41 protein-coding genes and 2 rRNA genes (1 of these 43 only partly in view) are annotated in these 48,044 nt (G+C 50.0%); 12 read left to right on the forward strand and 31 right to left on the reverse strand.

The window, feature by feature from the left end:
* From Q320_RS18380 to Q320_RS0104005, 3 genes are all read right to left on the reverse strand, one after another.
* Nucleotides 1–415, reverse strand: partial view of an efflux RND transporter permease subunit gene (locus Q320_RS18380; protein ID WP_035852104.1) — the start only. The gene continues 2,645 nt to the left of window position 1, outside the view; the window shows 415 of its 3,060 coding nt (coding positions 1–415); the start codon lies at nt 413–415; the stop codon falls past the left edge of the window.
* 168 nt (nt 416–583) lie between these two features.
* A complete protein-coding gene (locus Q320_RS0104000) occupies nt 584–1,711 on the reverse strand; it encodes an efflux RND transporter periplasmic adaptor subunit (protein WP_051534444.1) in 1,128 nt (375 codons plus the stop codon).
* A 288-nt stretch (nt 1,712–1,999) separates the two neighbouring features.
* Nucleotides 2,000–3,409, reverse strand: a complete 1,410-nt coding sequence (locus Q320_RS0104005) for an efflux transporter outer membrane subunit (RefSeq protein WP_027467939.1) — start codon at nt 3,407–3,409, stop codon at nt 2,000–2,002.
* A gap of 262 nt (nt 3,410–3,671) precedes the next feature.
* Here Q320_RS0104005 and Q320_RS18385 point away from each other — a divergent pair, with 262 nt between their 5' ends.
* Nucleotides 3,672–4,286, forward strand: coding sequence for a TetR/AcrR family transcriptional regulator (locus Q320_RS18385; protein WP_035852107.1), 615 nt, complete (start codon nt 3,672–3,674; stop codon nt 4,284–4,286).
* Nucleotides 4,287–4,353: 67 nt separating this feature from the next.
* Here the strand turns inward: Q320_RS18385 and Q320_RS0104015 are convergent, their stop codons facing one another.
* On the reverse strand, nt 4,354–4,638 hold the full coding sequence (locus Q320_RS0104015) for a hypothetical protein (RefSeq protein ID WP_027467940.1): 285 nt from the start codon (nt 4,636–4,638) through the stop codon (nt 4,354–4,356).
* Nucleotides 4,639–4,905: 267 nt separating this feature from the next.
* Here Q320_RS0104015 and Q320_RS0104020 point away from each other — a divergent pair, with 267 nt between their 5' ends.
* Together Q320_RS0104020 and Q320_RS18390 are read left to right on the forward strand one after the other, a co-directional pair.
* Entirely contained in the window at nt 4,906–6,504 is a 1,599-nt protein-coding gene (locus tag Q320_RS0104020; protein WP_027467941.1) for an NAD+ synthase, read from the forward strand.
* Nucleotides 6,505–6,784: 280 nt separating this feature from the next.
* Complete coding sequence (locus Q320_RS18390) at nt 6,785–8,590, forward strand: phosphodiesterase (RefSeq protein WP_051534445.1); 1,806 nt, start codon at nt 6,785–6,787, stop codon at nt 8,588–8,590.
* 53 nt (nt 8,591–8,643) lie between these two features.
* Here the strand turns inward: Q320_RS18390 and Q320_RS18395 are convergent, their stop codons facing one another.
* Nucleotides 8,644–9,756 (reverse strand): GGDEF domain-containing response regulator, encoded by a 1,113-nt coding sequence (locus tag Q320_RS18395; protein ID WP_051534446.1) that lies wholly within the window; start codon nt 9,754–9,756, stop codon nt 8,644–8,646.
* Nucleotides 9,757–9,894: 138 nt separating this feature from the next.
* Here Q320_RS18395 and Q320_RS0104035 point away from each other — a divergent pair, with 138 nt between their 5' ends.
* Entirely contained in the window at nt 9,895–10,254 is a 360-nt protein-coding gene (locus tag Q320_RS0104035; protein WP_156938972.1) for a hypothetical protein, read from the forward strand.
* A gap of 100 nt (nt 10,255–10,354) precedes the next feature.
* On the opposite strand, the gene rpsT is transcribed toward Q320_RS0104035, so the two are convergent.
* Complete coding sequence (gene rpsT / locus Q320_RS0104040; protein WP_027467943.1) at nt 10,355–10,624, reverse strand: 30S ribosomal protein S20; 270 nt, start codon at nt 10,622–10,624, stop codon at nt 10,355–10,357.
* 157 nt (nt 10,625–10,781) lie between these two features.
* On the opposite strand from rpsT, the gene murJ reads away from it, so the two are divergent.
* The 3 genes from murJ to Q320_RS0104060 all read left to right on the forward strand — a co-directional run bounded on the left by murJ (nt 10,782) and on the right by Q320_RS0104060 (nt 16,801).
* Nucleotides 10,782–12,317, forward strand: coding sequence for a murein biosynthesis integral membrane protein MurJ (gene murJ / locus Q320_RS0104045; RefSeq protein WP_027467944.1), 1,536 nt, complete (start codon nt 10,782–10,784; stop codon nt 12,315–12,317).
* 166 nt (nt 12,318–12,483) lie between these two features.
* The gene (locus Q320_RS0104050) at nt 12,484–15,399 is read left to right on the forward strand and encodes an HD domain-containing phosphohydrolase (RefSeq protein ID WP_027467945.1); all 2,916 of its coding nucleotides are present in this window, start codon (nt 12,484–12,486) and stop codon (nt 15,397–15,399) included.
* A gap of 199 nt (nt 15,400–15,598) precedes the next feature.
* Nucleotides 15,599–16,801, forward strand: a complete 1,203-nt coding sequence (locus tag Q320_RS0104060) for an amino acid aminotransferase (protein ID WP_027467947.1) — start codon at nt 15,599–15,601, stop codon at nt 16,799–16,801.
* Between the two features lie 205 nt (nt 16,802–17,006).
* Here the strand turns inward: Q320_RS0104060 and dnaJ are convergent, their stop codons facing one another.
* The 3 genes from dnaJ to grpE form a co-directional block, all read right to left on the reverse strand.
* Complete coding sequence (gene dnaJ / locus Q320_RS0104065; protein WP_027467948.1) at nt 17,007–18,131, reverse strand: molecular chaperone DnaJ; 1,125 nt, start codon at nt 18,129–18,131, stop codon at nt 17,007–17,009.
* Nucleotides 18,132–18,203: 72 nt separating this feature from the next.
* Nucleotides 18,204–20,150, reverse strand: coding sequence for a molecular chaperone DnaK (dnaK, locus tag Q320_RS0104070; protein WP_281174223.1), 1,947 nt, complete (start codon nt 20,148–20,150; stop codon nt 18,204–18,206).
* 196 nt (nt 20,151–20,346) lie between these two features.
* Nucleotides 20,347–20,880, reverse strand: a complete 534-nt coding sequence (grpE, locus tag Q320_RS0104075) for a nucleotide exchange factor GrpE (protein ID WP_027467950.1) — start codon at nt 20,878–20,880, stop codon at nt 20,347–20,349.
* A 341-nt stretch (nt 20,881–21,221) separates the two neighbouring features.
* On the opposite strand from grpE, the gene aceA reads away from it, so the two are divergent.
* The 3 genes from aceA (at nt 21,222) to Q320_RS0104090 (ending at nt 24,941) form a co-directional block, all read left to right on the forward strand.
* Nucleotides 21,222–22,502 (forward strand): isocitrate lyase, encoded by a 1,281-nt coding sequence (gene aceA / locus Q320_RS0104080; RefSeq protein WP_027467951.1) that lies wholly within the window; start codon nt 21,222–21,224, stop codon nt 22,500–22,502.
* 123 nt (nt 22,503–22,625) lie between these two features.
* Nucleotides 22,626–24,197 carry a malate synthase A gene (aceB, locus tag Q320_RS0104085; RefSeq protein WP_051534448.1) on the forward strand — a complete coding sequence of 524 codons (1,572 nt, stop codon included), beginning with the start codon at nt 22,626–22,628 and terminating at the stop codon, nt 24,195–24,197.
* Nucleotides 24,198–24,335: 138 nt separating this feature from the next.
* Nucleotides 24,336–24,941 (forward strand): glutathione S-transferase, encoded by a 606-nt coding sequence (locus tag Q320_RS0104090; RefSeq protein ID WP_027467953.1) that lies wholly within the window; start codon nt 24,336–24,338, stop codon nt 24,939–24,941.
* 47 nt (nt 24,942–24,988) lie between these two features.
* On the opposite strand, the gene Q320_RS0104095 is transcribed toward Q320_RS0104090, so the two are convergent.
* The 8 genes from Q320_RS0104095 to Q320_RS0104130 form a co-directional block, all read right to left on the reverse strand.
* On the reverse strand, nt 24,989–26,077 hold the full coding sequence (locus tag Q320_RS0104095; protein ID WP_027467954.1) for an ABC transporter ATP-binding protein: 1,089 nt from the start codon (nt 26,075–26,077) through the stop codon (nt 24,989–24,991).
* 191 nt (nt 26,078–26,268) lie between these two features.
* Entirely contained in the window at nt 26,269–27,123 is an 855-nt protein-coding gene (locus tag Q320_RS0104100; protein ID WP_027467955.1) for a carbohydrate ABC transporter permease, read from the reverse strand.
* Nucleotides 27,124–27,213: 90 nt separating this feature from the next.
* Complete coding sequence (locus tag Q320_RS0104105; protein WP_051534449.1) at nt 27,214–28,116, reverse strand: carbohydrate ABC transporter permease; 903 nt, start codon at nt 28,114–28,116, stop codon at nt 27,214–27,216.
* Between the two features lie 150 nt (nt 28,117–28,266).
* Nucleotides 28,267–29,511, reverse strand: a complete 1,245-nt coding sequence (locus Q320_RS0104110; RefSeq protein ID WP_027467957.1) for an ABC transporter substrate-binding protein — start codon at nt 29,509–29,511, stop codon at nt 28,267–28,269.
* Between the two features lie 242 nt (nt 29,512–29,753).
* Nucleotides 29,754–30,509, reverse strand: coding sequence for a M48 family metallopeptidase (locus tag Q320_RS0104115; protein ID WP_027467958.1), 756 nt, complete (start codon nt 30,507–30,509; stop codon nt 29,754–29,756).
* Nucleotides 30,510–30,825: 316 nt separating this feature from the next.
* On the reverse strand, nt 30,826–31,467 hold the full coding sequence (locus Q320_RS0104120; protein ID WP_035852114.1) for a response regulator transcription factor: 642 nt from the start codon (nt 31,465–31,467) through the stop codon (nt 30,826–30,828).
* The gene (locus tag Q320_RS0104125; RefSeq protein WP_169734429.1) at nt 31,464–33,848 is read right to left on the reverse strand and encodes a PAS domain-containing sensor histidine kinase; all 2,385 of its coding nucleotides are present in this window, start codon (nt 33,846–33,848) and stop codon (nt 31,464–31,466) included. Before Q320_RS0104125 ends, Q320_RS0104120 begins: the two co-directional genes overlap by 4 nt.
* Before the next feature lie 155 nt (nt 33,849–34,003).
* Nucleotides 34,004–35,467: an aminoacyl-histidine dipeptidase gene (locus Q320_RS0104130; RefSeq protein WP_027467961.1), complete on the reverse strand. Its 1,464-nt coding sequence runs from the start codon at nt 35,465–35,467 to the stop codon at nt 34,004–34,006.
* A gap of 377 nt (nt 35,468–35,844) precedes the next feature.
* Between Q320_RS0104130 and rquA the strand changes: the two genes are divergently transcribed.
* Nucleotides 35,845–36,552 (forward strand): rhodoquinone biosynthesis methyltransferase RquA, encoded by a 708-nt coding sequence (rquA, locus tag Q320_RS0104135; RefSeq protein ID WP_035852118.1) that lies wholly within the window; start codon nt 35,845–35,847, stop codon nt 36,550–36,552.
* 692 nt (nt 36,553–37,244) lie between these two features.
* Here rquA and Q320_RS0104145 read toward each other — a convergent pair.
* Both Q320_RS0104145 and Q320_RS0104155 read right to left on the reverse strand, forming a co-directional pair.
* Nucleotides 37,245–38,018, reverse strand: a complete 774-nt coding sequence (locus tag Q320_RS0104145; protein WP_027467963.1) for an SDR family NAD(P)-dependent oxidoreductase — start codon at nt 38,016–38,018, stop codon at nt 37,245–37,247.
* A 694-nt stretch (nt 38,019–38,712) separates the two neighbouring features.
* Complete coding sequence (locus Q320_RS0104155) at nt 38,713–40,035, reverse strand: hemolysin family protein (RefSeq protein ID WP_027467965.1); 1,323 nt, start codon at nt 40,033–40,035, stop codon at nt 38,713–38,715.
* 232 nt (nt 40,036–40,267) lie between these two features.
* Here Q320_RS0104155 and Q320_RS0104160 point away from each other — a divergent pair, with 232 nt between their 5' ends.
* Nucleotides 40,268–41,053 carry a pseudouridine synthase gene (locus tag Q320_RS0104160; RefSeq protein WP_027467966.1) on the forward strand — a complete coding sequence of 262 codons (786 nt, stop codon included), beginning with the start codon at nt 40,268–40,270 and terminating at the stop codon, nt 41,051–41,053.
* A 70-nt stretch (nt 41,054–41,123) separates the two neighbouring features.
* Here the strand turns inward: Q320_RS0104160 and Q320_RS0104165 are convergent, their stop codons facing one another.
* The 12 genes from Q320_RS0104165 to Q320_RS0104220 all read right to left on the reverse strand — a co-directional run.
* The gene (locus tag Q320_RS0104165; RefSeq protein ID WP_051534455.1) at nt 41,124–41,603 is read right to left on the reverse strand and encodes a GNAT family N-acetyltransferase; all 480 of its coding nucleotides are present in this window, start codon (nt 41,601–41,603) and stop codon (nt 41,124–41,126) included.
* 128 nt (nt 41,604–41,731) lie between these two features.
* Complete coding sequence (locus Q320_RS0104170; RefSeq protein ID WP_027467968.1) at nt 41,732–42,133, reverse strand: GFA family protein; 402 nt, start codon at nt 42,131–42,133, stop codon at nt 41,732–41,734.
* Between the two features lie 39 nt (nt 42,134–42,172).
* The gene (locus tag Q320_RS0104175; protein ID WP_035852120.1) at nt 42,173–42,406 is read right to left on the reverse strand and encodes a TIGR02450 family Trp-rich protein; all 234 of its coding nucleotides are present in this window, start codon (nt 42,404–42,406) and stop codon (nt 42,173–42,175) included.
* Between the two features lie 59 nt (nt 42,407–42,465).
* Nucleotides 42,466–42,720: a TIGR03643 family protein gene (locus Q320_RS0104180; RefSeq protein ID WP_027467970.1), complete on the reverse strand. Its 255-nt coding sequence runs from the start codon at nt 42,718–42,720 to the stop codon at nt 42,466–42,468.
* Nucleotides 42,721–42,998: 278 nt separating this feature from the next.
* Nucleotides 42,999–43,376, reverse strand: coding sequence for a DUF2237 family protein (locus tag Q320_RS0104185; RefSeq protein ID WP_027467971.1), 378 nt, complete (start codon nt 43,374–43,376; stop codon nt 42,999–43,001).
* A 16-nt stretch (nt 43,377–43,392) separates the two neighbouring features.
* Nucleotides 43,393–44,214, reverse strand: coding sequence for an MBL fold metallo-hydrolase (locus tag Q320_RS0104190; protein WP_051534450.1), 822 nt, complete (start codon nt 44,212–44,214; stop codon nt 43,393–43,395).
* The gene (locus Q320_RS0104195; RefSeq protein ID WP_027467973.1) at nt 44,214–44,990 is read right to left on the reverse strand and encodes a TatD family hydrolase; all 777 of its coding nucleotides are present in this window, start codon (nt 44,988–44,990) and stop codon (nt 44,214–44,216) included. The genes Q320_RS0104190 and Q320_RS0104195 overlap by 1 nt, the downstream gene beginning before the upstream one ends.
* 133 nt (nt 44,991–45,123) lie before the next feature.
* Complete coding sequence (locus Q320_RS0104200; RefSeq protein ID WP_027467974.1) at nt 45,124–45,492, reverse strand: PilZ domain-containing protein; 369 nt, start codon at nt 45,490–45,492, stop codon at nt 45,124–45,126.
* Complete coding sequence (gene holB / locus Q320_RS0104205) at nt 45,489–46,526, reverse strand: DNA polymerase III subunit delta' (RefSeq protein WP_035852121.1); 1,038 nt, start codon at nt 46,524–46,526, stop codon at nt 45,489–45,491. The genes Q320_RS0104200 and holB overlap by 4 nt, the downstream gene beginning before the upstream one ends.
* A complete protein-coding gene (tmk, locus tag Q320_RS0104210) occupies nt 46,519–47,151 on the reverse strand; it encodes a dTMP kinase (RefSeq protein ID WP_027467976.1) in 633 nt (210 codons plus the stop codon). The genes holB and tmk overlap by 8 nt, the downstream gene beginning before the upstream one ends.
* A 205-nt stretch (nt 47,152–47,356) precedes the next feature.
* Nucleotides 47,357–47,470: ribosomal RNA gene (rrf, locus tag Q320_RS0104215) — 5S ribosomal RNA — on the reverse strand.
* A gap of 249 nt (nt 47,471–47,719) precedes the next feature.
* Nucleotides 47,720–48,044 (reverse strand): 23S ribosomal RNA (locus Q320_RS0104220); the annotation flags it as partial.

A 48,044-nucleotide genomic window follows, 5' to 3' on the forward strand; every position in this document is an offset into this window, starting at 1 on the left:
AAAACGGCACGCCAGAAAACTCAACTTTACCGACAACTGGATCTTTTAAATCGGCCGGCAATTCGCTGCGCACATTCGACACCGCATTACGCACATCATCGACCGCTTCATTGATGGGTTTTTCTAGCTCGAACTCCACCGTCATGCCCACAACACCATCGCTGATATTGCTGTAGACGTGCTTAACGCCTTGCAGCGCCGAGACCGAATTTTCTAGTTTGCGTGCCACTTCGGTTTCTAATTGCGCTGGCGCTGCGCCCTCCAGAATGGCAGTCACCGTGACCATAGGCAATTCAACATCGGGGAAATCTTGCACTTTCATCTTGCTAAACGACATCAAGCCGCCCAGAGACAAAAGCACAAACAGCATAATGGCCGGAATCGGATTCTTAATCGACCAAGCAGAAACGTTCATTTTTAGTCCTTCACAACACATCAACAAGGTATATTGATGCATACCTTTAATTGAAAGAGCTACGTAGATATACCCGTAGTAAACTACACCATTCACACTCGTGACATGGTGGGTTACGGCCGCTTGAAGATTGGCCACACCCAAGCAGATGTGGCAGCCTAACCCACCCTACTTGACGACTACGCGCACCACATCACCATCGGCCAAGAATCCAGCGCCGCTGGCAACGACTTGCGCATCGGCGGCGACTCCTTCCACTTCCATCAAGCCATCGGCTTGACGACCCAATTTCACGCGGACTTGTTTCACTTTATTTCCCGCTTGCAGCACAAACACATTGGCAAAACCATCGCGCAGCAAGACGGCACTGCCCGGCAGCGCCAACGCTTTGCCTTGCCCGACCGAAATATTGCCTTTGGCAAACATGCCCGGTTTGGCTTCGCCTAACATTGAATCGTCTTTTTTGATGTCGACATACACCAGCACATTGCGGGTTTTCACATCCACCGTCGGCGCGACTTTGCGCACAGTGCCTTGCAGCACTTTGCCGGTTGGCACAGCCAGCGATACCGCTTGGCCGACTTTAATCCGCGCACTTTCAGCTGCAGTCACTTCGGCCTGCCATTCCAAACGCCCTTGGCGCACCAAGCGGAATAACTCCTGCCCCGGCTGGCTGACTGCGCCCAGTGTTGCATCACGCTTGGAAATCACACCGTCATCCGGTGCAACGATTTTGGTTTGCCCCAAACGCACTTGCGCGCTGCTCAATTGCGCTTTGGCCGATTGCACGCGCGCTTTGGCGGTGATTTCTTTGGTATAAGCTTCGGTCATTTGCTGCTCAGACATCGCACCTGTGTTACCCAGCTGGCGTACGCGATCGGCATTTTGCTTGGCTTCCGCCAGAGCAGCTTCGGTCTCGGCGACCGATGCTTTGGCTTGTGCGACTTCGGCTTGTACCGTTTCATCGTTATAACGCGCTAAAACTTGGCCTTTTTTAACCCAATCGCCCACTTGCGCGTTTAACTCAATCAAACGCAAGCCACCGATTTCGGTGCCGATCAAAGATTCTTGCCACGCCACCACATTGCCATTGGCTGCGACGGTTTGTGCCCACTCAATCGCCTTGGGTTTCACCAAACTCACCGTCAATACAGGTTTGGCGGCTTCAACTTTTTTATCTTTACTCTCGGCCTGCACCACCGCCGCAGTTGCTGCCAAACTGGCGACAAAAGCGATCAATAACGCTTTCACTAGCGTACTGCGTTGAAATGGGAGTTTATCCAGAAAACGATTCATTACCCTGCTCCAGTATGTGTTCATATCCATTATTTATTAAAGTCTAGCTAGGTATACCTAAGAAATAATTGCAAATTCAGATTGCGTATCAATCAAGTTGTATCTCTACATTCCCTCCCCCTTGACGGGGGAGGGTTAGGGTGGGGGTGATACTACGGAGTGCGTCTTAGACTCAACACCCCCATCCCAGCCTTCCCCCGTCAAGGGGGAAGGAGCTATTGCTGCGATAATTCAAGCAGCCCACTTTTAATTACGACCAACACATAATCCAAACAAACCCAAAATTTTCTATTTTTGTTCGCTCGCCGCTTGCGGCCATTCACCACCAACCGCTTTATAAAGCGAAATCCACAACGCCAATTGTTCGCGCTGCAAAGAAATTTGCTTGGTTTGCGCGGAGAGTAAAAAGCGTCGTGAGATTTCTAAATCAAACAGGCTGGCGCTACCCGCTTTCCACATCGCATTCGATGCATCTTGCTGCTTTTGATAGCCCGCGACCGAGCGCAAGGTTGCAGCAACGCGCTGATTGCTGCTATCGAGCTGAACCATGTTTTGCTCGACTTCACGCACAGCAAAGCGCACTTTTTGCTGATACATTGCCAGCGCTTGTTCATAGCGCGCTTGCGCGGCTTCTTGTTCCGATTGCAAACGTCCTGCATTAAAAATCGGCAATTTCAGCGTCGGGCCAAACGACCACGATGTACCGTTCAATTCCAAACTGCCCGTTTCCTGACGACCAATACTGATCGCGCCAAATAAGCTGAGCGATGGCAATTTCGCCACTTTGGCAATGCCGACATCGGCGGCGGCGATTTTGACTTTCTCGGCTTCAATCCGAACATCATGCCGCTGCGTAATCACGTCGGCTGGCAAAGCGGTGATCGCAAAACCCAAAGGCTGCGGCAATTGGCGCTCGCCTTGATTAATTTGTGCACGAACCTCAAGCTCGCTTAAGCCGGTTAAGGCCACCAGCGCCTTGATCGACATCGCAATGCCTTCATTCATCTCGATTAATTGCGCGGTAGCATCGGCGCTACTGGCATCCGACAGCGCCACATCCACTGGACTGGCCAAACCAACGCGCTCTTTATCGATGGTCAGTTGCAAGCTGCGATTGCGCGATTCCAAATCGGCAGCAACAATATCGGCCATCGCTTGATACGCGCGCAGCGCCACATAGGCATTGGCGGTTTCGGCGGCAATGCTCACTTGCGCATCATGCCACTCCACTTCCCGTGCGGCCATATCGGCCAAAATACTTTGCGTCGCAATACGAATGCCGCCCCATAAATCGATTTCCCAATTGGCATCCAGACCCACCGAACCGTCATTGCTCATCTTTCCCGATTCAAGCAAGCCGTTTTTACTGCGCGTACCCGCTGCCGTTGCGCCCACCGTCGGCCATAAATAAGATTTGGCCGAATAGGCTTTCGCACGCGCTTCACGAATCCGCGCTTGTGCGAACTCTAAAGTAGGATTGGCTTGCTGCGCGGCATTCAGCAGCGTGTCGAGTACGGGGTCATTCCATGATTGCCACCACTCTTTTTGCTCGGCCAAGCGTGCTGCACTAGGGCTAGACGCTTGCCAGTTTTTTTCTTGTGGCGCGAGTTGTGCTGGCTCTGGCTGCGGCAAGTTCACAGCACACGCACTGAGCGCAGCGGATACCGCAATCAGCATCAAATTTAAACGGTGGCGCATACGGATGCGTTTCCCTTGGTAAGATCAAATGGAAGGTGCGCGCCGCTTGGCGCGGCAGACTCAGAATACCGAGTATTTGTTTCAAGTCTTTAGCTACAAAAGCCTTATGAGCAGATACATCGAGTACCACACGGCAACGATGCAATAAAACGCCCACCAGAATATTTGTGTGAGTTTGAAATTGGATTATCGTCATTGATGATGCTAAACTGACCGAACGGTTCGGTCAATACACGTTTGAATATTTATTTTGGGTATCACGATGCATACAGCTAATAGCAAACTCAGCGAAGCAAAACGCGCACAAATCCTCAGCGGCGCACGCCTGATGTTTATGGAGCACGGTTTTGCCAGCACCAGCGTTGAAAAAATTGCCAAAGCCGCCGGCGTATCCAAGGGCACGATTTACAATTATTTCGACAGCAAGGAAATTTTGTTTGTCGCGCTAATCACTGGTGAATGTGGCGGCGAAGCCTGTTTGCCACAGGCAGAAGACTTGCTTGAAATGCCAATTAGCGAGGTTTTAACGCAATTTGGCAGCCAATGGCTATTGGGCTTATTAAAAGAAGATCAGCTACAGCTGTTTCGCATTGTTTTGGCCGAAGTCATGCAATTTCCGCAATTGGGACAAATGATCGAATCCACCGGTCCCGCCCCCATGATGACGGTGCTAGCAGATTACTTGGCACGACTGAATCAAACAGGGAAATTAAAAATTGCTCAGCCACAGCTGGCTGCTGAGCAATTTACGGCGCTATGCGATGCGGGAATTATGCGCCAAATGCAGCTCTCGGTGAAAAACCCCAGCCAAGCGCAAATTGAAACGCAGGTCGCCAGCGCGGTGCAGTTATTTTTGCGTGGCTACGCTGCAGAGTGAAGTAATACGCGAACAATGGATAAGGCGAATCAAATGGGGCTGTGGTTTTAGCACTACGCCGCCCGTTTCATTTGGCGGCAGTAAGGCGCGCAATTAATTCCGTTGGATCTTGATTCACAACCAAAACAGCGCGAACTTTATTAAACGCCGCCGCAGCTTCATCGGGATATTTCCCATACGACACCACGCTCGCATGCCGCCAACCCGCCGCAGTCAACACTTGCTTGGCAAATTTACTCCCATCCACACCGCCACCGCCCAACTGCAATAAAGCCTGCTCGACTAAGACATGCGGAAAAGGATTGCGAGATAGCGTATTGAAATGCGCTGGCATAACTTCATCAAATTGCATGATTTGGCTCACTCAAATGAATTAAGAATGCAACGCTCAATGCACCCTCTGCATCAGCCCATTTCACTCTCTTCTGTCCTTGGTTTAGCCCCCCACCCTGCAAATAGCAAGCCATGCCACAGAAAGCGTCCGGCGGGCTGTATAGGATATATACGCCTGTGGCAACGTCTATTCAGCATCACAAAACGCAGCACTATGATTTTACCGACATGCGCGCGCGCAAATCGCTAAAATAGCGGTTTTATAATTGCTTGAGTTCGCCCGCCCATGAAAATCGCCCTTGCTCAGATCAATCCGATTGTTGGTGACCTCGATGGCAACACCGAGCTTATTTTTGCTGCGGCGCGTGAAGCACAAGCAGCGGGCGCGGATATTATCCTGACCCCCGAACTCGCGCTCACCGGCTACCCACCGGAAGACTTGCTGCTGCGCCCCGCTTTCTTGCAGCAATGTCGCGAAAAAATTGGCCGTTTTATCGACGAGCTGGATGGCATTACCTTGGTGCTGGGTTATCCCTCAAACAGTGGCGATGAGATTTTCAATTCGGCCTGCGTGATCCGCGATGGCAATTTCTTGGGCCGTTACGACAAGCTATTGCTGCCGAACAACGCAGTTTTCGACGAAGTTCGCTACTTTACGCCTGGCATCGTGCCGCTGGTGTTCGAGCAAAATGGCGTGAATGTTGGCATCGCGATTTGTGAAGATTTATGGGATACCGAGCCTGCCGCTGCGGCACGCGATGAAGGCGCGGATATTTTATTAGTACTCAACGCCTCGCCGTATCACCAAGCCAAGCAAAGCACGCGCCGCGAAGTTGCGCGCCAGCGCGGTGAAGAAAATGGCATGCCGATTGTGTATTGCAATTTGATCGGCGGCCAAGATGAATTGATTTTCGATGGGCATTCGTTTGCGATCAACAAAGCAGGCGAATTGGCGCTGCAACTGCCAGCGTATCAATCGCTGATTGGCTACGTCGACTACATCGATGGCGACTTGCAAACTGGCAGCATCGCGGCAGACGAATCGATTGAAGCCAGCGTGTACGGCGCTTTGGTGCAAGGAGTAAAAGACTATATCGGCAAAAACCGTTTCCCTGGCGTGCTGCTTGGCCTTTCTGGCGGCATTGATTCGGCGCTGACGTTGGCGATTGCTGTGGATGCGCTCGGCGCAGAAAACGTCCACGCGGTGATGATGCCGTCGCGTTATACCGCCGATATTTCGGTGAATGATTCGCGTGAGATGATTGAAATTTTGGGCTGCCAATATTCTGAAATTGAAATCTGGCCGATGTACGAAGCGATGATGGCGGGCTTAGAAGGAGAATTCGCTGGCCGCGAAATGGATGCGACCGAAGAAAATCTGCAAAGCCGCATACGGGGTATGCTCTTGATGGCCTTATCCAATAAGGGCGGCAAGCTGGTACTCACTACGGGTAATAAATCAGAAATGACTACCGGCTATGCGACGCTGTATGGCGATATGGCAGGCGGCTTTGCTGTGCTGAAAGACATCGCCAAAACGCTGGTGTATCGCCTAAGCAATTGGCGAAATGAACAAGGCGTCGTCATTCCAGAGCGCATCATCACGCGCCCACCGTCAGCTGAATTACGCCCTGATCAAAAAGACCAAGACAGCCTGCCTGAGTATGAAGTGCTGGATGCGATTTTGGCCGCCTACGTGGAAGACAATCTGAGCATCGCCGACATCATCAAGCTCGGCTACCCCGAAGCGGATGTGAATAAAGTGGTGCGCTTACTGAAAATCAACGAATACAAACGCCGCCAAGCGCCGGTTGGGCCACGAATTACACAACGTTCCTTCGGCAAAGACTGGCGCATGCCGATTACGCAGCGCTTTACACGCTAGATGTGTGGTATGAAATAGTATATTGATGCAGCCTTTATCTATAAAAGGCTACAAGGTAATACCTTAAAAATACTGTCACCGCATGACCTGCTTAGAACAACACAAAAGCCCAAGCTCAGCGCTTGGGCTTTTTGCATCTGCACACGATGAATTCAAAGCAACTTCACTCACAATCCTGCTTCAAAAATTTGTAATATTTCTGCCTCAAAACTACCTGTGTAACAAAACATTCATCTTTCACTGTTACCTTACAAGCCCACGCCAGCCCTTCTGAGTTTGTATGAATTCCCTCTGCACGACCGATCCTTATTGCGCCGAACTCGGGCAGATTATTCAGCAACAACAACTCAGCGCGCTGTTTCAGCCGATTGCGGCGCTCAATCATGAGCAGGCTTATGGTTTTGAAGGCCTGATTCGTGGGCCTTCGGCGCATTTTTTGCATTCGCCGATTAATTTATTTCAAACCGCCGAGCGCTGTAATCAGTTGGTCGAACTCGATATTGCTTGCCGCAAAGTGATTATCAAAGCCTTTGTTGCGCTAAATTTACCGGGCAAATTGTTTCTGAATATTTGCCCCACCAGCTTGATGCAGCCCTCGTTTCGCCCCGGCGCAACGCTGGCATTTTTAAAAGAAGTGGGCTTAGATCCCCATCGCGTGGTCATTGAACTCACTGAAACGCAGGCTACGACCGATTACACGCTGCTGGCCGAAGCGCTGAAACATTATCGTGAAATGGGCTTTAAAATTGCGCTGGATGATTTGGGTGAGGGATTTTCTAGCTTGCGGCTGTGGTCGGAGCTGAAACCTGATTTTGTTAAAATCGATAAATATTTTATCCAAGGCATAGGTTCAGATCCGCAAAAGCGCCAATTCGTGCGCTCGATTCAGCATATCGCGCTGAACACTGGCACTTGCGTGATTGCCGAAGGCATTGAATCCAGTGCCGAGCTGGAAGTGATTCAGCGCATCGGCATCAATTTGGCGCAAGGCTATTTAATTGGCCGCCCGCAAACTCAGCCGACCGCACAGCTGAATTTACCCGCGCTAAAAACTGAAAAACCACTCACCATCGGCAAGCTCAGCAAGCACGCAGGCGCACTCTTGCAAATCATTCCTTGCGCCAGCACGCAAGAAAGCAATGAGCAGATTTGGCGGCGTTTATCGGCGCAAACCGATTTGGCGGCGATTCCTGTCGTTGAAAACGATAAGCCAATTGGCCTGATTAAACGCAGTGATTTGCTGGAGCTGTTTTCGCGCCCGTTTAGCCGCGAGCTATTTGGCGCGCGCAGCTGCGCGACGCAAATGGACCGCAAACCTTTGATTGTCGAGCAAGCAACTAGCCTAACCGAATTGGCGCGGCTGATGACGTCCAGCGAGCGCGGTGATTTGAATGATGGTTTTATTTTGACCGAGCAAGGTCGCTATCTGGGCATGGGCACTGGGCGGGATTTGATTCGGGCGATGACCGAGCTACAAATCAGCGCTGCGCGCCATGCCAATCCGCTCACCGGCCTGCCCGGCAATGCGCCAATTCAAGAAACGATCAGCCAGTTTTTAAACGATCAGCTTAATTTCACCATCGTCTACGTCGATCTCGATCATTTCAAGCCGTACAACGATGTCTACGGCTATGCGCGTGGTGATGAGCTGCTGCAATTATGCGGGCAATTATTGCAACACAACGTCGATCCACAACTGGATTTTGTCGGCCATGTGGGCGGAGATGATTTTATTTTGTTGTTGCGATCACCCGATTGGCAAAGCCGCTGCGAAAAAATGCTCAGTGATTTTGAGCTGCATTTATCAGACTTTTTTAATCCCGAACATATAGCGGCGCAAGGCTACCAAGCGCAAAATCGCCAAGGCGATTTGCAACATCATCCGCTGGTGTCGCTGTCGCTCGGCGCGGCACAGATTGTCACGGAGTGGTACAGCAATCATCACGAAGTGGCTAATGTGGCCTGCGCGGCGAAACACATGGCCAAGCGCCAGCATGGTAATTCGCTATTTATCGAACAGCGCATGCCACAGAATGCGGCCAGCAGCCAGATTAGCAATCGGTATATCGATCAAGCGCTTGCTTAATAAGCATTGCAAGGCAATACCCAAGTACTATTTAGCATAAGGATTTGCAGGGTTTACTCCGGATCAAGCTCCGATAAATCCCAGCCTAATGCCAAATCTTGATTGGCCAAAGCCAGCAAGGGCTGCAAATTGCGCAACAAAGCCATTAAGTGCGGACGCAGTTCTTCGTCCATGCCTTTATGCAGCATCACCAAAGCTTCGGCGATCAATGGCGTTGGTGAAATAGCCGCGTTCACCTCAGGCATAAAGACCTGATTTTCCATAGGCGCGGCATACAGGCGATCTTGCGCGATCATCATCATGCGTTCAGTCGACTGCGCATCGTCATGCCAAGAATTCGCGACGGCAATACTGGCGGTCACGCGCAATTGCTGGCCACGGAAATTAATTCGCGCATTAGCGACGCTATTGCGTAAACGCTCGGCAACGATGCGCGCCTCGGTGAGCGGCGTGGACGGCGAAACAATCGCAAACATTGGCCCAGCCAAATGCGCGAGTGTGTCTTCTTTGCGCAATTTGCCTTCAAGCAATTTGGCGAGCAGGCCGAGCATTTGCCCGTACATTTTTTCGCCTAATTTATCGCTCAAAACTTGGAAATGATTCACCTCCAATAGCATCAAGCTCACTTCGCTATTGTGGCGTAGCGCAAACGCCAGCGCTTGATCGAGCTGTAAATCCAATAAATACGAGCTACCCACGCCGGTGAGTTCATCAGTCGTCGTTTGTGCTTGCACCGCGCGCGATTGCGCCAATTCGCGCCGCGTCGTGGCGAGTTCTAAATTTGCTTTAACGCGCGCTAGCATTTCAGTGCGATCGGTCGACTTGGTAATAAAATCATTCGCACCGCATTCAACGCAGCGTAGTTTCGTCGCTTCGTCTTCTTCGCCAGAAATAATAATAATCGGCAGATGATGTAGCCGTTCATCGCCCGAGCTACGTATGCGCGCCAACAAGCCCAAACCATCCAGCTCGGGCATGGTCAGATCTGAAATCATTAAATTGATCGTCGGATCAGCCAATAGGCGTTTCCAGCCCGCTTCACCATCGGCTTCTTCGAGAATGTCGAAATGCTCGGATAAATGTTTTTTCACCGTCGCGCGGACAATCCGCGAATCATCGACAACTAATAATTTAGGGCGGGTGCTTAATTCGCTACTCTCGTTCATAATGAATTCCACGACTTTCAGGCAGATTATTAGCCTAGCATACGAACACAGCGACGGGAGAGAGAAATCCTGCTCGCACTTGATCGAAGTCTAGTCCGGTGAATACTTTATACCCGACTGGTACGACTTTAGGATGACATGATGTCCACGACCTATCGTTTGCAACTCGGCGTTTCGCCGATTTCCCCGACTGAGGCCGAGCGAGCGCTACTCGCAATCAAACGCGCATGGTGCATGCCGTCATGGGTGCGCAAGCAAACACTCGGCGATCAAGTCTTGCTGCTCGAAGTGCGTCACGAAGCTGAACTCAAAGTAGGCGAAAGTGCCGATTGGTTTGTCGAGCGAATCGGCGCGGCGATTTGGCAGGAAACCGGCCGCTTTGTACGTATCTCCGTCGACATCGCACCACACGAAGCGCCGGATGGGCGAATTTACATTCTGGACGAGCCAGCCTACTGGCGCATTATGCAAAGCTTCCGACTTTCTTCACCACGCTAAAAACCTAATCACAGCAATCTTCACCTTGTTTAGAACGAGCAGATACAAAAAAACCCGCAGATGCGGGTTATTTTGCTTTAGAACCTGTTACTTACAAAGCTTAGGCAGCAGCCATTGCTTTGATCGCAGCAGACAAACGGCTCTTATGACGAGCTGCTTTGTTCTTGTGGTAGATCTTTTTGTCAGCCAAGCTGTCGATCGTACTAACCGAAGTTTGGTAAACAGCTGCAGCAGCCGCTTTGTCGCCAGCCGCGATCGCTTTCAATACTTTTTTAACAGCAGTACGGAATTCTGAACGTTGCGCGCCATTGTGTAGACGTGCAGCTTCAGCTTGACGAGCGCGTTTGCGTGCTTGTGCGGTATTTGCCATGGTAATTCTCCTAAAGGTATAAACGGGTCTACTGCTTCGCCGGAGACACGGACTTTCGGCAGCACACACACCCTAGAAAGTCGGCAATTTTATGCCTTCTTCACGCCAAGTGCAAGTAGGCGTTATGATGCGTCCCATCAGGGATGGGAAATTGACAATGAATTTATTAAGATCGCTGGCTGCAGTAAGCTCAATGACGATGGTTTCGCGGGTGCTCGGCTATGCGCGCGATGCAATTATGGCCAATGTTTTTGGCGCTGGCGCAGCAATGGATGCTTGGGTTGTCGCCTTTCGCTTACCTAATTTATTGCGACGTATCTTTGCAGAGGGTGCATTCTCTCAAGCCTTCGTGCCTATACTGGCAGATAATAAAAACAATAAAGGCGATGATGCCGCACGGGAGTTTCTCGCCTACGTTGCCGGTTTACTGACGCTGATTTTAGCTGCGCTCACGTTGATCGGAATGTTGACCGCACCGTGGATTATTTCTGTCGCCGCCAGTGGTTTTAATAAAGATCAAGGCCAAATGGCCTTAACCACCGATCTATTACGCATCACTTTTCCTTATATATTGCTCATTTCCCTGTCTTCATTAGCAGGCGCAGTGCTCAATACTTGGAATAAATATTCAGTTCCAGCCTTCACGCCCACGCTCCTCAATATTTCATTTATCGTCTTTTCGCTATTTCTAACGCCCTATTTTGATCCGCCGATTATGGCGATGGCTTGGGCGCTACTCGTTGGTGGCGTGGCGCAGCTCGCTTACCAACTGCCTCACTTAAAGAAAATCGGCATGCTGGTGCGGCCTAAAATCAATCTAAAAGACCCCGAAGTATGGCGCGTACTTACCTTGATGGGGCCCGCCATTCTGGGCGTCTCTGTGAGCCAAATTTCACAACTGCTCAATCAGAACTGGGCATCGGTTTTATCTGCCGGCTCAATGTCGTGGATTTATTACGCCGATAGATTGATGGAGCTGCCTACCGGATTATTGGGCGTTGCCTTAGGGACGATTTTATTGCCGTCGCTATCGAAAACACTAGCCAATAACGATCAAGAAGAATACTCACGCTTACTCGATTGGGGCTTAAGACTGGCGCTCATTTTGGCGCTACCTTCTGCTGTAGCACTCGCCGTGATTGCCGAGCCTTTGACTTTCACATTATTTCAAAGTGGTAAATTCTCTATTCACTCAGCAGAAATGACGCAGTTAGCATTGGTGGCTTATGCGGTCGGTATTCCTGGGCTTATTTTGATCAAGCCGCTCGCGCCTGCGTTTTATGCGCGGCAAAACATCAAAACGCCAGTCAAAATCGCTATTTTTTCACTACTGGTTACGCAAGGCTTGAATTTGGTTTTCGTTCCTCACCTCAAGCATGTTGGCTTGCCCTTATCAATCAGCATTGCCGCCCTCGCCAATGCATTTTTACTTTACTACCAACTGCGCAAACAAAATCTATTTTCACCACAAACTGGCTGGCTTACTTTTATCTGGAAATTAGTTCTCGCAGTTAGCATTATGGCTGTGGCGCTACTTAGCATGATGCAAGTGATGCCTGCTTGGGCGCAGATGAATAAACTCTGGCAAACATTCAATCTCAGTATTTTGGTCGCTGGCGGCGTGTTCGCTTACTTTGCCGCATTAGGTGTACTTGGATTTAGAATCAAGCAATTCTCGCGGCGTAGCGTGTAGCACATCATTCAGCTGAGACTGCTGTGCTGAAAGTCACAATCTAAAAAGTGAAATACGAATGAGCAAAACTTATAATTTTTGAACGACAAGAGCGTCTTACATTTAAACCGCCTAAACATTTCAGTCGGCTATACTTTATCCGACAACAAATCCAAGGCGAGAAGAAGTGCACGATTCTGCTCAGCATAAAGTTCCGTTCTACATTCATATCGCCTATCTATTTATCGCGCTACTCATCGGCTTTGCGCTAATTAGTGGCTGGAATCAGTATCAAGCCACCAGCGTTATCCTCAAGCAATCCGCTGATCGGCAATTTCGCCTCACCGCCAAGTCGGCACTAGAAGAAGTCGAAGCTATTTATCAAAGTGGGGCACGAAATACTGAACTTATGGCGCAGCAGCGCTTAATGAATGCCAAAACGCTGGATGAGCGACTAGATAGCCTAGGATTTCTAACCGCCTCTTTAAAACACAGCCCGGCAGTCGTTGCCCAATACATCGGCTATGAAACGGGCGATTTTTTTATGGTACGCATCCATCGCGGCCAAGCCATCATTCAAAAACGTTTTAACCCCCCCGCTGACACACTCTGGATCGTGCAAAGTGTCACCCGTGCCAACGGTCAGCCACGTGGTGAGTATCTGTTTTATAACGCTCAGCTCAAGCTACTAGAGCGGCGGCTTGACCCCGCTTACCAATTTGATCCGCGAACGCGAGATTGGTATCAAGCCAAAGCCATGCCAGGGCAGTTACTAGTCAGCCAGCCTTATTTTTTTGCATCCAGCGGCGTAGCTGGGATTACTTTTGCGAAACAAACCAGTAATCAGCTCGGTGTAGTGGGTAGCGACATCCAATTAGAACGCATCAATGAGTTTTTACTGCGACATAAAATCACGCCAGATACACGCCTCGCTTTACTTGACCAAGATGAGCGAGTCATCGCCAGCCATAACGGCACGCCGAATCTCGTTACTGAAGCCGATGGCAAGCCTTATCTACCCAAATTATCTTCATATGATGCATCGGTCCTGAAAGTTTTTCTGGGGATGCAACAAGGTAAAGCAGAAAATGCCAGCACCTTTGCTGCCGAACGTGGCGAAGAATGGGAAGGCTTGGCTAGGCGAATAGAGCTGCCCGAGATGGGCTCAATGCAACTGGTGATGGCAGTACCGCACAGAGAACTACTGGCCGCCGCCATCGCCGAACGCAATCGCAGTCTATTCGTTTCGGCCTTACTGATTGCGCTCGGCATCCTCGTCGCAATCTGGCTGGCATATAAAGCGTCCAAACCGATCAATGCATTAACTAAAGAAATCCAAAAAATTGAGCAATTTCAATTTGGAGATCCCGTTCACGTTAAGACCAATATTTCGGAAATTGCGCGCCTCGCCAGCAGCTTGGGCGGCATGAAAACGACGATTCACCGCTTTATGGAACTCTCGCAAGCGCTGGCCGCCGAATCCAATTTTGGCCGCTTAGTGGCGCGAATTTTGGATGAGTTAGGCAGCGTGAGCCTTGCTGAAGGTGGTGTTATTTACATTACCCACGCCGATGGGCGTCACTTAGAATCGGCGCAATATTTTTGGCAAAGCAAAGCACTCCCTGCAGCAAGCAATATCACAGTCGATTTAGACAGTGAACACATTGTTGCCCAAGCGCTACGCAGCAATACCGTCCTGCGCACGATCTCACCTGAAGCGCTCCACCAATCCTTCCCTTTGCTGCCAGCCACAGAGAAAAACTTTACTCAACTCACGTTGCCGCTACGTAACCGCGACGGCACGCTGGTTGGCGCTTTAGCGCTGGTCATTGATGAATCATGTAAGCCCAGCGCAGATTTGCTCGCCTTTGTACAAACGATTGCCGCCACAGCAGCGGTCGCTCTTGATACGCAGCGCCTAGTCAATGAGCAAAAAGTACTGCTTGAGGCGTTTATCCAATTACTGGCTGGCGCAATTGACGCCAAAAGCCCTTATACCGGTGGCCATTGCCAGCGAGTTCCTGAACTCACCAAAATGCTAGCTCACGCAGCGCAAGCGCAAACGACAGGGCCATTTGCCGATTTCAATCTGAATGAAGCGCAATGGGAAGAATTGCACATCGCCGCGTGGTTGCACGATTGCGGCAAGGTCACAACGCCAGAGTATGTAGTCGATAAAGCCACTAAACTCGAAACGCTGTACGACCGCATCCATGAAGTACGCATGCGCTTTGAAGTGTTAAAACGCGATGCTGAAATTAGCTGCTGGCAAGCGATTGCTCAAGGTGGCGATCATGCAGCATGCCAAGCGCAACTGGCGCAGGAACTGGCAACGCTAGATGAGGAGTACGCTTTTATTGCTACTTGCAATGAAGGTGGTGAATTTATGGCTCCCGAAAAAATCGACCGCCTCAAGCAAATCGCCGGCCGCACTTGGCTGCGTACGCTATCGGACCGAATCGGTATTGCGCATGAAGAAAAAGAGCGCAAAGCGCGCGAACCTGAAACGCCACTACCCGTTGTTGAAGCCTTATTGGCCGATAAGGCTGAGCATATTTTGATTCGTAGCGAGCGCGATAAACTTGCGGAAGACAATCCATGGGGATTTAAGGTTAAAGTCCCCGAGTGTATGTATAACCGTGGAGAGCTTTATAACCTTGGCGTAGCGAAAGGTACCCTATCGACAGAAGAACGTTACAAGATTAACGAGCATATTATCCAGACCATTATCATGCTGGAAAAACTCCCCCTCCCACGCCACTTACGCCGCGTACCGGAAATTGCCGGTGGCCATCATGAAAAAATGGATGGCAGCGGTTATCCAAAACGCCTCAAACGCGATGAAATGAGCTGGCCAGCGCGCATGATGGCGATTGCCGATATTTTCGAAGCGCTCACCGCCGTTGATAGACCCTACAAAAAAGGTAAAACGCTCTCAGAATCGATCAAAATCATGGGGTTTATGGTGAACGATCAGCATATTGACCCCGAAATATTCTCGCTCTTTTTAAGCGAGGGGTTGTATCTGCAATATGCGCAGCGCCATATGAAACCCGAGCAAATCGACGAAGTTGACATTTCGCCTTATGTAAAAACGCTATAAATCCTCAAGCCAGCACCAGCTGGCTTTTTTTATCTTCGACCAATAAAAACCAATCTAGGCCAGCAAGATCAGTCCACAAATCCCCCTCAACGGCGCGTATGCGTGCAGCGTTGCGTTCAATAATCGTGCTAAAATCACGGCAAATTGATAGCAATTTAAGGCAAAAAGGCCTTTTTTCTTTATCTAAATGGAGCACTGCATGTCGTCTTCGATTTTTGCCGCCGTAGAAATGGCCCCCCGCGACCCAATCTTGGGTCTGAACGAATCTTTCAACGCCGATACCCGTGACTTTAAAGTCAACCTAGGGGTCGGCGTTTATTTTAATGACGAAGGCAAAATTCCTTTATTGGCGGCAGTGAAATCGGCAGAGCAAGTACGCTTGGCCGCACAGCCTCCGCGCGGCTACCAAGCCATCGAAGGCAACCCAGCTTACAACGCGGGCGTGCAAAATCTATTGTTCGGTACTGAAAGCGAATTGACTGCGGCTGGCCGCGTTGTGACCGCACAAGCATTGGGCGGCACTGGCGCGCTGCGTATTGGTGGTGATTTCTTGTACCGCTTGAATCCAAACGCAACCGTTTACATCAGCAATCCAAGCTGGGAAAACCACCGCGCTATTTTTGAAGCCGCCGGCTTTACCGTGGCGGATTATGCCTACTACGATGCAGCAACACGCGGCGTTGATTTCGCAGCAATGAAAACGAACTTGCTCAGCCTTCAACCTGGCTCGGTCATCATCTTGCACGCTTGCTGCCATAACCCAACGGGCGCTGATTTGTCGGATGCACAATGGGGCGAAGTGGTTGAAGTTTGCCGCGAACGCGGTTTGGTTCCGTTCCTCGACATGGCTTACCAAGGTTTTGCTGAAGGCATCGATGCAGACTCAGTAGCTGTCAAAGCATTTGCAGCTTCTGGCTTGCAATTCTTGATCTCTAGCTCGTTCTCAAAAAGCTTCTCTTTGTATGGCGAACGCGTTGGCGCATTGTCGATCATCACTTCGAGCAAAGAAGAGTCTGGCCGTGTATTAAGCCAACTGAAACGCGTAATCCGTACCAATTACTCTAACCCACCAATCCACGGTGGCGCAGTCGTTGCTGCTGTATTGGCGAGTCCAGAATTGCGTGCAATGTGGGAAGAAGAACTCGGCGTGATGCGTGTTCGTATCCGCGCAATGCGTTCAGGCTTGGTTGAAAAGCTCGCTGCACGCGGCGTGGCGCAAGACTTCAGCTTTGTGACTCAGCAACGCGGTATGTTTTCGTACACGGGTTTGACTGCGGCGCAAGTTGAAAAACTACAAACTGAATACGGCATCTACGCCGTTTCAACAGGCCGCATCTGCTTGGCCGCACTGAACAACAAAAACATCGACTATGTAGCCGATGCGATTGCTAAAGTGCTTTAAGCAATAAAGTATCTACATCAACTCGTCATTCCGGCGTAGGCCGGAATCCAGCTGCAATGGTTATTTTACCGTCGCGCTAGATACCGGCCTACGCCGGTATGACGAAGCTGTGAGGCATTTCAAACTGATGTAGATGCTCATGATAGATAAATACAAAAAAGCCACGAGATCACTCGTGGCTTTTTATTTTCAATCATCAATCAAATCACGTCGCGAAAAAATCTTTCACTTTATCCATAAACGATTTGGCACGTGGATTGTGTTTATCCGAATCGCCTTGGCTGATTTCTTCAAACTCTTTGAGCAACTCTTTCTGCCGTGACGTCAGCTTCACAGGTGTTTCAACCACGACATGGCACATCAAGTCGCCGGTAATCGCGCTGCGTACGCCTTTGATACCTTTGCTGCGCAAGCGGAACACTTGGCCAGTTTGCGTTTCAGGTGGAATCGTAATCCGCGCCTTGCCCGACAGCGTTGGGATTTCAATCTCACCACCCAATGCCGCGCAACTAAAGCTGATCGGCATTTCGCAATGCAAATCGTTGCCTTCGCGATTAAACACTGCGTGCTCTTTCACGTGAATCACAACATACAAATCACCCGGAGGGCCGCCGTTCACGCCAGACTCACCTTCACCGCTTAAGCGGATACGGTCGCCTTCATCAACGCCAACAGGGATCTTAACTGCCAAGGTTTTATGCGTTGCAACGCGTCCTGTACCTTTACACGGACGGCATGGGTCAGGAATGTATTTACCCGAACCATGGCACGTTGGGCAGGTTTGCTGCACGCTGAAAAAGCCTTGCGACACGCGAACTTGACCGTGGCCGCCACAAGTGTGGCAAGTTTTCGCTTCAGTACCTGGTTTCGCGCCAGAGCCGTGGCAAACATCGCACTCATCATGCGATGGAATCTTGATTTGCTTTTCAACGCCGCGAGCGGCTTCTTCTAGCGAGATTTCCATGTTGTAACGCAAATCTGCGCCACGATAGACATTGCTACGTCCACCGCCGCCACGACCCGCGCCACCACCGAAAATATCACCAAAAATATCAGCGAAATCGCCGAAACCACCACCGCCGCCACCGCCCATACCCGCTTGCTGATCCACGCCAGCATGGCCGTATTGATCGTAGGCTGCGCGTTTTTGTGCGTCAGATAAAATCTCGTAGGCTTCTTTGCCTTCTTTAAATTTATCTTCTGCTTCTTTGCTATCCGGATTGCGGTCCGGATGGTATTTCATCGCCAGTTTGCGATACGCTTTTTTAATTTCTTCATCTGAAGCATCACGATTGATGCCTAAAATGTCGTAAAAATCTTTTTTCGCCATGGTACTTTTCCTCGATACAAAAAGGCACAGCCGCCTGCAATGCAAGCGCTGTGCCTATCTGCTTATGCCAAATTACTTGCCGTCTTTTACTTCGGTAAATTCAGCATCTACCACGTTGCCGTCGTCTTTTGCATCACTAGCAGGTGCATCAGTTTCTGGTGCGGCTTGCTCAGCGTACATTTTCTCAGCAACTTTGTGGCTCGCTTGCATCAGCGCTTCGGTTTTGGCTTCGATCACTTCTTTGTCGTCGCCTTTCACCACTTCTTCCAGCTCTTTCACCGCAGCTTCGATGGCTGTTTTTTCATCCGCAGTCACTTTGTCGCCAGCATCGGCCAACATTTTAGTCACTTGATGAATCATGCCTTCGCCTGCGTTGCGCGCTTGGACTAATTCAAGCAATTTCTTGTCTTCTTCAGCATTCAACTCAGCGTCTTTGACCATCGCTTCGATTTCTGCTTCTGACAAACCTGAAGAAGCTTGAATCGTGATTTTGGCTTCTTTGCCCGAAGCTTTATCTTTCGCGCCAACGTGCAAGATACCGTTTGCATCGATGTCAAAAGTCACTTCAATTTGTGGCACACCGCGTGCTGCTGGTGGAATATCACCCAAATTGAACTGACCCAACGATTTATTCGCCGACGCTTTTTCACGTTCACCTTGCAACACGTGAATCGTTACTGCGTTTTGGTTGTCTTCCGCTGTCGAGAAGGTTTGCGATGCCTTAGTTGGAATCGTCGTGTTCTTTTTGATCAGCTTCGTCAACACGCCGCCCAAGGTTTCGATACCGAGTGACAATGGCGTAACGTCAAGCAACAAGATGTCCTTGCGATCGCCACCCAATACCGCGCCTTGCAATGCAGCACCAACGGCAACGGCTTCGTCTGGATTCACGTCACGACGTGGCTCTTTGCCGAAGAACTCTTTTACCGCTTCCATTACTTTTGGCATACGCGTTTGACCGCCGACCAAAATCACATCATCGATATCCGATGCTTTCAAACCAGCGTCTTTCAACGCGATCTTGCATGGCTCAATCGAGCGAGCGATCAAATCATCAACGAGCGATTCAAATTTCGCACGAGTGATTTTCAATACCAAATGCTTAGGACCCGTTGCATCCATTGTCACGTATGGCAAGTTAATTTCAGTTTGCGCGCCGCTCGACAATTCGATTTTGGCTTTTTCTGCCGCTTCTTTCAGGCGTTGCAATGCCATTACGTCTTGTTTCAGGTCAATGCCTTGTTCTTTCTTGAACTCAGCAATGATGTAATCCATCAGACGTTGGTCAAAGTCTTCACCGCCCAAGAACGTATCGCCATTGGTCGCCAATACTTCAAATGCCGTTGAACCATCCACATCAGCGATGTCGATAATCGAAATATCAAACGTACCGCCCCCCAAGTCGTAAACCGCAACTTTGCGATCGCCTTGGCCCACTTTATCCATACCAAACGCCATTGCCGCAGCAGTTGGCTCATTGATAATGCGTTTTACATCCAGACCAGCGATACGGCCTGCGTCTTTAGTGGCTTGACGTTGGCTATCGTTAAAGTAAGCAGGAACCGTAATCACGGCTTCAGTTACTTCTTCACCGAGGTAGTCTTCGGCGGTTTTTTTCATTTTGCGCAAAATTTCAGCAGAAATTTGCGGTGGTGCCATTTTTTTGTCGCGAACTGAAACCCAAGCATCGCCATTATCTGCAGCAACAATCGTGAATGGCATTGAATCGATATCTTTTTTCACTTCTTTATCGACAAACTTGCGGCCGATCAAACGCTTTACCGCGTACAAAGTATTTTTTGGATTCGTTACTGCTTGGCGTTTAGCAGGAGCACCTACCAAAATTTCGCCGTCTTCTTGATACGCAATGATCGATGGCGTAGTACGTGCGCCTTCGGCGTTTTCAATCACTTTTGGTTGACCGTTTTCGATCACTGCAACACATGAGTTAGTTGTACCTAAGTCGATACCAATAATTTTAGCCATTTTTCTCTTCCTTCTTTTAACGTTGCTGCTCACGCTAAGCGGAGCACTTTGATTAAATAACCTTAATAATCAAGTGGGGATTGCCCGTAACATTTCAAGCCCACATCCCCACTTATGCGATGTAATTATTTGTGCAAAAATTTTATGGCAAGGCGTCGAAGTCGTAGACAGTACATTCAGTACGGCAAGACGAGACAACGATGCCAGAAAACTTTTGCTTAAAACTAAATTATTTCGCAGCGGCCACAATCACCATCGCAGGGCGAATCACCCGACCTGATAACTCATAACCTTTTTGCATCACTTGGATGACGGTATTCGGCTCTTCGTCAGATGGCGCCATTGAGATCGCTTGGTGCTTATTTGGATCTAATTTTTCGCCGATTGGATTAATTTCCAATAAATCGAACTTCTCAAATGCCGTCGTCAAGCTTTTTGCAGTCAAATCAACACCAGTTTTCAGACCTTCAAAATTACCCGATTGATCCAGCAAAGCCATATCAATCGCATCTTTAACTGCAATAATTTCACGAGCAAACTTCTCAACAGCAAATTTGCGGGTTCTTTCGTTTTCTTCAAGTGCTCGGCGACGTGCATTTTCAGCTTCAGCGCGGATATATAAGATATCTTGGCGCGCCTTATCCAAATCGGCCAAAGCGGCGGCCAATTGTGTATCCAGCGCATTTGCTGCGTCTGCATCAGTGTTTACTTCAGTTTGTGGCTCAAGGGCCACTTCTTGCTCTTGCGTATTATCTTGGCTCATTTTTTGTCACTCCATATATTGCGTTCCCGTATGAAATGGGGATAGCCACACTCATTTCAAGGGCAAAACCATGCCAATGACGAATCAAAGCGATTCATACGGAAATTGAAAACCCAATAAAAGCATGTAGTCAGGATGGTTTTGGTAAAACTAAATACACCTACGCCAAATGCCCACCACCACTCCATCTGCTCTCCATTTCCAGTACAGACAAGCCCCAATATGTAGTATAAAAATTTCGACTACACTATGCTGCATCGCAATATATTTATTGCGATGCAAAAAATACCTGCTTCAATGAAAACGATCAGGGTCGCACCCTTACCAACACGGAGATCAGTATGAGCACGCAAGCACAACGCATCGCAGCAATCGAAACCGACTGGCAGACTAACCCGCGTTGGCAAGGCGTGACCCGCCCCTACACCGCAGCCGATGTCGACCGACTACGTGGCACTTTGCTGCAGGAATACACGCTCGCCACACACGGCGCAAAAAAACTCTGGAAGCTAATGCACGAAACCCCATACGTGCATGCATTGGGCGCGCTGACCGGCAATCAAGCGATGCAACAAGTTAAGGCAGGCTTAAAAGCGATTTATTTATCAGGCTGGCAAGTTGCGGCCGATGCCAATCAGGCCGGTGAAATGTACCCCGACCAATCTTTATATCCAGCCAATTCAGTACCGCAAGTGGTGCGTCGCATCAATAATACGCTAGCGCGCGCCGACCAAATTAATCATTCTGAGGGTGACGACAGCATCGATTTTTACGCCCCGATTGTGGCCGATGCTGAAGCGGGTTTTGGCGGTGTACTGAACGCATTTGAACTAATGAAAGCAATGATAGAAGCCGGCGCTGCTGGCGTGCATTTTGAAGACCAGCTCGCCTCAGTGAAAAAATGCGGCCATATGGGCGGCAAAGTGCTGGTGCCAACGCGCGAAGCGATTGAAAAACTCGTTGCCGCACGTTTAGCGGCCGACGTCATGGGCGTACCAACGATTATCGTGGCACGTACCGATGCCGAAGCGGCTGACTTACTGACCAGCGATGTAGACGACAACGACAAACCTTTCTGCACGGGCGAGCGCACGATGGAAGGCTTTTATAAAACGTATCCGGGGCTCGATCAAGCCATCTCTCGTGGCCTGGCCTATGCCCCTTATGCCGACCTAGTTTGGTGCGAAACCGGCAAACCGGACTTGGAATACGCACGCAAATTTGCCGAGGCGATTCATGCCAAATTCCCGGGCAAAATGCTGGCGTATAACTGCTCGCCGTCATTTAACTGGAAGAAAAATTTGGATGACGCAACGATTGCCAAGTTCCAAAAAGAACTCGGTGCGATGGGTTATAAATTCCAATTTATTACGCTCGCGGGTTTTCATGCGCTCAATTACGGCATGTTCAACCTTGCGCACGGTTACGCTCGCAATGGCATGAGCGCGTTTGTTGAATTGCAAGAAGCCGAATTTGCCGCCGCAGATCGCGGGTTTACCGCAGTGAAACATCAGCGCGAAGTGGGCACGGGTTATTTTGACCAAGTGACGCAAGTGATCCAGCAAGGCAAATCCTCAACAACTGCGCTGACAGGCTCAACTGAAGCTGAGCAGTTTCATTAAGGTATAAGGCTGTAGCCATTAATAAATAATGGCTACAGCCTTATACATATGAGCCAGGATTAGAGAAATGATTAAGGCGCAAGCGATATGCTGCGCCCTCATTGTCTCAAAGGGAGAAACACCATGAATATGCGAATCAAAGGTCAAAGCAGCGCAGCAGTGAGCAGCATACTCACGCCGGCTGCGCTCGATTTTTTGGTGAAGCTGCATCGCCAATTTGAACCGCGCCGCCGCGAACTGATCGCAGCGCGCACGGAGCGCCAAGCGCAACTCGATGCGGGCGTAAAACCTGATTTCCTGCTTGAGACTGCACATATCCGTGCTGGCGACTGGCAAATCAGCCGGCTCCCCGCCGATTTGCTCGACCGCCGTGTTGAAATTACCGGCCCAGTAGAGAGAAAAATGATGATTAATGCGCTCAATTCGGGCGCGAAATCGTTTATGGCCGATTTCGAGGATTCCAATACCCCCACTTGGGATAATCAAATTGAAGGCCAAATCAACGTTCGCGATGCATATCGACGCGAAATTGGCTTCACCAGCCCTGAAGGCAAGGTTTATGCGCTCAATGTACAGACTGCGACGCTACTCACTCGCCCGCGCGGCTGGCATTTGCTAGAAAAACATCTGGAAGTCGACGGTGATGTCATGTCAGGCTCGCTCTTCGATTTTGGTTTGGTGGTGTTTCACAATCTGCAATATCAACTGAGCCAAGGCAGCGCTTGTTATTTTTATCTGCCAAAAATGGAATCGCATTTAGAAGCTCGGCTTTGGAATGACGTTTTCACATGGGCCGAACAAGAGCTCCAAGCGCCGCATGGCTGCATCAAAAGCACGGTGCTGATTGAAACCATTCTCGCTGCGTTTGAAATGGACGAAATTCTGTACGAATTGCGCGAGCATTCAGCAGGACTGAACGCAGGGCGTTGGGATTACATTTTTAGCTGTATCAAAAAATTTCGCATGGATAAGGATTTTTGCTTGGCCGATCGTAGCCAAATCACCATGGCCGTGCCTTTTATGCGCGCCTACTCTTTACTGCTACTCAAAACCTGCCACCAGCGCGGCGCGCCTGCGATGGGTGGTATGTCGGCGTATATACCGGTGAAATCTGACCCTGTCGCCAATGAACGTGCGATGACGCAAGTGCGTGCTGATAAAGAACGCGATGCGGGCGATGGTTATGATGGCGGTTGGGTGGCGCATCCAGGCCTAGTGCCTGTCGCACAAGCAGCGTGGGATGCGGTGCTGGGCGATACACCGAATCAAATTGGCAAGCAGCGCCCCGATGTAATGAGCGCGGCGAGTGATTTGCTCAACTTCCAGCCCGAAAGCCCGATTACCGAAGCCGGTTTGCGCGGCAATATTTCAGTCGGCGTGCAATATTTAGCTTCATGGTTAGCCGGAATGGGCTGCGTGCCAATCCATAATTTGATGGAAGATGCGGCGACAGCTGAAATTAGCCGCTCACAAATCTGGCAATGGCTGAGATCAAGCAAAGGCGTTTTGATCGACGGGCGAAAAGTAACGCCCGAGCTATTTCATCAATGGCTACCCGAAGAAGTCGCCAAGATTGAGGCGCAAGGTCGTTACAGCGCGACGCTCACTGAAGCTGCCAAATTGTTCGATCAAATCACCACGGCAGACGAGTTCGTCGAATTTTTAACGCTACCGGGCTATGCACGAATTGCCTGAATGAAATCCGCTCGCTGTAACATTCAAAGCAATGCCTCGGGAAACCGAGGCATTTTTGTTGTATTCACATTGATTCACTAGCCTATCTTACCCTTGCCCCATAAAATCTTACTTCGGTCTCAAGAGAATCCAATCCAGATGAAGCTCATAACCTCCCTGCTCAGCCCTTTTGGTCGCAAAGTTCGCGTTGTTTTAGCGGAAAAGAAAATCGACTTTGAATTGATCGAAGCCAAGCCGGGTGAAAACGACGACTTGATTCAAACCTATAATCCGCTGGGTAAAGTACCCGTGCTGGTTTTGGATGATGGCCGCGTGATTTATGACTCTAGCGTCATTGCCGAGCATTTGGATTATCTATCTCCCGTTTGCAAGCTCTTTCCTAGCGATCAACGCCCGATGATTAGCGCCAAGCGCACCGAAGCGCTCGCGGATGGGATTTGTGATGCGGCAGTTGCTATCGTCATGGAAAAGCGCCGCCCTGCTAAACAACAAAGCAGCGAAGCCATTGCGCGCCAGCAAGGCAAAATTAATCGTGGCTTGGCCGCGTTAGAAACTCAGCTCGAAGAAAAACGCTGGTTTGCTGGCGATGCGTATAGCATTGCCGATGTGAGCGTGATTTGTATGCTCGATTACCTTGATTTACGTCAGCCCGAAACCCAATGGGCGCAGCATTTTCCGGTGCTACAGCAATATCATCAACGCGTTTCCGAGCGCCCCGCCATTCACGAAACCCGACCACAATAAAAAAAGCCCCGAATTCAAAATCGGGGCTTTTTTGTCACAATCAGATGTTAAATCCGCATTTCTGTCACTGGATCAAACAGCACCACTTTTTTGGTATCCAGCACCAGCTTGATGCTCTGTCCTGTTGGTGGCACAACGCGCGGATGCACGCGGGCGATGACTTCAACGCCGTTAATTTCGGTGTACACCATCGTATCTGGCCCCGTTGGCTCGGTGATTTTCACTTTGCATTCCAGCGCAGTCGATGCCGCTTCTGCGACATCCAATTGCTCAGGGCGAATACCCAAAGTAATTTTATCGCCCAAGCGTTGTTTTAATTCGGGTCTCGGCGTGAGCGCGACGAAATAAGGATTGCCCATGCCTTGCAAAGACACGCCAATCTCGCCATCGTGCTCGATTAAATGGCAGGGAATAAAATTCATCGATGGCGAGCCAATAAAACTCGCGACAAATAAATTGGCTGGGTTTTCGTAAATGTCTTGTGGACGGCCAAATTGCTGAATCACGCCATCTTTCATCACCGCAATTTTGTCACCGAGCGTCATCGCTTCGATTTGATCGTGCGTCACGTACACAATCGTTGTTTTTAGCCGTTGATGCAGTTGCTTGATTTCCACGCGCATTTCAACGCGTAATTTCGCATCCAAATTCGACAGCGGCTCGTCAAACAAAAATAGCTTTGGATTCCGCGCCAATGCGCGCCCCATCGCCACGCGTTGGCGCTGGCCACCCGAAAGCGCCGCTGGTTTACGATCTAGCAAATGATCCATTTGCAGCATCTTGGCGACACGAGCGATGATTTCGTTTTGCTCCACTTTGGGCACGCCACGCGTTTCCAAGCCAAACGCGATGTTTTGCCGCACCGTCATCGTTGGGTATAGCGCATAGCTTTGAAACACCATCGCGATGTCTCTATCTTTAGGCGCTACGCCATTCACGACGCGATCAGCGATGCACACATCGCCCGTAGTTGGGCTTTCTAGCCCCGCGATAATATTCATCAAGGTCGATTTGCCGCAGCCCGAAGGCCCCACCAAAATCAGGAATTCGCCTGATTCAATTTCAATATTGATGCCTTTCAAAATCTGCGTATCACCGAAAGTCTTCGTGACATTTTTAATGGCCAAAGCGCCCATTTTGCTCTCCAATATTTAACTATTTTTCTACTGACGTTGGATATGATTCAGCCAGATTTGATAGAACATTTTAAAAGTAGCGAGCACCTGTCAAAGCGGGATGCTCGGAGCAGAAACCGAAACGTACTTAAGTACATGAGGATTTCGAGCACCGTACAGCCCGCTATCACAAGATGCGCAGCACTTTTAAATTAGCCTTTGACGGCACCTGCCGCTAAACCACGTACGAAATACTTCCCGCAGAACACATACACAATAATCGTTGGCAAGGCGGCGATCAGCGCGGCGGCCATATCGACGTTGTATTCTTTTACCGTCGTCGATGTGTTGGCCATATTGTTCAGCCCCACCGTAATCGGCTGGCTATCACCAGCGGAGAACACCACGCCGAACAAGAAATCATTCCAAATATTGGTAAATTGCCAAATCAAAGTCACCATAATGATCGGTGTGCTCATCGGAAGAATAATTCGCCAGAAAATCCGCCAAAACCCAGCCCCATCAAGGCGTGCCGCTTTAATCAGCTCATCAGGAATACCGACGTAGTAATTGCGGAAAAACAGCGTCGTTGATGCCAAACCGCACACCACATGCACGAACACTAAACCTGTCGTCGTATTAGCGATGCCGAGCCAGCCCAAGGTTTGTGCCATCGGTAGCAGCAACACTTGGAAAGGCATAAACACGCCAAACAAAATCATCGCAAACACGACGTTCGAGCCAGGGAAGCGCCATTTGGACAAGATATAGCCATTAATTGAGCCCAGCACGGTTGAGATCAGCACAGCTGGAATCACCATCTTCACCGAGTTCATAAAATAGCCCGACAAGCCATTGCACGACACGCCAGTGCACGCACTACTCCACGCCTTATCCCATGCTGAAAAACCAATGCTTTGCGGCAAAGAGAGTAAATTACCGGCACGAATTTCCTCCATGTCTTTGACAGAGGTCGTGAGCATCACGTACAGCGGAATCAAGTAATACAGCGCCGCAAACACCAGCGCCGCATAAATCATCGCGCGCCAAAAACGATCTTGGGTCATGCCAATCTCCCACTACAATTTTTGAAAGCTCGCATTAACAGTGGCGAGCGCCCGTAAATACGGGACGGCTGCAAGACAACACTTTTAAAGTTAACCATTGTTGCCATCTTTCCTTAGCTCGGAGTACAAATACGGCACCACAACAGCAGCCACGGCCATCAGCATCATCATTGCGCTTGCTGCGCCAACGCCCATTTGTCCGCGTGTAAACGCCATCGAATACATAAACGTCGCAGGTACGTCGGATGAGTAACCCGGGCCACCGCCAGTCAAAGCCATAATCAAATCGAAACTCTTAATCGCGATGTGCGACAGCACCATCAGGGTAGAAAACACCACCGGGCGCAGTGCCGGTAAAATAATTTTCCAATAAATCCGTGGCAAAGTAGCGCCATCAATTTGCGCTGCTTTAATAATTGAATCATCCACACCGCGCAGCCCAGCTAAAAACAGCGCCATGACAAAACCCGAGGATTGCCATAATCCGGCCAGCACGACGGTGTAAATCGACATATCCGAATTCACCAGCCAATCAAACGTAAAATTGGTAAATCCCCAATCGTGCATCAGCTTTTCAATGCCCAAACCCGGATTCAAAATCCACTTCCACGCGGTGCCCGTTACGATAAAAGACAGTGCCATCGGGTACAGATAAATCGTGCGGATTGCGCCTTCTAAGCGGATCTTTTGATCCAGCAATACCGCCAACACCACACCAATCCCCATTGCGCCACCAATAAACAGCACAGCAAAGACCACTAAATTTCGTACTGCAACCCACCAGCGCTCATTTTCAAACAGCGTGGCGTACTGAGCTAAACCCGCCCATTCCGTATTCGGCAACATCCGTGACGTGGTAAATGACAAATAGCCATTCCACGCAATAAATCCATACAAGAAAACCAAGGTCAGCAAAAACGACGGGGCTAAAACGAGGCGCGGCAGCCAGCGCTCCGCAAACCCATACTGGGCTGCACGGACAGGCGTAGTCATAATTATTCTCCGCTACAAACAAATATTAGATGCAGGTATATGGCTGTAGAACTTAATCATTAAAAGCGACAGCCATATACCCACAGGGGATTTACATCATTTGATACCAACTTTTCTAGCCTAGAAAAGACGCTCCAGCAGGCTAGTCAGTCACATCGTTTTCGCAGCTTTGGCTAATTTAGCTGCGGCGTCTTTCGCGCTCATTTTGTCGTCATTCCAGAACTGCGTAACCACATCGTAGAACGCGCCTTGCGTTGCCGATTTCATCGCCATACCGTGCGACCACGATGGGAGCAAAGTGCCTTTGGCCGATGCCGCTTTAAAATCAGTCGCTGATTTCTTGCCGCACTCGTCAAATTTCGCCATATCCACGCCCAAACGCGCTGGGATTGAGCCTTTGTTCAAGTTAAACAACTCTTGGAATTCTGGACTCATCAAGGTTGCAGCCAAGGCTTGCTGACCTTTTTCAACGTCTTTGTTTTTCAGCTTAAACATCGCAAAGCTATCGATATTGAAGGTGTAAGCGTTTTCAGTGCCTGGCGCAGCCACACAAAGGAAGTCTTTACCCGGTACTTTGCCAGCGGCCATAAATTCGCCTTTGGCCCAATCACCCATAAATTGCATACCGGCTTTGCCATTAATCACCATGCTGGTCGCCAAATTCCATTCACGGCCAGCGCTGTTTTTATCAGTAAAGGGTTTGATTTTTTTGTAGGTTTCCAAGGCTTTAATCATCGTTGGGCCGCTTAAAGTACCTGGATCAAGCTGCACAAACGCTTTCTTGTAAAAGTCAGCGCCACCGACACCCAGCGCAACGGACTCAAACACCGTGCCGTCTTGCCAAGGTTGACCACCGTAGGCCACGGCTTGAATACCGGCTTTTTGCAGCGCAGTCGCCGTCACAAAGAACTCATCCCACGTCGTTGGCACTTTGGTATTGGCTTTTTTGAGTAGCTCAGGATTGACCCACATCCAGTTCACGCGGTGCACATTTACTGGTGCAGCGACGTATTGGCCTTTGTATTTCATCACGTTCGAAACGACAGGCGGCAGCAATTTATCCCAGCCGCCTTTTTTGGCGACTTCATCAATCGATGCCAATACGCCTTCACTGCCCCATTCTTGAATTGATGGGCCTTTGATTTGAGCTGCTGCTGGCGGATTACCCGACACGACGCGAGTTTTCAGCGCAGTCATTGCATTTTCACCGCCGCCACCGGCCACGGCAAAGTCTTTCCACGTAAAGCCTTGGGCTTCCATTTTTCTTTTCAATTCAGCAACGGATTTAGCTTCTCCGCCCGAAGTCCAAAAATGCAAAACTTCCACTTCCGTAGCTTGAGCTGCCAACGCTAAACCCATACCAGCCACCAACAGACCCAATTTTGTAAGGCGCATTATCGTGTTCTCCAGATTTTATGATTTTACCGAGAGCAGCCTTGCCTTCGGTTGTAGTCAGAATACGCAGACTACACGATGAGGAAAATCAGGTAATCACCGAACAGGTATTTAACCTAGGGTAAATACCTTACGTAATCGCCGGGCAATGAAAAGGGTATCTGCCGCAAAAGACGATTAAATCGAACTTTGCGACAGATACCCTTTGCTATTTTTTTGCTAGCAATACAGCCAGCAGCAGTTTATTTGCCATTGGCAATCCGCGTTTGGATGTTTTTCGCGCGGTCTTCCGATGCCGGATGCGAGCTGGTCATACTATGTTCACCGCCGCCCAAAGCCGCCAGTTTTTGGAATGCCGTAATCAAGCCTTCGCGTTTGAGTTTTTTCTGCGTTAGCAAATCAAACGAGAAATTATCCGCATCCAATTCCTGCGATTGTGAAAATTGCGCATTAATCAGCGTTTCAGTAAATCCGCCCAATTCAGAGTCGGTCAAACTAGCAACGGTTTTGTTCCCATAGCTGCTCGCGGCATTTTTTGCAGCCGCAACCGCATACGCGGTTTGCATGCCTTTTTTGCTATGACCCAAAGCCACGTGCCCCATTTCATGTCCAAGCACGCCAATGACTTCATCATCGGTCATCAAATCCATCAGGCCGGCATACACTCGCACGCAGCCATTGGCCATCGCCCATGCGTTCACGTCTTTGGTTAAATACACTTTGTAATTCACTGGCTGGCCGTTGATTTCATTGCCGAGCTTTTTAGAAATCACGTCCAAGCGTTTACTGTATTTGTCTTTTGGCGGCGCAATGGTCGATTGAGCATCGCTTTTTACACACGCTTGCTCAGCCAAGGCTTTAACATCCGCATCGGTTAAGGTCGCCGCTTGCAAAGCATCCGTCCCCACTTTCAACGCTTTATTAAAATCAAAGGCCATTGCCGTTGGCATCAGCGACACAGCAAACAAACTCGTCACAACCATAGAACGCAACTTCATTGAATCACCCTCAAGCTAGAAACTAAAAAGGATGAATCCTAACAGAATTCACGTCAGCTCCAAGTCAAAATAAGTAGTGCGCAATACAGTAAATTAATAATAAATACGTGTATTTACCGCTGGCCATTATTAAATAAGAACTACAAAGCAATACCTAGGGTCTGTTGACGTTTGGTTTACGATCGCGCTGGAGCGGCTTTTGGCCTGATGCTGCGTTACAAAGCGCTAACTTAGAATGACTAAGTGTCGCGCTTCGTGTCTTGCCTCAGGCCAAAATCCGCACAAACGCGACTCGCAAACCAAACGTCAACAGACCCTAGCTAAACCACTCATTCACCGGCACTTCTTTGAGCATCGCCGCTAATTCCATTGCTGAATGCACGCGCATTTTGGTGAAAATTCGGGCGCGGTGGACTTCGACGGTTTTGGTGCTGATATCAAGTCGATCGGCGATTTGTTTATTCAGTTTGCCCAGCAAAATTTCCTGCAATACTTCGCGCTCACGTGGCGTTAAATCTGCTAATAATTCAACCACTTTTTGCTGATGCTTAGCGCTGCCACGGCGCTGTAAATCCTCTGCCAAACAGGCTTGCACTCGCGCCAAGAGTTGATCTTGATCGCAAGGCTTCTCCATAAAATCGCTCGCGCCATCTTTCAGCGCATTCACCGCCATCGGTACATCGCCGTGACCCGTCAAAAAAATCACGGGCGGCAAATAGCTGCCTTCGCGCAACTCGGCAAATAGCTCCAAACCGCTCATGCCATCCATACGCACATCGACGATCAAACAGGCGAAACGGCTGGCATCACCTTCATCCAAAAACGCTTCAGCGGAGGCGTAAGTCACCACCGGGCAATCGTGAGTTTCGAGCAAAAGACCGAGCGAATCGCGTACGGCTTCATCATCATCAATCACGGCCACGGTGCGAATCGGCGCGGTGGGAATGGCTACTTTCATGGGGTGTCCTCATTGGTATTAAGGGGCAGGCGAAAACGCATTTGCGTTCCACCACCCGGATTAGGTTCGGCCCAAAGATGGCCTCGATGCTGCTCGATCACCGAGCGGCAAATATTCAAGCCCATGCCCATGCCTTCTGACTTGGTGGTATAAAACGGCTGAAACAATTGCGCCGGATCAGCCAAACCGCTGCCGTGATCAGCCACCGTCACTTGCAGCATCTCATCCAGCAACGCAGCACGAATCACGATTTTGCGCTGCGCGATGGGCGTTTCACTCATGGCTTCAAGACCGTTTTTAATTAAATTCAGTAACACTTGCTCTAGCATCACAGCATCACCGACAAAGCTCGGTAAATCACTCGGCAAATCCAGCACCATGCTGACTTTTAATTTATGCGCCATTGGTCCCAAAAGCTGCAAGGGAACGCTAATGAGTTCGCTCAGTTCGCACACTTCACGCGTTGGCGCGCGTTTCACCACAAACTGCCGAATCCCACGAATAATCTGCCCTGCTCGGCGTGCTTGCTGCGTCATTTTGACCAGTGTTTCCTGCACCTTTCCTATCGGCGGATTCGGCTTATAAAGCATCGTTTCGCAAGCGCTGCTATAACTGGCAATCGCAGCCAGAGGTTGATTAAGTTCATGCGCCAAGCTCGATGCCAGCTCGCCCATATTCACCAAACGTGCCGTGTGTTGTACCAAATCATTGCGCGTGCGCTCTAAATCTTGCGCCTGTTGTCTGGCGGTAATATCAGTGCAAATTTCCAGCACCGCGCTGCGATTACTCACCCAATCGACTATCCTTTGCTCGATTTGATAAGTACGCCCCGTGATGGCATCCACCGCTTCAAAAATGCCATCTTGAAGCGGCAAGTAGTCAGTCAAAAGCTCGCCTGTCTCGTTATAGCTACTTCCCGTAATAAGGGCACTGTCTGTAGACGCTACGCCCTGAAAAGCTTGGCTGTCTTTATTAATGCCCACGCGCCACTGCAATAGGCAATAGGCTTCTGCCTGCTGCGGGATACTGAATGTATTGCTGTGATGGCGATTGCGATACAGCATCACGCCGGTTTCCAAATCACTCACTGACACCGCCACTTCCAAGCCAGCCAACACGGTCCGCAATTGCTGGCGCGAGCTGGCCAACGCTTCGCGCTCTTGTTTTAGCTCGGTGATGTCATACATCGACGCCATCCAGCCACGATGCAGGCCGTGGCTATCGACTAGCTTAGAAGAATACAGCCGCACATCAAATCGTTCGCCATCATTACGCATAAAGCGCAGCTCAAAACCATTGGCGGGGCAGTCGCCCAGCAAAATAGATTGATAGGCTTTGGCGCATTGCTCTAAGCATTCAGGCGGCCAAAACGGCATCGGTGGCTTGGCGCCGACTAATTCTGATTCAGGCCAACCCACCATATCGGCAAACGCACGATTCACGTAACTGAGCTTGCCATCGGTATCCATCGCCCGCAGGCCGGTAACCAGCGAATTTTCCATCGCCGAGCGAAACAAAATCTCATCGCGCAAAGCGGACTCTGCCAATTGCCGCTCCTGCATCCGTAGGCGCAGCATTTTCAGCGCCCACACCAGCAATAAAAGCAGCGTAGAAATCAAGCCAACCAGCCAGAAGTTAGCTTGCTTACCTACGGGATCGGCGGGCTTGGCCAAAAGCCGTAAACCTTGCTGTGAAGCCCCGCCAAATGGCACTTCGCGAATATCTTCACCCATTAAGCGCGCGTGATAACGATTAGGCGCGATCACTTGATTATTACTATCGACTAATTGCAATTGATAGCGCTGCACCATCCACCACGGCACGCGCTGCAAGAGCAGAATCGACAAGTCATACACCGCCAGCACCGCGCCTTGATATTCTGTTTGATGGAAAAACGGCACCACATGCACCATTTGCGGTGAATTGCGCCAAATCACATTCGTCACCATGGGATAACCCAAGGTTGCCGCGCCATCAATCACTTCGGTCAGCAGCGAATCATCAAGGGAAACCAAACTCTCAGGGCGACGCGCAAAGTTAGGAAAACCATCACCGCGCTCGCCTCTGGCATTCACCCATTCAATCGAAATAATTTCTGGATTGGACTTCATCAGCGCTTCGGCGCGCGCGCGAAAATCGGCTTGACCAAAACTATCGGCAGCCAAACCATAAGCGAGGTTTTCCAGTACGTTTTGATTGCTTTGCAAACGGCCACGGATTTCTTGCTCTTGCCAGAGCAAATCTTGCGCCATCGTCGCTTCGCGCTGAAACACATCGCGTTGATAGTCTTGCCACGCATAAACCAAAACGGCCGTTAACAAAGATGCAATCGCCAAATAAGCCAAAGCCCAAGGCCATTGCCGTTGGAATTTCCGCTGCACGCTTTGCGGCCATTTCGGCCAAAATCGCCAATTTTTCATAGGTGAGAGGATACGATAAGTGGATTGCACACCCCATACAGTAATACCCATGCAATAGAAAAACAAAAACCCCACTGAAATCAGTGGGGTTTGGGCTAATTTACATCGTTTTGGGGCTAGTTTCGGTGTGGAACTGCCGCCAAGCTGGCGACCAGCAAATCCCAAAATTGCGCCACCGATGCAATTTCAACGCGCTCATCCGGCGAATGTGCGCCGCGTATCGTTGGGCCAAACGACACCATTTCCATTTGCGGGTAGGCTTTACCCAACAAGCCACATTCCAATCCAGCATGAATGACTTTCACCAAAGGCGCAGCACCGTGCAATGTTTGATACGTGTTTTGCACTAGCTGCAAAGCGCGCGATTGCAAGTTCGGTGCCCAGCCCGGATACGCGCCGCCGCTTTCGGCGATAAATCCCGCCAAACGCGCCACGGCACGGATACTTTGCGTTAATTCGGCCACGCCCGAGTCCGTCAACGAGCGCACCATCAGCATCGTTTCAAAATGCTGACCATCAAATTTCACCACGCCCAAATTATTTGAACTTTCTACGACCCCCGCCACCTCATTGCTCCAGCGGCGAATCCCATGCGGCAATCCGAGCAATAAATTCACGACGCGGGCGCTATCGTTGGCATTCAGAACGCGCTCGGCGCACTGCTCGGTGATCGTTAATTGAATGTTCGACTCAACAGCGCGCAAGGCATATTGCCATTCGGCCAAACATTGCTCAGCCACCGCCGCAAAACGCAGTGCATCACAGGCTGGAATCGCCACCCGCGCAAAGGCTTCACGCGGCAAAGCATTGCGCAATGAACCACCGCGCACACTGACGACGCGCAGATCAAACTGGGGTATCGCTTGGAACAGCAATCGAGCCAATAGCTTGATGGCATTACCCCGTTCCAAATGAATATCAACGCCCGAATGGCCGCCTTTTAATCCGGTAATTGCAATCTCACGCACCACCCACGCGGCAGGCACAGGCTCGGGATGCAGCGTTTGGCTCACCGTCACATCCACGCCGCCCGCACAGCCCACGTACAGTTCGCCCCAATCTTCGGTATCTAAATTGAGTAGCAGCTGGCCTTGCAACCAATCGGGCTGCAAGCCTTTCGCGCCTGTCATGCCCGACTCTTCATCAATCGTCAGCAACACTTCCAGCGGACCGTGGACTAAATCCGTGCTTTCCAGCACCGCCAACGCCGCCGCAACGCCAATACCATTATCCGCGCCCAAAGTCGTACCTTCAGCATGCATCCAGCCATCAATGATTTGGGTTTTGATCGGGTCGACTAAGAAATCATGCTGCGTGGCTTCGTTTTTCAACGCCACCATATCCAAATGGCCCTGCAATACCACACCCAGTCTGTCTTCCATTCCCGGTGTAGCCGGTTTGCGTATCAATAAATTGCCGACGGCATCCAGTTCATTGACCAAGCCTAATTGATCGGCCCAAACCTGAATATGCGCGCGCAGCGCCGCCTCGTGATGCGACGGACGTGGAAAGCCACACAGCACGGAAAAATGCTGCCACAACAAACTCGGTTCAATGTAGCGATCACTTCGACAATTCATAAACAGCCTCAAACACAATCTATTAATTTAGGATGCTAAATCTACGGGATTTTGGCAAAACAGCGGCGGCATTTTAGCCGCTTGGGTAATTTTCACTGCAAGGGTTTTCCCGTATATGCGCCACAAAAATCGCATTGAGCCATGATGTATATCATCACAAGCTTTTATTTCAGGTTGATTGCAGCCCATACCCATTAAGGGCAATCGCACAGTCCGTACATCAGTTCGCCCAACGGTTTGCTGCAATGCAACACTTTACGCCGCGATAAAGCGCTTTAATCTGCCGGACTTTGGTTTAACGCAAACTGCAGCTACCTCTTTTGACTTAGTCTTAACTCAAGCCAATCAGTAAGCACTCTGCACAAGGAAACGCCGTTATGACGAAAAATCATCCTCAATTACTTGTTGATCCGTATTACGACGGCGTGCCTGAATACATGACCGAAGTTTACGATTGGGCGTATGTCGACCCGAAATGGGTCAAAGTGCTAGACCGAAACATCGTCGTGCGCGTACTGCTATTTTTGAACGATCAACGCTTGATGCGCTTATATTTGGATGAAATCCAGCCCGGAATGCGCGTGTGGCAATTGGCGCATGTCTATGGCGATCTGGTCAAACGCGCCGCCCAACGCGTCGGCGCTACGGGTGCGTTCCATCTCACTGACGTTACGCCGATTCAAATCGAACACGGCAGCAAAAAACTGGCTGGTATGGATTGGGCGAAAGTCATCCGCTCAGATGCGGCAAGCTTCGCTGGCATTGGCGGCGATTATGATTTGATTTGTAGTTTTTTCTTGCTGCACGAAGTGCCCGATGACAAAAAACGCGAAATCGTCGATCACATGTTGGCGAAAATCCCAGTCGGTGGCAAAGCAGTCTTTGTCGATTACCATAATCCAAAAAAATGGCAGCCGATTCGCTACATTCTGAAACTGGTCAATCACTACCTAGAACCGTTTGCCAATGCGCTGTGGGAAAACGAAATCCAGCATTACGCGAGTGATGCCAGTAAATTTACTTGGAAGAAACGGACGATTTTTGGCGGGGTTTATCAGTGTGTGGTGGTGGAGCACGCTAAGTAAATACAGAATTACGTAGGATGGGTTGAGCCAGTTTTTTGGCGATACCCATGCGGGATGGAGACTACCCTGATGTATTGCCAGCTAAAGCTTGTAGGTAAAGAGGTGTAATCAAATACATCTACATCGTGTGGCATCAAAAGCTGCGCGAACGGCACCGTTTCGCTCAAACTTTGGTCATTTTCGCGTTCGACAAAATTCCGATTGCGTAGGTCAAATGCGCCAAAAACGTTATCCAACTTGCTGAAGCGAGCAATTGATACTGAGAGATGTTTCTACGCTGAGTCGCGCTAATGCCGCGCGGCACTGACTTTTCTTGAACGGCCAAGAAAAGTAAGCAAAAGAAGGCCGCCCTAGTATCTGCGTCCGACTTCGTCGGATGCCCTCGCTGCGGACAATCGGGTCGGTTGCGCTCAAAACTCGGTCGGCCTCAAAAGCAAAGTCATCGGCCTCCCTCAAACATTGATCGCAAAAACCCCGCCCCGCTTGTTCCTCGTTCGGCTTGACACAAGGGATCTCGCGCATATCAACGAGGTTTGAATTTAAGTCGACGTATTACCTGCTAGGCTTTGTAATTAAAGGGCTAGAATCAAATACGCCGTATCATAGGGGGGGTGAAAATCCCGTAGCGATTTGTGCGCAAATGAAACCTTGCACACCCTACGCGACTGTGAGATTGAAATAAAAAAAATCGATCATAGCGTCCGCGTCTGCCCGCCATCCACATCCCAAATCGCGCCATGGCAATACGCCGCTGCAGGCGAGGCCAAAAATGCGGCTACATTGGCGATTTCTTCAGGCAGACCAAAGCGCGCAGTGCCTTGCTGTTTGGCCATTTTCTGTGCCGCAGCGTCAAAATCAATGCACTCAGCGTGGGCTAAAGTGGCGATACGTTTTTGCAAACGTGCGGTCTGAATTGATCCAGGATTAATCGCATTGACTCGAATCCCATCACTCACGCCGCGATCTGCCAGCGATTTTGTTAAATTCAATAAGGCTGCATTCACCGCCCCGCCTATCGTAAATTCCGCACTCCCCGTGCGCCCGCCCAAGCCTGCAATATTAATAATGACGCCACGGCGGGCTTGCAAATACGGCCACGCGGCGCGGCTACAGCGCATCGCAGCATAAAATTTCAGATCAAAACCGTCTTGCCAATCTGCATCGCTCAACGCCAAAAAATCGCCACGCTGCGTCGCACCTGCGTTATTAACTAATATATCCAGTTGTCCAAATTGCGCGAGCACTGCGTCGATTAACTGAGCTGGCGCATTCACATCGCGCAAATCCATCGCCAGCACCAGCGTTTCGCCAACACATTCTGCTGCAACAGCCGCGAGCTTTTCTGCGGATCTCGCGACCAAGACGACGCGCGCGCCTTCGGCCGATAAACGCAAAGCAATCGCACGCCCAATCCCTTGGCTAGCGCCAGTGACTATTGCGACTTTTTGCTGCAAATCTAAATCCATATGAAATGTCTCCTCACGAAAATATAGCGGTGTAGCTGAGTAGGGTGCGCAAGATTTTTTTGCGCACCCGGACTACGCGATAATCAAAAATCTGGGTAAGTTGAATCGCTTTCTTGGTGCGCAAATCCCTGCGAGATTTTCACCCCCTACGGTATGGATGTATTTACTAGTAGCCCTTTATTTACAATGCCTAGCTGGCAATACATCGACTTAGTATCAAACCTCGTTAAGCTGCACGAGATCCCTTGTGTCAAGCCGAGCGAGGAACAATTGGGGCGGGGTTTTTGCGATCAATGTTTGAGGGAGGCCGATGCTTTTGTTTTTGAGGCCGAGCGAGTTTTGAGCGCAACCGACCCGATTGTCCGCAGCGAGGGTATCCGACGAAGTCGGACGCAGATACTAGGGCGGCCTTCTTTTGCTTACTTTTCTTGGCCGTTCAAGAAAAGTCAGTGCCGCGCGGCATAAGCGCCGATCCCGATTTAAAAAATCACAGCCGTAGCAGATTTAGAAAATACCAAATCGGATAACGCCTTCGGCTCATCCGAGCTACTCGATCAGCAAATCTATGCGGCCATGTAAGGCGGGTTAGTTTTATCACAACCCGCGCAAATCGCACGTAATGTAAAAAAATGGCGGGTTACGCCTAAAGACTAACCCGCCGTACCCTATATATGTATCTGATTGCAAGTACCCATCAATGATCGCCCGCACTGCCTTCTTCTCGCGCTGCTGGCATCACTTTCACCAGCACAATCCGAGGGCCGTTCATTTTTTTGACGACGATGGTGAAGCCATCAAATTCGATACGTTCGCCCTCGACGGGTAGATTGCCGAGTTTCCATTGAATCAAGCCACCGACGGTTTCGGCTTCGGGATGGTCGATATCGCGGCCCAACATTCGGCCAAGCGAATACAAAGATAAACTGCCTTTGCCAAGCAAAGCGCCGTCGTCTTGCGCTAGCCAATCATTCCGCGATTGGCGGAATTCATCGCGAATTTCGCCGACCAAGGCAGCCATCAAATTATCCAGCGTCACAAAGCCCATCGGCTGCGCTTCGTCGGCGTAGGCGACAATCGCAAAATGCGGGGCGCCTTCGCGGAAACGGCGGAATAAATCCAGCACCGGCGTATCGGGCGTTACATGCTCAACCGGGCGAATGTAATCGCTCAAATCCGACACATCGGCGTGGCGCAGCTCGGCCAGAAATAGGTTTTTCAAATGAATAATGCCGAGCACTTCGCCGTCTTCATTCAAAAACGGATAGCGGCTAAAACGCTGCGTGGAAATCGTTTGCAGATTTTGCTCCAACGGCAAATCGCTGCGCAGCACAGCGGCTTCGTGAAACGGCCGCATCAGATCGGCGACTTTGAGTTTGCCAAAATCGAGCGATTGCGCGACGACATTCCATTCATGACGACTTTTGTCATCGCCATCGTGATTGCCGCGCAAAATCAGTTTGAGTTCATCGGCTGAATAATGACTTTCATGGCCCGAATTACCGTCTAAATTCAGCATTTTTAACAGCGAATTAGCGCTGCGATTAAGCAGCCAAATCGCGGGATACATCAGCCAATAAAAGAAATACAGCGGCACGGAAGTCCACAGAGCGACGACTTCAGGACGGCGAATCGCCAGAGATTTTGGCGCAAGCTCACCGACGACGATGTGCAAAAAGGAGATCAGCGTAAAGGCAAAAATGAACGATACGCTGTGAATCAGTGCGGCAGATTCAACGCCCAGCAACATAAAGACCGGTTCTAAGAGCTTGGAAAATGCGGGTTCACCGATCCAACCCAAACCAAGCGAGGCCAGCGTAATCCCCAGCTGGCAGGCAGAAAGATAAGCATCCAACTGGCTGTGAACTTTCGCCAGAATTCGCCCACGCCAACCATAGATTTTCGCCAAGCCCTTGGCGCGGGTGGCGCGTAATTTAACCAAGCCGAATTCGGCAGCAACAAAAAAACCGTTCAGCAGCACCAAAAACAGAGCTACCAAGGTCAATAAAAAATTTTCCATAATGCGGGCGAGTGCCCGTCCAGAACGATAACGTGATCATTTTAAGCGCTGATCGCCGCTGTAGGGTAATTATTAAGCCGGAGTGACAAAATTCCCGCAGCATGAACAAAAAATGGGAATCCAAGCGCCTCGGCTCGCCAGCATAGAATAAAGCTACCGTACGCTTCTGCCCCGCTCACTAGCAAGTCCAGCTAAAATAGCCGATTGCTTCGTTTTGAAATCCATTCTACTTATGATAAAACCCAATAAACCTAAGGTGTATTTAGCTAGAGCCACTACCAATAAAGCGCCAGCGAGCAATACCCATGTGGCCAGTTTGGCGCGGGCTTTGTCTAAACTGGGGTTTTGCTCGCGTAGTGAAGGCGAAGCGCTGGTGGCGCGCGGCGAAGTCAGTGTGAATGGCAAAGTCTGCGTCGACATCAATCGCCGCGTTGATATGCAACGCGATCAACTGACCGTCAACGGCCAAACCGTCAGCGCCGAGCAGATGGTCTATCTAATGCTGAACAAACCGCGCGGCCTAATTACCAGCGCGCAGGATGAGAAAAACCGCGATACGGTGTTTAGCTGCTTTGATAATGCCAAGCTGCCGCACATCGGCCCCGTTGGGCGGCTGGATAAAGCCAGCGAAGGCTTGCTGCTGTTTACCAACGACACGAAATGGGCAGCGCGCCTCACTGATCCGGCCAGCCATCTGGACAAAATCTACCACGTGCAAATCGACAGCCTTGCTACGCCTGAACTAATCGCCGCGATGCAAATGGGTGTGATACTAGATGACGGTACGCCACTCAAAGCCAAGCGCGTGACGCTGTTACGCAGTGGCGAAAAAAACGCGTGGCTCGAAGTCGTCCTCGACGAAGGAAAAAACCGCCACATCCGCCGCTTGCTTGAAGCGAATCAAATCAATACGCTACGCCTGATGCGCGTCGCGATTGGTGGTTTGGAATTAGGGGAATTGGCGAAGGGCGAATGGCGGGAATTAAGTGCGGCGGAAGTGGCGAGTTTAAAAAGCTAATGAATCACGAAAGGTAGAAAAATACTCACAAGGCCTAGGATGAATTGTGATTAAAAATACAGCAACGCCTTCAGGTAAATTGGCTGCGATATTTAACAAACGCCCGCTTAGCATCACCATTAAAGCCGCAGCGGGTGAAAAACTGATGTGCCTGCGTGCGCTGTATCGAGCTCGATAACATTATCTTGCTGCAACCTGCTGTGCTACATAACGTTTCTATACTACGCATCAATAATGCACCAATGCCCTGACTCTGATAATTCTGAGCAACGATGACATTCTCAATTACGGCAAAGGGCTGCTTGCCATACATCACATCGTCACAAGAACAAAGCAATGCTGTTCCTATTATCTGCCCGTCTAGCTCACAGACAAGCACATAGGTATGCAGACTGCATGCCAGCTTCGCCAGCCGTTCTGGTAAAACTCGAACCTGCACATCTCCAGTTAATTGGAGGTATAAACGAGAAATGAAAGTTGCGTCATCAGGGCCAGCTCTTCGAATAGCAGGTGTAATGTTGTTCTTCAATAGTATTGAAGTGCAATCCATGTGTTCTAGCATGATTTGATATTTGTTTAGCCATATAGCCCGGGTTGGATTTATCAACCCTAGCGGATTGTAATACTCGAATAAATTGGCTGCTTACGCCGTTGGCTAAGCCACCCAATCTTTGATTTTTAAATCACACGATCAGCCGGATGATTCACGCCGTCGTAGGTTTTAATATTCGGAATTAAATAAGGATTCACACCTTCAAGGCAACCGACGTTATAGCCGTACAGATGCGGATTAGAGCGGCGTTGATGGTAGGTGTAAATACCGCAGATTGCGCAGAAATAATGTTTGGCGGTATTCGTATTGAATTGATATAGCGTCAGGCTTTCTTTACCTTTAATGATTTTAATTCCCGACAACAATACCGAGGCGACAATCGCGCCTTTGCGGCGACAAATCGAACAATCACAATGCCGAGGGTCAACAATCCCATCTGGCAAATCAATTTCCAGCTCCACTGCGCCACAATGGCAAGTCGCTTTATGCTGCAATTGAATTTCGGTATTGCCCACTTGCTTAATCATGCCGATGTCCTTTTCGCCAATCACCATTAATTTTCTGTATTACAGCCAACCGACGCGCCATTGCGTTTCATCGGCCAGCGCGCTCCAATGCAGAGTGAAATGCCGTTTACTGAGCACAGCTTCTAGCGTGACCTGCGCTACTTTTTGCGCGTCAAGCGGATCGAGTTCGATTTTAACAACGAGGAAGTGTTTTTCGCGCTGCTGCGGCACAACGGCGGTCCATTTGGTGTTCAGTAGCTTTTTCGGATGCCAGCTTCGCGTTGGATGCGTCATCAGTATTCTCCGTCTTCTCTCAATTTACGATGAGCTGCGTCAGTGAGCTGATAAGCTTTTTAGCGCTTATATTGCCCCGGCGCATAGGCGCGGGAAATTTCAGGGGATCGCAGCGCCACATGCTTGGTGCTACGGCCACTGGTACGCGCGCGCCAGAGCCGAAAGCTGCCTGCTTTGAGTTCACTGCGCATCAAACGAATCAGCTGATGCTGATTCAAACCGTAGAGTTGTTCAATCACCTCAAAAGACGTACGGTCTTCCCACGCCATTTCAATGATACGAGATAAATCAGCGGGGCTAAATTGGATTGGCATGGTGAGTATTCCAAGTAAAAATTTGAGGATCTAAATAGCACCGTAGCTCAGGCTGCGCCATATTCTAGAAGCAACTCGCCCAAGGCTGATTGACCGTTTTCTATAGGTATATGAATAAAGCCTATATCTAAAAATGCCTACATATAGATACCCATTACAATAAAAACACGTTATTTAGTAATGAGGACAAAAAGCAAGGAGTCTAGGGCAAGCGCTGATCTTCACACGCTTAGCCCATACAATATCTTGGGGCTTTTTTCCTAGCTTTCGTGATCCCATTAACTGCTAAAAGTCGGCCTATCAATGCCGTATTCCACCAGCGTTTCCAGCGAGATTAAATCCAGAATATTTTCATGCGTGGCGGCGAGGACGATTTGCGGGGCGGCGCCCGCTTGGAGCGCTTCTAGCCAGCGGGTGGCGCACAGGCACCATTGATCACCGGCTTTCAAGCCAGCAAAGCCGTACTCTGGGCGTGGCGTCGACAGATCGTTACCACGTTGCTGCGAAAAGCTTAAAAACTTGGTGCTGAGCACTACGCAAACAATGTGCTCGCCGATGTCGGTTTCATCGGTGCGACAGCAGCCATCACGGAAAAATCCAGTGAGCGGATCAAAACTGCAAGGTTTGAGTTCTTGGCCTAATACATTGATATCCATGGGTATTGCCTTCTAACTATTCAGTGATAATACTTAGACCGTCATACCCTACTTCAATACCGACAGGTAAACTTGCCGTTAAAGCGTGATATTCCAACTCATGCGTCATGTGGATCAACACCGTGCGCTTCGCACCAATCTGGGCTGCGACTTGCAAAGATTGTTCGACCGATAAATGCGTCGGGTGCGGCTTGGTACGCAGGCAGTCCAAAAACAGCACCTCTAAATCTTGCAACAGCGCCCTGCTCTCAGCGGGGATTTCCGATACATCGGTCAGATACGCCGTATTGCCGATCCGCCAGCCCAAAATCGGCCATTTGCCGTGAATCAGCGGAATCGGTCGAATCGTCACATCGCCAACTTGAAACGGCTCGGCTTCGACTTCATGAATCGTCAGTACTGGCTTATCCCAGAATTCATTCGGCTTCATTAAGGTATACGGAAAGCGCTCACGAATATGACTGAGCATCAGGCGATTGCCATACACCGGCAGCGCCGCTTTTTGCAGCCAGCAAAAAGCACGCAAATCGTCGATGCCATTCAGATGATCGGCGTGCGGATGCGTATACAGCACCGCATCGACATGCAGGATGTGCTCGCGCAACGCTTGGCCGCGCAAGTCGGGGCCGGTGTCGATCAGAAAGGTTTTACCACCAGCTCGCATCACTGCGGATGCGCGCGTGCGGCTGTTCTTCGGATCAGTCGACACGCACGTCGGGCAGTTGCAACCGAGTGCCGGCGAGCCGCCACTCGAACCGACGCCGAGCAAAATCGTTTCAACGCGAATGGCGGGCGCAGTCACTGATGGAATACTCAACGGTGAAACAGGCGCAGACATTAGCTGGCGCTCGCGCGGTGAAAGAGTTTAAAGAAATTCGCTGTCGTTGCGGCTGCGACGTCTTCAAGCGGGATGTTTTTTAGCTCAGCAATATGCTCAGCCACATGCCGTACCCACGCAGGTTGATTTTGTTTGCCACGATGCGGCATCGGCGCGAGGTAAGGCGAATCGGTTTCGATCAATAGACGATCCAGCGGCATTTTATAAGCGACATCCTTTAATTCAGTCGCTTTTTTAAACGTCACAATCCCTGACAAGGAAATATAAAAACCCAGTTCCATCGCTTGCTGCGCGACTTCCCAGCTTTCAGTAAAGCAATGCATCACGCCACCGACGTCTTGCGCGTTTTCTTCGCGCATGATGCGTATCGTGTCTTCACTAGAGGCGCGAGTATGAATAATCAGCGGCAAGCCCGTTTCGCGTGCAGCACGAATATGCGTACGAAAGCGCTCGCGCTGCCATTCCAAATCGCCAGTCAGGCGGAAATAATCCAGACCCGTTTCACCAATTGCGACCACTTTGGGCGATTTGGCCAATTCGACCAGCTGCGCCACGGTCGGCTCAGGCGTGTCTTCGTAATCGGGATGCACGCCGACCGAGGCGAAAATATTAGCATTTTGCTGCGCCAACGCCAGTACGCTCGGCAGCTCAGGCAAATTCACCGCCACGCACAGCGCATGCGTGACTTGATTGGCCTGCATATTGGCGAGAAGCTCTGGCAATTGAGCGGCAAGGTCGGGGAAATTAATATGGCAATGCGAATCAACAAACTTCATCATTTTTCTTCATTCAATAAAAAAGCCGCACCTCAAAGGTACGGCTTGAATCATAACGTAAACAGCGTTAATTAAGTATTCATGCAAAAGTTTTATGGCGAGACAAGGCAGCAAAAAACTTGTGCGAATTAACTTACATCGTATGTGTTGTGCGGCCCGATTGCAGATAACCGCCAAGCAAATTCTCAATTTTCACCCGCGCCAAATTACCTGCTTCATTACTTGAGAACTGCACGCCGATGCCTTGCTGGTGATTATTATGCGCACCGGGTGGTGTCACCCAAACCACATTGCCCGATACGGCAATTCGCGCCGGATCGTCGAGCAAAGCCAGTAACATAAACACTTCATCGCCCAAACTGTACATTTTATTGGTTGGAATAAAAATTCCGCCGCCTTTGATAAACGGCATATAAGACGCATACAGCGCGGCTTTTTCTTTAATATTTAGCGACAACACGCCAGGACGAGAGGCGGCTGCACGGACTGGATCTTCGCTCATACTTTTCCTTGACGACCTTTACCACGCAATCCATCCACATAAGCAAACAGCAGACTTTCAAACACGAGGCGCTGATTGAGTGGGTGACGCGATAATTTTTGAGCTTCAGTGAGTTGATTCACATACGGCATTAATAAATGCGCACGCGACGCGAGGCGCGCTAATGCGTCTTGCCAGTCTGGATAATAGCGAATTTTTTCCGCCAAGCCCAAGCTAATCAGATCATACGCCCACTTTTGTAGCCAGCTAATCACTAATCCAGTGTCAAGCTTGGCTTTATCCAAATCAGCGCTGAGTTTCAGCACATCCAAAGTCGCGGGTTGCGCGATTTGTTCAAGGAAGGACTGCCGCACAGGCAACCATTCAGCGGCCGCATCATCCATCGCCGCCAATGGCGCGCCGCCCGTATGCGCCAAATGCAGCGCCGGATTCACGACGCCTTGCGTATTCAGCCATGCCATTGCTTGCTGCGGATCAGGCAGTGCCAAAGGAAAAACTCGGCAGCGGCTACGAATTGTCGGCAATAAACGCCGCCAATGATCGGCGACCAAAATAAACACGGCACCAGAGGGCGGTTCTTCCAGCGTTTTCAAAAAAGCATTCGCTGCTGCGACATTCATCGCATCGGCAGGCACCACCAAAGTCACGCGAACACCGCGCCGATGCGCGGATAAATTAACAAAATCAGCCAGCGCCCGCACGTCTTCAACGCGAATAATTTCAGACTTTTTCTTCGTCTTTTTACTATCCGATTCATCGGCTTTATCGTCTTCGGCGTCTTCAGGCTGCAACACGCGAAAATCGGGGTGATTCCCCGCCAAAAACCAGCGACAACCATCGCAGACGCCACAAGGCTGCGTGGTTTTTTGCGGATCTTCACAAAGTAAAAATTGCGCAAGATATTCAGCAAATACACGCTTGCCGATGCCCGGCTCACCCGTGAGCAATAAAGCATGCGGCCAGCGTTCCCGCTCGCGTAGCAAGGCTTGCCACGACGCTTGCAGCCACGGATACAGGGCGGGTTCTTTATTCATAATCAGTAAACATTTCCGCAAGCTCAGCTTGGATGTCGGCCAAACTGCGATTGGCATTCACCACGCGAATTCGCGCCGAATTGTGCACCGCACGCTCTAAATATGCAGCCCGAACTCGCGCATGAAAATCGTGTTGCTCACGCTCAAAACGATCTAGCACTCGGCTATCCGCCATTCGAGCTTGGCTCACTTCCAATGGCACATCAAATATCAGCGTCAAATCAGGCTCAATCAAGCCATCACCTCGCGATTGCACCCAATGCTCTAAAGCGGCAAATTTAGCCGTATCCAAACCACGCCCACCGCACTGATACGCATAAGTGGCATCAGAAAAACGATCGCATAATACCCACTCACCGCGCGCCAATGCCGGCTCGATCACCGCGCTTAAATGCTGCGCACGCGATGCAAACATCAATAACGCTTCAGTCTCCAGCGTCATTGCATCATTCAGTAATAAAGCACGTAGCTTTTCGCCCAACTCAGTACCGCCCGGCTCACGCGTTTGCACCAGTGCAATGCCTTTGCTCTGCAAAAAACCGTTGAGCCAAGCTAAATGCGTGCTTTTACCCGCACCATCAATGCCTTCTACCGAAATAAACCGACCACGCGAGGGACTTGTCATGAATAAAAACCGAAACCAAATAAAATAAGTGCCTGAATTGTCGCACAAGCAGAGGGATGAAGTGAACCAATTCAGGATATATAGGGTATATCGATGTAGGTCTTTTGATTGAATGCCTAGCGAGCAATACCCATTACTTCGCTTAATATCTCGCGGACAGCAAAAAGCCCGACTCTTTCGAATCGGGCTTTTTACTTAAAGGGGAGTCTGGCAATGACCTACTTTCACACGGGCAATCCGCACTATCATCGGCGCTGAGGTGTTTCACTGTCCTGTTCGGGATGGGAAGGAGTGGGACCACCTCGCTATGGTCGCCAGACAAAAACTTGTCTGATGTAGTTCGTTTTTCAACTCGCTACACGAGAGTTATCGCATTCAGCTTTTGCTCGTAAAGTTTAACTTTCACTCCGCAACCGCCTACAGCGCTAACTCGAATTCAATAGAAGAAGTAATTATACTACAAACCAATCAACATCATTTTAGTATTTATCTTTCGTATCATGCACTTACGTACACTCTACGTTTTTTGGGTTGACTATATCTTCGTCGCTCACGCGTCTCAGGTTATAGGATCAAGCCTCACGAGCAATTAGTATTGGTTAGCTTAACGCATTACTGCGCTTCCACACCCAACCTATCAACGTCCTGGTCTCGAACGACTCTTTAGAGGATTTAAAACCCTAGGGAAATCTCATCTTGAGGCAAGTTTCGCGCTTAGATGCTTTCAGCGCTTATCTCTTCCCGACTTAGCTACCCGGCAATGCCACTGGCGTGACAACCGGTACACCAGAGGTCAGTCCACTCCGGTCCTCTCGTACTAGGAGCAGCCCCCCTCAAATTTCCAACGCCCACTGCAGATAGGGACCAAACTGTCTCACGACGTTTTGAACCCA

It is taken from the genome of Deefgea rivuli DSM 18356 (genome assembly GCF_000620145.1).
GTDB lineage: Bacteria > Pseudomonadota > Gammaproteobacteria > Burkholderiales > Chitinibacteraceae > Deefgea > Deefgea rivuli.

Bases quoted from the DNA above. Each gene is read 5' to 3' on its own strand.
- Q320_RS0104110 (WP_027467957.1), bottom strand. From the start codon at position 29,511: ATGCGCCTTACAAAATTGGGTCTGTTGGTGGCTGGTATGGGTTTAGCG.
- Q320_RS0104165 (WP_051534455.1), bottom strand. From the start codon at position 41,603: ATGGATTGCACTTCAATACTATTGAAGAACAACATTACACCTGCTATT.
- Q320_RS0104060 (WP_027467947.1), top strand. From the start codon at position 15,599: ATGTCGTCTTCGATTTTTGCCGCCGTAGAAATGGCCCCCCGCGACCCA.
- Q320_RS0104105 (WP_051534449.1), bottom strand. From the start codon at position 28,116: ATGACTACGCCTGTCCGTGCAGCCCAGTATGGGTTTGCGGAGCGCTGG.
- Q320_RS0104180 (WP_027467970.1), bottom strand. From the start codon at position 42,720: ATGCCAATCCAATTTAGCCCCGCTGATTTATCTCGTATCATTGAAATG.
- tmk (WP_027467976.1), bottom strand. From the start codon at position 47,151: ATGACAAGTCCCTCGCGTGGTCGGTTTATTTCGGTAGAAGGCATTGAT.
- Q320_RS0104170 (WP_027467968.1), bottom strand. From the start codon at position 42,133: ATGATTAAGCAAGTGGGCAATACCGAAATTCAATTGCAGCATAAAGCG.
- Q320_RS18395 (WP_051534446.1), bottom strand. From the start codon at position 9,756: ATGAACGAGAGTAGCGAATTAAGCACCCGCCCTAAATTATTAGTTGTC.
- rquA (WP_035852118.1), top strand. From the start codon at position 35,845: ATGACGAAAAATCATCCTCAATTACTTGTTGATCCGTATTACGACGGC.
- dnaJ (WP_027467948.1), bottom strand. From the start codon at position 18,131: ATGGCGAAAAAAGATTTTTACGACATTTTAGGCATCAATCGTGATGCT.
- Q320_RS0104020 (WP_027467941.1), top strand. From the start codon at position 4,906: ATGAAAATCGCCCTTGCTCAGATCAATCCGATTGTTGGTGACCTCGAT.
- Q320_RS0104175 (WP_035852120.1), bottom strand. From the start codon at position 42,406: ATGACGCATCCAACGCGAAGCTGGCATCCGAAAAAGCTACTGAACACC.
- Q320_RS0104185 (WP_027467971.1), bottom strand. From the start codon at position 43,376: ATGGATATCAATGTATTAGGCCAAGAACTCAAACCTTGCAGTTTTGAT.
- Q320_RS0104130 (WP_027467961.1), bottom strand. From the start codon at position 35,467: ATGAATTGTCGAAGTGATCGCTACATTGAACCGAGTTTGTTGTGGCAG.
- rpsT (WP_027467943.1), bottom strand. From the start codon at position 10,624: ATGGCAAATACCGCACAAGCACGCAAACGCGCTCGTCAAGCTGAAGCT.
- Q320_RS0104115 (WP_027467958.1), bottom strand. From the start codon at position 30,509: ATGAAGTTGCGTTCTATGGTTGTGACGAGTTTGTTTGCTGTGTCGCTG.
- Q320_RS0104090 (WP_027467953.1), top strand. From the start codon at position 24,336: ATGAAGCTCATAACCTCCCTGCTCAGCCCTTTTGGTCGCAAAGTTCGC.
- Q320_RS18390 (WP_051534445.1), top strand. From the start codon at position 6,785: ATGAATTCCCTCTGCACGACCGATCCTTATTGCGCCGAACTCGGGCAG.
- Q320_RS0104190 (WP_051534450.1), bottom strand. From the start codon at position 44,214: ATGTCTGCGCCTGTTTCACCGTTGAGTATTCCATCAGTGACTGCGCCC.
- Q320_RS0104120 (WP_035852114.1), bottom strand. From the start codon at position 31,467: ATGAAAGTAGCCATTCCCACCGCGCCGATTCGCACCGTGGCCGTGATT.
- Q320_RS18385 (WP_035852107.1), top strand. From the start codon at position 3,672: ATGCATACAGCTAATAGCAAACTCAGCGAAGCAAAACGCGCACAAATC.
- grpE (WP_027467950.1), bottom strand. From the start codon at position 20,880: ATGAGCCAAGATAATACGCAAGAGCAAGAAGTGGCCCTTGAGCCACAA.
- Q320_RS0104005 (WP_027467939.1), bottom strand. From the start codon at position 3,409: ATGCGCCACCGTTTAAATTTGATGCTGATTGCGGTATCCGCTGCGCTC.
- Q320_RS0104035 (WP_156938972.1), top strand. From the start codon at position 9,895: ATGATGTCCACGACCTATCGTTTGCAACTCGGCGTTTCGCCGATTTCC.
- Q320_RS0104015 (WP_027467940.1), bottom strand. From the start codon at position 4,638: ATGCAATTTGATGAAGTTATGCCAGCGCATTTCAATACGCTATCTCGC.
- Q320_RS0104195 (WP_027467973.1), bottom strand. From the start codon at position 44,990: ATGAAGTTTGTTGATTCGCATTGCCATATTAATTTCCCCGACCTTGCC.
- murJ (WP_027467944.1), top strand. From the start codon at position 10,782: ATGAATTTATTAAGATCGCTGGCTGCAGTAAGCTCAATGACGATGGTT.
- Q320_RS0104145 (WP_027467963.1), bottom strand. From the start codon at position 38,018: ATGGATTTAGATTTGCAGCAAAAAGTCGCAATAGTCACTGGCGCTAGC.
- Q320_RS0104100 (WP_027467955.1), bottom strand. From the start codon at position 27,123: ATGACCCAAGATCGTTTTTGGCGCGCGATGATTTATGCGGCGCTGGTG.
- holB (WP_035852121.1), bottom strand. From the start codon at position 46,526: ATGAATAAAGAACCCGCCCTGTATCCGTGGCTGCAAGCGTCGTGGCAA.
- Q320_RS0104000 (WP_051534444.1), bottom strand. From the start codon at position 1,711: ATGAATCGTTTTCTGGATAAACTCCCATTTCAACGCAGTACGCTAGTG.
- aceB (WP_051534448.1), top strand. From the start codon at position 22,626: ATGAATATGCGAATCAAAGGTCAAAGCAGCGCAGCAGTGAGCAGCATA.
- aceA (WP_027467951.1), top strand. From the start codon at position 21,222: ATGAGCACGCAAGCACAACGCATCGCAGCAATCGAAACCGACTGGCAG.
- Q320_RS0104155 (WP_027467965.1), bottom strand. From the start codon at position 40,035: ATGGAAAATTTTTTATTGACCTTGGTAGCTCTGTTTTTGGTGCTGCTG.
- Q320_RS0104200 (WP_027467974.1), bottom strand. From the start codon at position 45,492: ATGAGCGAAGATCCAGTCCGTGCAGCCGCCTCTCGTCCTGGCGTGTTG.
- Q320_RS0104160 (WP_027467966.1), top strand. From the start codon at position 40,268: ATGATAAAACCCAATAAACCTAAGGTGTATTTAGCTAGAGCCACTACC.
- Q320_RS0104095 (WP_027467954.1), bottom strand. From the start codon at position 26,077: ATGGGCGCTTTGGCCATTAAAAATGTCACGAAGACTTTCGGTGATACG.